Genomic DNA, 56,959 nt, shown 5'->3' with positions numbered 1-56,959 from the left:
GATCTGCGCCGCGGTGGCCGCCGAGACCGGCGAGGTCGTCTCGCCCGCCAACTACAACGAGCCCGCCCAGACCGTCATCGCCGGCGCCGCGGGCGCGGTGGAGAAGGCCGGCGTGCGCCTCAAGGAGGCGGGGGCGAAGCGCGTGCTGCCGCTCCCCGTGTCCGCCCCCTTCCACTCGGCGCTCATGGCGCCCGTGAAGGCGCGGCTCGAGCCGGTGCTGCGGGCCATCCCGTGGAAGGCGCCGCGCTGCCCGGTGGTGACGAACGTCGAGGCGAAGCCCAGCGAGGACGCGGCGCGCATCGTGCCCCTGCTCGTGGAGCAGGTGACGGCGCCGGTGCGCTGGATCGAGTGCGTCGAGGAGCTCGCGCGCCAGGGCGTCACCCGCGTCGTCGAGGTCGGACCGGGGAAGGTCCTCGCCGGCCTCGCGAAGCGCATCGACAAATCCCTCGAGGTGTGGAACGTCGAGGACGGCGCGTCGCTCGAGAAGACGCTCGCGGCGCTGCGGGCCTGAGAGGAGACGGGATGTTCGACTTCACCGGGAAGACCGCGCTCGTCACCGGCGCCTCGCGCGGCATCGGCCGCGCCATCGCCGTCGCGCTCGCGAAGGGCGGCGCGAGCGTCGCGCTCAACTACGCGGGCAACGAGGCCGCCGCGGCCGAGGCGCTCGAGCTCGTCCAGCGGGCGGGCGCGCCGCGGGCGAAGCTCTACCGGTTCGACGTCGCCGATCCCGCCGCGTGCAACCAGGCGGTCGAGGACGTGGTCGCGGAGCTCGGCGGGCTGCACGTGCTCGTGAACAACGCGGGCATCGCGGTCGACCAGCTCGTCATGCGCCTGAAGGACGAGGACTGGAACCGGCAGCTCCAGGTGAACCTCACCGGCGCGTTCAACCTCACGCGCGCCGTCACGCGCCCCATGATGAAGGCGCGCGGCGGCTCGATCGTGAACCTCACCTCGGTGGTCGGCGAGATGGGCAACGCCGGGCAGGCCGCCTACGCGGCGACGAAGGCCGGCCTCATCGGGCTCACCAAGTCCGTCGCCCGCGAGCTCGCCTCGCGCAACGTCCGCGTGAACGCGGTGGCGCCGGGCTACATCGAGACGGACATGACCGCGGCGCTGCCCGAGGCCGCGAAGACCAAGCTGCAGGAGCTCATCCCGCTCGCGCGGCTCGGCACCGCGGAGGACGTCGCGAACGCGGTGGCGTTCCTCGCGAGCGATCTGGCGTCGTACGTGACCGGCGAGGTCCTGCGGGTCAACGGCGGCATGTACATGTAGCCTCGCCATTTGCGGCGCGGCGCTTCAACGGCTTCACGGCTTCACGGCTTCACAACCAGGAGGAACGGAACATGACCACGGCGAACGTCGAGCAGAAGGTGAAGAACATCATCGCGGACCAGCTGGGCGTGGGCGAGGACGAGATCAAGATCACGTCCAGCTTCATCGAGGACCTCGGCGCGGACTCGCTCGACATCGTCGAGCTCGTCATGGCGATGGAGGAGGAGTTCGAGGTCGAGATCCCGGACGAGGAGGCGGAGAACATCAAGACCGTCCAGGACGCGGTGAACTACATCACGACCCACAAGAAGTAGACGCGAGACCAGGACCCCGGGCCTCCGCGCCCGGGGCGCAGCTCAAGCTTCTCCATCGAGGTGAACAGCATGACCAGGCGCCGTGTCGTCGTCACCGGGCTCGGTCTCGTCTCCCCCGTGGGCATCGGGGTGGACGAGTCGTGGGCCGCGCTCGTCGCGGGAAAGAGCGGCATCGGGCCGATCACCCTGTTCGACGCGTCCACCTTCCCCACCCGCATCGCGGGCGAGGTGAAGGGCTTCGATCCGACGAAGTTCATGGATCGCAAGGAGGCGCGCCGCAACGACCGCTTCATCCAGTTCGCGCTCGCCGCGGCCGACATGGCGATGAAGGACGCCGGCCTCGACATGGCGAAGGTGAACGCGGAGCGGGTGGGCGCCATCGTCGGCGCCGGCATCGGCGGCCTCGGCACGATCGAGGAGGAGCACAAGACCTTCCTCGAGAAGGGCGTCCGGAAGATCGGCCCCTTCTTCATCCCGAGCCTCATCATCAACCTCGCGCCCGGCCAGATCAGCCTGAAGTACGGGATGAAGGGCCCGAACTTCTCGCCCGTGTCCGCCTGCGCGACCGGCAACCACTCCATCGGCGACGCGACGCTCTACATCGAGCGCGGGCTCGCCGACGTGATGATCACCGGCGGCTGCGAGGCGACCATCACGCCGCTCGGCATCGGCGGATTCTGCGCGGCGCGCGCGCTGTCCGAGCGCAACGACGCGCCGGAGAAGGCGAGCCGGCCGTTCGACAAGCACCGCGACGGCTTCGTCGCCGGCGAGGGCTCCGGCCTCCTCATCCTCGAGGAGTACGAGCACGCGCGGCAGCGCGGGGCGCGGATCTACGCCGAGGTGGTGGGCTACGGCGCGAGCGCCGACGCGAACCACATCACCTCGCCCGCCCCCGAGGGCGAGGGCGGCCAGCGCGCGATGCGCATGGCGCTCGGCGACGCGGGGATCTCCCCCGACCAGGTGGGCTACGTGAACACGCACGGCACCTCGACGCCGGCGGGCGACGTGGCGGAGTGCCAGGCGATCGCGAAGGTGTTCGGCGAGCACGCGAGGAAGGGCCTCATGGTGTCGTCGACGAAGTCGATGACCGGGCACCTGCTCGGCGCCGCCGGCGGCCTCGAGGCCGTGGTGTCGGTCCTCGCGCTCGCGCGCGGCGTCCTGCCCCCGACGATCAACGTCGAGGAGCAGGATCCCGAGTGCGCGCTCGACGTCATCCCGAACCACGCGCGCGAGGCCCGCATCGACTACGCCATGTCGAACTCCTTCGGGTTCGGCGGCACGAACGCGGTGCTGATCTTCAAGCGGGTCTGAGTTGAGCTGACCCGCGGCCGGTCCCGCCCTGCGGACCGCGGCCGCCCAGGAGGCCGAGCGCCCGCCGGGCGCTCCGCTCCGTCGCCCCGACGAGAGGGGGCGACGGGGGGCGGCCGGTTGTGGAAGAATGCCGCCCCTTCCGGAGGACTCCATGGCGGAACGTGTGATCGCGGGCTCGGACCACGCGGGGCTGTCGCTCCGCGCCGAGGCCGTGAAGGTGGCCCGCGAGGCGGGGTACGAGGTCGAGGACCTCGGCCCGTTCTCGGGCGAGAGCGTCGACTACCCCGACTACGCGCGCCAGGTCGCCGAGGCGGTGGCCGCGGGCCGCGCGCGGCTCGGGCTCCTCGTGTGCGGCACCGGCATCGGCATGTCGATCGCGGCGAACAAGGTCAAGGGGGCGCGCGCGGCGCACTGCGCCTCCGAGTACGAGGCGCGCATGGCGCGGCTCCACAACGACGCGAACGTCCTCTGCATCGGGGAGCGGGTCGTGGGGCTCGGGCTGGGCGCCGCGATCGTGAAGGCGTTCCTCGAGACGCGGTTCGAGGGCGGCCGCCACGAGCGGCGCGTCCAGAAGCTGAAGGACATGGAAAAGTAGGCAGCAGGGCGGTATGTACGCCGCTCGCCCGAGGAGATCTTCCAGATGATGCCGACGAAGCCCCTGGCCGACGCCGACCCCCAGATCGCGCAGCTCATCCGCGAGGAGACCCGCCGCCAGGCGGAGGGGCTCGAGCTCATCGCGAGCGAGAACTTCGTCTCGCCGGCGGTGATGGAGGCGATGGGCTCGACCCTCACGAACAAGTACGCCGAGGGTTACCCCGGCAAGCGCTACTACGGCGGCTGCGAGGTCGTCGACAAGGTCGAGCAGCTCGCCATCGACCGCGCGAAGCAGCTCTTCGGCGCCGAGCACGCGAACGTCCAGCCGCACTCGGGCTCGCAGGCCAACATGGCGGCGTACTTCGCGCTCGCCGCGCCGGGCGACACGGTCCTCGCCATGAGCCTCAACTTCGGCGGGCACCTCACCCACGGCTCCCCGGTGAACTTCTCCGGCAAGCTCTTCAAGATCGTCCCGTACGGCCTCAAGCAGGCGGACGAGACGATCGACATGGACGAGGTCGCGCGCCTCGCCCGCGAGCACCGGCCGAAGGTGCTCATGGTCGGCGCGAGCGCGTATCCGCGCACGCTCCACTTCGACCGGTTCGCCGAGATCGCCCGCGAGGTCGGCGCCGCGATGGTGGTGGACATGGCCCACATCGCGGGCCTCGTCGCGGCAGGGCTCCACCCGAGCCCCGTCCCGCACGCGGAGATCGTCACCTCCACGACGCACAAGACGCTGCGCGGTCCCCGCGGCGGCCTCATCCTGACCCGCGAGGCGCACGCCAAGATCCTCAACTCCCAGATCTTCCCGGGCATCCAGGGCGGGCCGCTCGAGCACGTCATCGCCGCCAAGGCGGTCGCGTTCCACGAGGCGCTCCAGCCGAGCTTCAAGGAGTACCAGCGGCGGATCGTCGAGAACGCGCAAGCGCTGGCGGAGGGGCTCAAGAAGGCCGGCCTGCGGCTCGTCTCCGGCGGCACCGACAACCACCTCATGCTCGTCGACCTCCGCCCGAAGAAGCTCACCGGCAAGATCGGCGAGGAGGCGCTCGGCAAGGCCGGGATCACCGTGAACAAGAACATGATCCCGTGGGATCCCGAGAAGCCGATGACGACCTCGGGCATCCGCGTCGGCACCCCCGCGCTCACGACCCGCGGGATGGGCCCGGCCGAGATGACGGCGGTGGCCGCGCTCATCGGTCGCGTGCTCGACGCGCCCGCCGACGAGAAGGTCCTCGCCGGGGTGCGCGGCGACGTGCGCGCGCTCTGCGCGCAGTTCCCGATGTACCAGGACCGGACTTAGGGATCGCCGCGCGGACGGCCGCTCGTGGCGCGCCGCGCGGTGCCCGCGGAGACGCCGATGCGCTGCCCATGGTGCGGACACCTCGAGGATCGGGTCGTCGACTCGCGCGAGGCGCAGGAGGGGCAGGCGACCCGGCGGCGGCGGGAATGCCTGGGGTGCGCTCGGCGGTTCACGACCTACGAGCGGATCGAGGAGATCCTGCCGCACGTCGTGAAGAAGGACGGCCGGCGCGAGCCGTTCGACCGCAAGAAGATCGTCGAGGGCGTCGCGCGGGCCTGCCAGAAGCGGCCGGTCTCCGCGGAGCAGATCGAGGCGCTCGTCGCGGGCGTCGAGCGCCAGGTCCAGGAGCTCGGCGAGCGGGAGATCCGCACCGTCGCGATCGGCGAGGCGGTGATGCAGCGCCTGCGGAAGCTCGACGAGGTGGCGTACGTCCGGTTCGCGTCGGTCTACCGCGCGTTCCGCGACGTCGGGGAGTTCATGACGGAGCTCGAGGGGCTCGCCCGCAGGGAGCCGGGCTCCAAGCCGGGAGGAGAGGGGACGCGATGAGCCGGGTCGCCGCCGGCGGCCGCCGGACGCCGGCGCGCCGCGCCCCCCGCACCGCCGCCCGCTTCGACCGCGCGGTGGCCGAGCGCTTCATGGACGTCGCGCTGCGCGAGGCGGAGAAGGGGCTCGGCCGCACCAGCCCGAACCCGGCCGTGGGCGCCGTGCTCGTGAAGAACGGCCGGGTGGTGGCCCGCGGCCATCACTCCCGCGCGGGCGGTCCGCACGCGGAGGTGGTCGCGCTGCGCGAGGCGGGCGCGCGCGCGCGCGGCGCCGACCTCTTCACGACCCTCGAGCCGTGCGACCACTTCGGCCGCACGCCGCCCTGCTCGGTCGCGCTGATCGAGGCCGGCGTGCGCCGCGTGGTGGTCGGCTCGGCGGATCCCAACCCGCTCGTGAACGGGAAGGGGGTCGCGCGCCTCCGGGCGGCCGGCGTCGAGGTCGTGACCGGGGTGCTCCGCGACGCCTGCGACGAGCTCAACGCCCACTGGTTCACCTACATCACGGAGCGGCGCCCGCACGTGACGCTCAAGGCGGCGGTCACGCTCGACGGCAAGATCGCGACGCGCACCGGCGACGCGCGCTGGGTGACGGGCGAGGCCGCCCGCCGCTGGGTGCACCGGCTGCGGGACCGGGTGGACGCGGTGCTCGTCGGGAGCGGGACCGCGCGCGCGGACGATCCGCGCCTCACCACGCGGCTCCCCGGCGGCCGCGGCCGCGATCCGCTCCGCGTCGTCCTCGACACCGATCTCTCGCTCCCCGGCGACCTGAACCTCTTCCGCCAGCGCTCCGCCGCGCCCACCCTCGTCGCCCACGCCGCCCCGCGCACCCGCGACCTCGGCCGCAAGGTCGAGCTGCTCCGCTGCAAGCGGGGCGCGGGCGGGATCGACCTCAAGGACCTGCTCGCCCAGCTCGCGGCGCGGGGCGTGACCCACCTGCTCGTGGAGGGCGGGGCGCGGGTCCACGCGCGCTTCCTCGAGGAGGGGCTCGTCGATCGGGTCGCCATCTTCGTCGCGCCCAAGATCGCCGGAGGCGACGGCATCCCGCTCGTCGCGGGGCGCGGGCCGGCGCGGATGGCGGACGCGCTCTCGCTCACCGACGTCTGCGTCGAGCGGGTGGGCGACGACGTGCTCGTGACCGGAATCCCCTCCCGCCGCGGCCCGCGTGGCCTGTTGGCGAAAAACCCCCGGCGGGGCTAGGATTCGCCGCGAATGTTCACCGGTCTCGTCGCGGACTTAGGCGTGGTCGAGGCGGTCCTGCCCCGGCAGGGCGGCGCTCGGCTGACCGTACGTCCCCGCACGCTCCCCGTCGACGAGCTCGTCCTCGGCGAGAGCGTCGCGTGCTCGGGCGCGTGCCTCACCGTGGTCGAGCGCGGCGGCGGCCGGGTCTCGTTCGACGCGGTGCCGGAGACGCTCTCGCGGACGACGCTCGGCGGGTGGCGCCCCGGCACGACGCTCAACCTCGAGCGCGCGCTCGCGGTGGGCGAGCGGCTCGGGGGGCACCTCGTGCAGGGGCACGTCGACGCGGTCGGCGAGATCCTCCAGCGCCGGCCGGAGGGGCAGGGTGCGCGGCTCACGATCTCGCTGCCCGCGGCCATCGCGCCGCTCGTGGCCGAGAAGGGCTCGATCGCCGTGGACGGGGTGTCGCTCACGGTCGCGGCGGTGACGCGCGATCGCTTCGAGGTGGCGCTCATCCCCGAGACGCTCGCGCGCACGACGCTCGGCGAGGCGGGGCCGGGGACGAAGGTGAACCTGGAGGCGGACGTCATCGCGCGGCACGTCGCGCGGCTGCGCGAGCTCGAGGGGCCCAGCGCGGCCGACCTCTCGCGCTGGGGCTACGGCACGAGGAGCGGACAGTGAAGGACCACGCGGCGCACGCCGTGGAGCGCGTGGAGCGGGCCATCGCCCACATCCGCGCGGGCAAGCTGGTGATCCTCACGGACGACGAGGATCGCGAGAACGAGGGCGATCTCTGCATGGCCGCGGAGAAGGCCACCCCCGCCGCCGTGAACTTCATGGCGAAGTACGGGCGCGGCCTCGTCTGCCTGTCGCTCACCGAGGAGAAGGTCCGGGCGCTGCGCCTGCCGCTCATGGTGGACGAGAGCGCGAACTCCTCCTCCTTCGGCACCGCATTCACGGTGTCGATCGAGGCGAAGGAGGGCGTCTCCACCGGGATCAGCGCCAAGGACCGGGCCCACACGATCCTCACCGCGGTGCGCGACGACGCCCGCCCCGAGGATCTCGCCCGGCCGGGCCACGTCTTCCCGCTCCGCGCGCGCAAGGGCGGCGTGCTCGTGCGCGCCGGCCAGACCGAGGGCTCGGTGGACCTCGCCCGGCTCGCGGGGATGAAGCCCGCGGGCGTCATCTGCGAGGTGATGAACGACGACGGGACGATGGCGCGGATGCCCGAGCTCGAGAAGCTCTCCGCCGAGCACGACCTGCCCATCGTCTCGGTCGCCGACCTCATCTCCTACCGGATGCTGAAGGACACGCTCGTCCGGCGGGCCGCGGACGCGCCGCTGCCGACCGAGTACGGCGAGTTCCGGGCGGTGGCGTACGAGAACGACGTCGACCGGCATCAGCACGTCGCGCTCGTGAAGGGCAAGTGGCGCGAGGGCGAGGCGGTGCTCGTCCGCGTGCACTCGAAGTGCCTCACCGGCGACGTGTTCGGGAGCGAGCGCTGCGACTGCGGCCCGCAGCTCCAGGCGGCCCTGCGCCAGATCGAGCGCGCGGGGAAGGGCGTCCTGCTCTACCTCGACCAGGAAGGCCGCGGGATCGGGCTCGCGAACAAGCTCAAGGCGTACAACCTCCAGGACGAGGGGTACGACACCGCAGAGGCGAACGTGCGGCTCGGCTTCAAGCCGGACCTGCGCGACTACGGCATCGGCGCGCAGATCCTCCGCGACCTCGGCGTGCGGAAGATGCGGCTGCTCACGAACAACCCGAAGAAGATCATCGGGCTCGAGGGCTACGGCCTCGAGGTCCTGGAGCGCGTGCCCATCGAGATGCCCGCCACCCGCCGCAACCGCGCGTACCTCATCACCAAGCGGGACAAGATGGGCCACCTCCTCACGCTCGCGCCCCCGGCGCCGGCGCGGAAGACGGCGTCCCGTGCGAAAGGAAGGAAGCGATGAACTTCTACGAAGGCTCGCTCGTCGCGACCGGGCTGAAGGTCGGGCTCGTGGTCGCGCGGTTCAACTCGCTCGTCACCGAGCAGCTCCTGCTCGGCGCGGCAGACGTGCTCCGCCGCCACGGCGTGAAGGACGCCGACATCGACGTGTTCCGCTGCCCGGGGACCTTCGAGCTATCCTCGCTGCTCCGGCGCGTCGCGCGGAGCGGGCGCTACGACGCGGTGGTCGCGCTCGGCGCGGTGATCCGGGGCGGCACGCCGCACTTCGAGTACGTGGCCGGCGAGGCGACGAAGGGCGTCGCGCAGGTCGCGCTCGAGGCCGAGTGCGCGGTCTCGATGGGGATCCTCACCTGCGACACGATGGAGCAGGCGCTCGAGCGCGCCGGCGTGAAGGCCGGCAACAAGGGTGCCGAGGCGGCCGTCGCCGCCATCGAGCAGGCGAACGTGCTGAGGGAGGCGGGGAAGGTCCCGTCTCCGCGCCGGGCGGAGTGAACGTGTCGCTGAAGCGTACGAGAGCGCGGGAGCGCGCGCTGCAGGCGCTGTACCAGATCGACGTCGCCGCCGAGGGCATCGATGAGGCCCTCGCGCGGTTCTGGAAGAGCTTCGAGCCGGTGGAGCGGGAGGTGATGGAGCTCGCCGAGGGGTTCGTGCGCGGGGTCGCCGCGCACCGCCGCACCCTCGACGACACCATCGAGCAGGTCTCGTCGCACTGGCGGCTCGATCGCATGGCCAAGGTGGATCGCAACGTGCTCCGGCTCGCGACGTACGAGCTCCTCGAGACGGACGTGCCGATCAAGGTGGCGATCAACGAGGCCATCGAGCTGGGCAAGAAGTACGGCTCGGAGAGCTCGGGCGCCTTCGTGAACGGCGTCCTCGACAAGATTGCCGCCGGCCTTCCGCCCGAGCGGCGCCGGGCGGACCGGTAGGAGAAGGGATCGGCGTGGCGCTGAAGATCGAGGTGGCGGACCTGGGGCTCCCGGCGATCGACGCGCTCGACGTGGACGCCGTCGGCGTCTTCGTCGGGCCCGAGCGGCCGCTGCAGGGGTTCGCGGGCTTCATCGACTGGCGGATGTGCGGCGCCATCTCGCGCACGATCCGGAACGAGCTGTTCCACGCAGGCCGCGGCGAGGCGCTCCTCTTGCCGACCGGGGGCCGGATCGCGCCCACGCGGCTGTTCTGCTTCGGGCTGCCGGACGCTCCGCTCACGCCCGAGGCGTTCCTGCCCGCGGCGCGCGCCGGGCTCGAGGCGCTCGCGCGGGCGGGCAGCGAGGCCTTCGCCGTCGCCATGCCCCCGCTCGCCGGGGGCGACCCCGCGCTCGCGGCTCGCCTCTGGCTCGAGGCGAGCCTCTCGCGCCCCGTGCGGCGCCAGGTGCTCCTCGGCGACGCGCGCCAGCTCCAGCGGGAGCTCGCCGCGGCGCGCAACACGCTCGCGGTCGAGGTCGAGGTCATCGCCCCACCCTCGCGGGTCGAGATGCCGCGGCGCGCGCGCGCGCTGCCGCACGTGGGCGGCGTCCTCCGCTGACGCCCGCCCCGCGTCCCGTTCCGGCGCGGGCGTGAGGGGACGCTCCGCGTCCGAGTCCCCGGGCCGCGTGCGCCGCACGCCCCGAGGCGGACGTTGAACCGCGGGGGAAGACCCGGTGTCATCATGAGCAGGGTGCGCGCGGGGGCGGCGAGGTCGGCCCGCTCGGGCGCGCCACGGACCGATGCGCGGGCGCGTGCGCCGGATCGCGGTAGGGGTGCTCCCGCCGCTCTTGCTCGGGGCGGCCGCGTGGTCGCTCCACGCGGAGCTGCGCGGCTTCCACGTCCGGGACATCGAGCGCGGGCTCTCCGCGCTGCCCCGCCTGGCGGTCGCGGTCGCCGTCGCCGTGACGCTCGCCGACTACCTGCTGCTCGGCGCGTACGACCTCCTCGCGCTGCGCTACGCGAACCGGCGGCTCCCCTACGGGCGCGTGGCGTTCACCTCGTTCATCGCCTACGCCTTCGGGAACAACGTCGGGTTCGCGCTCCTGTCCTCGAGCTCGGTGCGGTTCCGCCTCTACTCGCAGTGGGGGCTCGCCCCGGCGGAGATCGCCAAGGTGGTGGGCTTCACCGCCGCCCAGCTCTGGGCGGGGCTGTTCCCGCTCCTCGGGCTCGCGCTCCTCTCGGGGGTGCCGGTGCCGCTCCCCGCGGCCGTCGCGCGCGGGCTCGGCGTCGCGTCACTGGCGGTCACCGCCGTGTACCTCGTGCTCGCGGCGCGCGGGCGAGAGCTCCGGCTCGGCGGGACCTCGGTGACGCTCCCGTCGCTGCCGCTCGCCGCCGCCCAGGTGGCGGTGTCGGCGGCGGACTGGGTGCTCGCCGCGATCGTGCTGCACGTGCTCCTGCCCTCGACCTCGCCGCTCTCGCTCCCCGGCCTCGTCGGCCTGTTCGTCGCCGCGCAGGTGGCGGGGCTCGCCTCGCAGCTCCCCGGCGGGGTGGGCGTGTTCGACGCGATCGTGCTCGCGGCGCTCACGCCCGCGGTGCCCGCGCCGCAGGTGCTGTCGAGCCTGGTCGCGTACCGGGTCGTCTATTACCTCGGACCCTTCGTCCTCGCGTTCGCGCTCCTCGCGGTGAACGAGGTCGTGGTCCGGCGCGAGCGCCTGGGCCGGGTGCTGCGGGGCGCGCACGCCTCCTTCGCGCCGGTCGTACCCTGGCTGGCGGCGGCGGGGAGCATGATCGCGGGCGCGGTGCTGCTCGTGTCCGGCGCCACCCCCGCCGAGGCCGCGCGGCTCCACCTCCTGCGGCGCACCGTGCCGCTCGCGCTCCTCGAGGCGTCGCACCTCATCGGCAGCCTCGTCGGCACGGCGCTGCTCCTGCTCGGGCGCGCGCTGGCACGGCGGCTCGACGGCGCCTGGGTGCTCGCCGTGGGGCTCCTCGCGACCGGCGCCGTCGCCTCCCTGGCGAAGGGGCTCGACTGGGAGGAGGCGACGCTGCTCACCGCCATCCTCCTCGCGCTCCTGCCGTTCCGGCGCCAGTTCTACCGGCGCAGCGCGCTCCTCGACGTGCCGCTGTCGTCGGGCTGGATCTCCGCCGTGCTCGTCGTCATCGGGGCCTCGGTGTGGATCGGGCTCTTCGCGTACCGGCACGTCGACTACTCGCGCGACCTCTGGTTCGACTTCGCCTTCCACGCCGACGCCCCGCGCTTCCTCCGCGCCTCGGTGGTCGGGGTCTGCGCCGTCGTACTCTACGGCGTCGTGCGGCTCATGCACCCCGCGCCGCCCGAGCCCGCGCCGCCCGGCGAGGCGGAGCTCGCGCGGCTGCGTCCCATCGTCGATCGGGCGCAGGACTCGACCGCGCACCTCGCGCTGCTCGGCGACAAGCCGATCCTCTTCGGCGAGGACGGCGCGTCGTTCCTCATGTACGGCGTGGAGGGGCGGACCTGGTGCTCCATGGGGGATCCCATCGGCTCGAAGCGGGCCGCGACCGAGCTCGCGTGGCGCTTCCGCGAGCTCTCGGACCGTCACGGCGGGTGGGCCTGCTTCTACCAGGTCGGCCCCGGCGCGCTCCCGCGCTACCTCGACCTGGGCCTCGCGATCTACCGGCTCGGCGAGGAGGCGATCGTCCCGCTCCCCGCGTTCTCGCTCGACGGGCCGGAGCGGCGGCCGCTCCGCCAGGCGTTCAACCGCGCCGAGCGCGAGGGGCTCTCGTTCGAGCTCGTCCCGGCGGAGCGGGTGCCGTCCTTGCTCCCGGAGCTCGCGCGCATCTCCGGCGCATGGCTGGCGGACCGGAGCACGCGGGAGAAGGGCTTCTCGCTCGGCTACTTCGACGAGCGTTATCTGAAGGAAGGCCCGGTCGCCCTCGCGCTCCTGGGGGGCCGCCCCGTCGCCTTCGCGAACGTCTGGGCGGGGACGCGCAAGGCCGAGCTGTCGGTGGACCTCATGCGCCACGAGTCCGACGCGCCGCGCACGACGATGGACTTCCTGTTCGTGTCGCTCATGCGCTGGGGACGCGCCGAGGGGTACGAGGCGTTCAACCTGGGGATGGCGCCGTTCTCGGGGCTCGAGGACCGCATGCTCGCGCCCCTGTGGATGCGGCTCGGCGCTCGCCTCTACCGCCACGGCGAGTACTTCTACAACTTCCAGGGACTGCGTCAGTACAAGGAGAAGTTCGCCCCGGAGTGGCGGCCGCGCTTCCTCGCCGCGCCGGGGGGGCTCCGGCTGCCGCTCGTGCTCACGAACGTGGCGGCCCTCGTCTCGCGCGGGCTGAAAGGGGTGGTGTCCCGATGATCCCGCTCGTCGTCGCCGCGCTGCTCGGGGCGAGCGCGCCGGCCCAGCCGCCCGTGAGCGCGTCTCCGCGCACGTTCGAGATGCGAGGCTTCGGCGCGGTCCACGTCCACGCGCCCGAGGACCATCCGCGCCGCGTGGTGGTGCTCCTGTCCGGCGAGGGCCCGGGCGTGCGCGAGGGGCGGCGTGCCCTCGCGGAGGCGCTCGCCGCCCGCGGGGCGCTGGTGCTCGCGGTCGACACCGCCGGCTACCTCGCCCGCCACCGCGAGCACCGCTGCGTCTACCCCGCGGGCGATCTCGAGGCGCTCGCGCAACACCTCGAGAAGGAGCTCGGGCTCGAGGAGTACGTCCGGCCGTACGTCGTCGGGCACTCGCAGGGCGCCGCGGCGACGTGGGCCGCCCTCGCCCAGGCGCCCGAGGGCACGTTCGCGGGGGCGGTCGCGCTCGCGCCGTGCCCGGGCAAGCCGCTCGGGGTGCCGCTCTGCGCCGGCGCGGGGCCGGCGCCGCGCAGCACGCCCCAGGGCGACCTCCCCGCGGACGGCGCCCGTCCGAGCGCGCCGCTCGCGATCGTGGCCGGCGCGAAAGACCGCGCCTGTCCTGCGGCGAGCGCGCAGGCGTTCGGGCGCGGCCGCGCCCTCGCGGTGACGGTCCTTCCCGGAGTCGGCCACGCGCTCGTGCCGGTGTCGAGCTGGGCCGCGGCCGCCGGGGACGAGATCGACCGCATCGAGGCGCAGTGTGACGCCGCCGAGGCGGCTCCGTCGCGGCCGGCGGCGGGAACGCCCGCCGCGCCGCCGCGAGCGGAGGCGCAAGCCGCCGGGGGAGACCGGCCCCCCGACCCCGCGCCGCCGGCGGCCGCAGCTCCGCCCCCCGACGTGAAGAACCTGCCCCTCGTCGAGGTCCCCGCGGCGAAGCCTGGACCGCGCCTCGCCGTGCTCCTCACCGGCGACGGCGGGTGGGTCGGGCTCGACAAGGGGATGAGCCGCGCGCTCTCCGACGTCGGTGTCTCGGTGGTCGGGCTCGACTCGCTCCGCTACTTCTGGCGGCGGCGCACGCCCGACGAGACCGCGAAGGACGTCGCGCGGATCTTCGCGCACTACGGCGCAGCCTGGGGCCGGCGGGAGCTGGTCCTCATCGGCTACTCGCGCGGCGCCGACATCGTGCCGTTCGTCGCCACGCGCCTCCCGGCCGACCAGCGGGCCGCGCTGAAGCTCGTCGCGATGCTCGGCCCGCAGACCTTCGCCGAGTTCGAGGTCCACATGGTGGATCTGTTCTCGTCGGTCCGGCGGAGCGCGGCGACCTCGACGGAGGCCGCCGTGCGCGCCTCGGGCGGCGCGACGAGGTTCCTGTGCGTGCAGGGCGCGGACGAGAGCGACAGCCTCTGCCCGCACCTCGTGGACCTGCCCTGGGTCGCCCGCGTCGTGCTCCCGGGCGGTCACCACTTCGATCGGGACTACGCGAACCTCGCGCGCATCGTGAACGACGCGGCGAGCGGAACCGCCCCGGGCGCGGGCGCCCCGTCGTCCCCATGATGCAGTCGGTACGCGCCGCCGGGCGCGGGGAGGGGAGGGGGGGATGGCTCCTGGGCGAGGTGGGACCGCCGCGGTCCGGGCGCTCGTCACCGCGGCGCTCGTCGCGGTCGCGACGCCGGGCTCGGGCGCGGCGGCAGGAGGGTCCCCGCGCGAGGTCTTCCACGTCGACCCGGCGGTGGACGGCGCGATCATCGCGATCGCCGGGCTCGGGAACCTCGTGCCCTGGCTCCTCGAGGACCGGCTCATCGCGCTGCGCTGCCCCTGCGATCGCGGCGAGGTGAACCGGCTCGACCGCTGGGCGATCGGCCTCCACGACGACGCCGCGGCGCACGTGAGCGACGCGACCGTGTACCTCGCGATGCTCGGCCCGCCGCTCGCCGACTGGGCCGCGCTCGGCAGGAGCCGCGCGCTCGTCGAGGATGCGACGGTGTTCGCGGAGACGCTCGCCGTGAACGGCGCCCTGAACGCGCTCGCGAAGTACACCACCCAGCGCCCCATCCCCCGCGCGTACGAGGGCGAGCCCGCGTACCTCCGGCAGCCCGGCTCGTACCGGGCCTTCTGGTCCGGCCACACGAGCACCACCGTCGCGGCCCTCACCGACGCTGCCTGGACGATGCGCCTGCGCTACGGCGAACGCGGCTGGCCCTGGCTCGTCGCCGGGCTCGCCGGCGCGAGCGTTGCGGTGGAGCGCGTGTGGGGCGGCCACCACTTCCCGAGCGACGTGGTGGTCGGCTTCGTCGCGGGGGCGGCGGTCGGCACCGCCGTCCCGCTCCTGCACCGCCGCAGGTCCGGCGACTTCGGCGTCGCGCCCGTGGGCCGCGGCCTCGCGCTCATGGGACGGTTCTGAACGGCCAGATGCAGCCCCGGCGCCTGAGGAACGGGCGGCGAGCGGCCGCGCTCGAGCCGCCACGCGCCTCCTGCGCCGCCGGAATGCTTGCCCGGAAGAGGGGCGCTTTCGCGGCCACGCGGTTCTGGGCCTGCTCGATTCAGCAAGCCACCGGCTCGGCGCAGGTGCCCGCCTCCCAAATGGTTCCGCCCAGGAGCCAGGTGAGCCGGTCCGGCGCCCGCCCGATCACGGCGAGAATCCCACCGTGGACGCACCGCAGGTGGTGGAAGGCGCACAGGCCGACCTGGTTCTCGGGATCGTCGCTGCCGCCGTGCGAGCGGAACTCGATGTGGTGCGAGTGGACGGCGCGATGGCTGCACCCCGGGACCTGGCACCAACCGTGATCTCGGGCGCGGACCTTCTGTGAACGAGTCATCGATCGTCTCCCCGCACCCCTCCACGACGCGAGGAAGTGAAATCCGATGACCGCGAGGCACGTTCCGGTCGAGAGCACGCGCCCGAATCTTGCCCGGACGGCCTCGATGGCGTCCGCGAGGAGCACCGCCACCCGGCGCGGCAACGGAACGAGCATCTTCTGCCGCGCACGCATCTGCCGCTCGTGCTCCCCCTCCACCTCGCGCTTCAGGGCGATGCAGGTCGCCGCGAGCGCCCGGGGGATCCACGTCGCGATGTCGGTCTCCGGCGTTCGCGCCAGCACCCGCAGCTTCTCGTACGACACGCCCTGCCGCCGCGCCTCCCGGAGCGCCGGCGACTCCCAGAGCCGCTTCTCGAGCGCGACGCGCTGCTCCACCGCGCGCGCGGGGAGCCCCAGCCGCTCCTCGACGTACTCGCGGAAGCCGTCGTAGCCCAGGAGCACCGGAATCCCGCTCCGCTTCACGGCGTACCCGCAGAATCCGATGAGGCGATCCCACCCGGAACGCAGGCGGCCGAGCGCGCGGAGCCGCTCGTCGAGCTCCTGCGCCGTCGAGGTCTCGTCGAACGGAACGTCAGGCGCGGCGAGCTCGGGTACTGGGGGGAGCGCCGCCCATCGGCCGGTCTCGGCTCCGTCCCCCGCGCGCCGCGCGGAGTGACCGGGGCCCACGGCGCCAAACCCGGGCCCGAGCGAGCGCGGCTCGTGGGAGTCGCCGTCGGACGAGAACTCGGCGAGGTACTCCTGCGCGAGCGCCTCCAGCTGCTCGATCCGGGTCGAGCCCGGCACCTGCTCGCGCGCGGCCGCGAGCGCCTCGTCCACGACCAGCCGCTCGTTCAGCGGCAGATGCGTGCGCAGCCGCACCCACTCCTCCTCGCCGGCGGCCGGCTCCGCCCGCGCCGCGCGGACCGCCTCCTCCAGCTCGCGGACCGTCTGCACGCTGGCGCGCTCGACCCAGCGCGCCTCGGCCTCGCCGACCGCGACCGGCAGCACCGTCTCCGCAGCGCGGACCCGGACGAGCCCCGACCGCAGCGCCGCCCGGAGCCGTGGACGCGTGCGCAGCCCAGCCCCGAGCCGGGCGAGGTTCTCGGCGGTGCGCTTCCCGAGATCGAGGACCTCGCGGGCGTAGTCGTCGAGGTGATAGCCCAGCTCCGCGAGCCGGTCCCCCCGCCTGAGCGCGTCGAGCCCTTCGCCGATCGCGAGGTCCAGCGTCCCCCGAGCCCGTGCGGCCCAGGCGAGGAGATGCTCGCAGGCGTCGGCCTCCGGCTCCCCGCCCCGAAACCACGTCTCGAGCTCGGCCCGGGTGAGCGGCGGCAGATCGAGCAGCGGCGCCGCGTAGCCGGCCAGCGAGGCTTCGGGCGTCACCGCGTCCGTCTCGATCGTGGGGAGCGCGGCCTCCATCGAATACAGGATGGCATGGAGGTCTGACACTCACCGTCAATTGAAGCAATGTCGAGTTGGCCGATAACCTGCCCCGGCCGCCGTATACGATCGGTCGTCGTCGCCTCGCCGGAGCGGCACGGCGTCAGGGCCGCTGTACCGGTACCAGGTGGGACCTGATGATCGTCGCGACCTCGTCTGGACGCTCGTTCGCGAACGCGTGAGTCCCGCCCGGCACGGTGACGACGCGAGCGCCCCCGATGCGCTCGGCAAGGAAATGAGCGATGGCGGGCGGGCTGATCGGATCCGAGTCGCTCCACAGCAGGAGGGTCGGTGCACGGATCCCCGCGAGCCGATGCGTGAGGTCGGTGCGGTCGTCGATGAACCAGCTCGGCACGTCCGGGAACGACGCTCGGTAGTCGTGACGCCATTCCGCTGCGCCGAGCCGTCGTACGTCGATGCCGCCCGAGGTCGCGACCAGGACCAAGCGTTCAACCCGCTCCGGATGTTCCAGCGCCAGACGTGCGGCGAAGATTCCGCCCATCGACTGCGCAATGACGTGACTCGCTCCTGCAGGGAGGCGCGCGACGATCCAGCGGTAAAGGTCGTCCAGCGACTTCACGCCAGGATCGGCGGGGACCCCGCCAAACCCGGGGTAGCCGAAGAGGACGACGTCGCCCAGGTCGGCCAGCCGCTGTCCGACTGGCTTCCAGAACGACTCACTTCCGCCGGCGCCGGGCAGGAAGACGAGGGGAGGTGCCATTGCAGATGACCTGGACGGTCACTGTACGACGAACCGTCGAACCAGGACCAACAGCGTCGAAAGATGCTCGGGGGCCCTACGGCGCGCCGTCGTCGTCGAGCGCCCGGCGGAGCCGGTCCTTCAGCTCGCCGGAGACGCTGGCGGGCGCGCCGAGGTGGGTGCGCAGCCCGCGAACCGTCGCCGCAAACTCCCCACCGAACCGCGCGCAGCCCTCGCACGCGCGCAGGTGGTCCTCGACGCGCCCTCGCTCCTCCGCCGGAAGGTCGCCGTCGACGTAGTCGGAGAGCCGCGCGAGGACGTCGCTGCAGGAGAGCCCCGCGATCACCTTCTCGTTCTCGATCGTCACGGCAGCACCTCCGAGAGCGCGCGGCCGAGGCGCTCCTCGACGCGGGCCTTGAGCTCGAGCCGCGCCCGGTGGAGTCGACTCTTCATCGCGGTGAGGTCGATGGATAGCGCCGCCGCGGTCTCGGCGCCCGACAGCCCCTCGACATCCCGGAGCAGCAGCACCTCCCGCGCCGCCGCGGGTAGCGACGCGAGCGCCTGCTCGAGGGCGGCGCCGGCCTGCAGCGCCGCGACCCGCGCCTCGGGCGCATCGGCTCCGGGGAGATCGGCGGCGGCTTCGACGGGCGCGTGCTGCTCCGGTTCGCCCGCACGCCGGCGCGCGCGCCGGCGGCAGCAGTGGAGCACGATCTGGAAGAGCCAGGTGCGCGCGCTGGCGTCGCCGCGAAACGTCCCGGCGCCGCGCCACGCCGCGAGGAGCCCGTCCTGCAGCGCGTCGGCGGCTTCCACCTCCGTCCCGCAGCTGCGCGTCGCGAAGCGAAGGAGCGCGCCGCCGTGGCGCGCGACCAGGGCGTCGAACGCGGCGCGGTCGCGCGCCGCGCTCCGGCGGATCAGCTCCTCGTCACTGGTGTCCGTCGGCGCGCCGAGCATCGTTCCTTCCGTTGCGAGTCCCGCGGACGCGGAAAGGATTCGCGAGCGCCAGAAGCGCCGGCCCGCGAATCCTCCGGCGGGCGGCGGCACTCTCCGGTGCAGGAGGTCGTAAACATGATGAACGAAGGCATTCTGGACCGGACCATCCGCGTGGTGGTCGGGCTCGCGCTCCTCTCCCTCACCGTCGCCGGCCCCCGCCCGCTCATCGGGCTCATCGGCGTCATCCCGCTTCTCACCGGGCTCGTCGGGTTCTGCCCGCTGTACCGACTCTTCGGCCTCAGCACCTGCCCGATGCCCAAGGTGTCGACGCGTAGCTGATCCCGCGGCGACCGGACAGGGCTCCGGCTCATCGCCGGAGCCCCTCTCTCTCGTGGAAGATCAGGATCAGCCGGCGCCGCTCACGGCGTGATCCGCTCCATCATCCGCGCGAACGGGATGGTCTCGCGGACGTGGTGGAGGCCGCAGATCCACGCGACGCAGCGCTCGACGCCCATGCCGAACCCCGCGTGCGGCACCGTCCCGTAGCGGCGGAGGTCGAGGTACCACTCGAACGCCTCCTTCGGGAGCTGGTGCTGCGCGATGGCGGCCTCGAGCGTCTCGAGCGAGCTCTCGCGCTCGCCCCCGCCGATGATCTCGCCGTACCCTTCGGGCGCGAGCACGTCGCAGCCGAGCGCGACCTTCGGATCCGTCGGGTCCTTCTTGAAGTAGAAGGCCTTCATCTCCGCCGGGTAGCGGTGGACCATCACCGGGCGGTCGTACTGCTTCGCGATGACCGTCTCCTCGTCGCCGCCGATGTCGTCGCCCCACTTCATCGGGTGACCGGCCTTCTGCAGCACCTCGACCGCCTCCGTGTACGTGATGCGCGGGAACGGCGGCTTCACGCTCTCGAGCTTCGAGACGTCGCGCTCGAGGACGGCCGCGAGCTCCTTGCGATGCTTCGCGAGGGCCGTCTGGACGACGTGCGAGACGAACTCCTCCATGAGCTGCATGTCGCCGTCGAGGTCCATGAAGGCGACCTCGGGCTCGACCATCCAGAACTCGGTCAGGTGGCGGCGCGTCTTCGACTTCTCGGCGCGGAAGGTCGGGCCGAAGCAGTAGACCTTCCCGAGCGCCATGGCCGCGGCCTCCATGTACAGCTGGCCGGACTGCGTCAGGTACGCCTTGCCGAGATCGAAGTAGGGGACCTCGAAGAGCGTGGAGGTCCCCTCGCAGGCGGAGGGCGTGAAGATCGGCGCGTCGACGAGCGTGAAGCCGCGCGCGTCGAAGAAGTCGCGGATCGCCTTCTCGACCGTGTGCCGCACGCGCAGGATCACCTGCTGCCGCTGCGACCGGAGCCAGAGGTGCCGCTGCTCCATGAGGAACGCGACGCCGTGCTCCTTGTGTCCGATCGGGTACTCCTGCGCCGGGAGGGAGACGACCTTCAGGTCGCGGACGTCGAGCTCGAACCCGATGGGCGAGCGGTCGTCCTTCTTCACGAGCCCGGTGACGGTGAGGCTCGTCTCCTGGGGCAGGTGGTCGGCCTCGCGGAACACCTCCGGCGTCACGTTCCCCTTGAACACGACGCACTGGATGGTGCCCGTGCCGTCGCGCACCTGCAGGAAGTGGAGCTTCCCGGACGAGCGGCGGTTGTACAGCCAGCCGTGGAGGGTGACCTCCTTCCCCTCGTGCTGGGCGATGTCGGCGATGTGGACGGGCGGGAACATGCGGTGGGCTCCGTGGGCTTCGGGGCGCTCTGGCGGCGGGCACTATAACCGAACGCCCGGCGGCCGGCGGGGCCTCGCGGCGTGGCGCGGACGGGGGCGCCGTTCCTCACGAAGGGCAGACGAACACCCCGACGTCCGGTAATATCGCCGCCCCTTATGGCGATGAACGAGCGTTACGAGCCGCAGTCGATCGAGCCACGCTGGCAGTCGCGCTGGGAGGGGGCGGGCGCCTTCCACGCCGGCCGCCGCCCCGACGCCGAGAAGCGCTACGTGCTCGAGATGTTCCCCTATCCCTCCGGCGCGATGCACATGGGGCACGCGCGCGTCTACACCATCGGCGACGCGCTCGCGCGCTACCTGCGCATGCGCGGCCACGACGTGCTGCACCCCATCGGCTTCGACGCGCTCGGCCTCCCCGCCGAGAACGCCGCCATCAAGGACGGACGCCACCCGGCCGAGCGGACGCGCGAGAACATCGTCGCCTTCCGCGCCGAGATGAAGAAGCTCGGCTACGCGTTCGACTGGGACCGCGAGGTCGTCACCGCCGACCCGTCCTACTATCGCTGGAACCAGTGGTTCTTCCTGAAGATGCTCGAGCGCGGGATCGTCTACCGGCGCGAGGGGAAGGCCAACTGGTGCACCGGCTGCGCGACGGTCATCGCGAACGAGCAGGTGGTCGAGGACAACCGCTGCGAGCGCTGCGGCTCGCCGGTGGTGGAGAAGGTGATCCCGGAGTGGGCCTTCCGCATCACCGCCTTCGCCCAGGACCTGCTCGACGGGCTCGACGGGCTCACGGAGTGGCCCGAGCGCATCATCACGATGCAGCGCAACTGGATCGGCAAGAGCGTCGGCGCTGAGGTGGATTTCGCGGTGCCGGGGCAGGGGCCGATCAAGGTCTTCACCACGCGTGTCGACACGATCCACGGCTGCACCTACGTGGTCCTCGCGCCCGAGCACCCGCTCGTCGAGCGGCTCACGCGCCCCGAGCGGCAGGCGGAGGTGCGCGCCTTCGTCGAGCGCATGCGCAAGACCGACGCCGCGGAGCGGACCGGCGAGGCGGCGCCGAAGGAGGGCGTCTTCACCGGCGCGCACGCGGTGAACCCGTACACCGGCGAGGAGGTCCCGGTCTGGATCGCGAACTTCGTGCTCGCCGAGTACGGGACGGGCGCGGTTATGAGCGTGCCGGCGCACGACCAGCGTGACTTCGAGTTCGCGCGCAAGTACGGGCTGCCCATCCGCGTGGTCATCCAGCCGGCCCGGGGCGAGCGGCTCCCCGCGGGCGACGCGCTGACCGAGGCGTACACGGCCGACGGGGTGCTCGAGGCGTCCGGCGACGCGTCCGGGCTCGACAGCGCGGCGGCGCGCGAGAAGCTCGCCGCCGAGGCGAAGACGCGCGGCTTCGGCCAGGCCACGGTTCGCTGGCACCTGCGCGACTGGGGCTTCTCGCGCCAGCGCTACTGGGGGACGCCGATCCCCATCGTCTACTGCCCCGACCACGGTGCCGTGCCGGTCCCCGAGGATCAGCTCCCGGTGACGCTGCCGGCGGAGGCGCTCATCACCGGCACCGGCGAGCCGCCGCTCGCGAAGGTGCCGTCGTTCGTGAACACCACCTGCCCGCGCTGCGGCAAGCCCGCCCGGCGCGAGGTGGACACGATGGACACGTTCGTAGACTCGTCCTGGTACTACGCGCGCTACCTCTCGCCGAAGGACGACACGCGGCCGTTCGATCCCGCCGAGGCGAAGCGCTGGCTCCCCGTCGACGTGTACGTCGGCGGCCCCGAGCACGCCGTGATGCACCTGCTGTACTTCCGCTTCTGGCACCGGGTGATGCACCAGCTCGGGCTCGTCCAGGAGGACGAGCCGGTGAAGCGGCTCGTCACGCAGGGCATCGTGAACGGCCCGGACGGCCGCAAGATGTCGAAGCGCTGGGGCAACGTCGTCGCCCCGGGCCCCATGGTCGCGCGGTTCGGCGCGGACACGGTCCGGCTCTTCATGCTGTTCGCCGCGCCCCCGGAGAAGGACATCGACTGGTCGGACGAGCAGGTCGACGGCCTGTTCCGGTTCCTCTCGCGGGTGTGGCGCATCTTCCACGCGCGGCAGGAGTGCTTCCGCGCGCCCGAGGCCGCGCTCGCGCAGGCGCAGGGTGACTTCCTCGAGCTCCGCCGCAAGACGCACCGCACGATCAAGCGCGTCACCGACGGGCTCCAGGGCGATCTCAAGTTCAACACGAGCATCGCCGCGCTGATGGAGCTCGTGAACGCGCTCTACGCGCTCGAGCCGGGCGCCGATCCGGAGCGGGCCGCCGTGCGCGAGGCGCTCCTCGCGGTCGCGACGCTGCTCGCGCCCTTCGCGCCGCACGCGGCCGAGGAGCTCTGGCACGAGGTGCTCGGCCCGTCGGTGCGCGAGGAGCTGCTCGCGGAGCACCCGTGGCCCACCTTCGACCCCGCGCTCGTCGCGGCGGACGTGGTCACGATCGCCGTCCAGGTGAACGGCAAGCTTCGCGGTGAGGTGCAGGCGCCCGTCGCCGCCGCGGAGGCCGAGGTCCGCGCGCTCGCGGAGGGCGAGGAGCGGGTGAGGGCGCACCTCGACGGCAAGACGATCCGCAAGGTCGTCTTCGTCCCGAAGCGGCTGATCAACTTTGTGGTGGGGTAGCCGATGAGGCTGGCTACCCCCCCACACCCCCCCGGCGCGCTCCGGGGCGGCCTCAGCCGGCCGCCCCTGCGCTTGCGCTGGCGACACGAGGTGCGGCAGGGGTCGCCGATGCGGCCGGCAGCCTCCCCACGCGGAGCCCGACCGCCCGCGGGCCTGGCGGCGCTCGCGCTGGTGCTCGCGCTGTCCGGCTGCGGCTACGGCTTCGAGAACCGCTACGTCGCGAAGGGCGGCGCGGAGCGCGTCCACGTCCAGCCGTTCGAGAACCTCTCGACGGAGGCGTCGCTCGGGGCTGAGCTGACGGCGGCGCTGCGGGACGAGCTCGCGCGCCGCGGCGCCTCGGCGGGGCCCGGCGCGCCTGCGGAGATCGTCGGAGAGGTGCGCGCGACCGCGCCCGGGACGTCCTCGCCGGACGGCTCCACCTGGCGCATCGGGGTGGTGGTGAAGGCGCGCCTCGTCGTGGACGGCGCGACCGTGTCGGAGCGGACGGTGCGGCGCGACGCCGACTACCTCGCGGGCGTGTCGGCGCTCGACGCGCAGGGTCGTCGCGTGAACGACGCGCTCGAGACGGAGGGGCGCCGCGCGCTCGCGCTCCGCCGGGTGGCGGGCGACGCGGCGCGCGACCTCCTCCGCGCGTTCGAGCGGTAGCTCCGCCTACTTCGCGGCGGCGGCCTTGGCGGCCGCCTTCGCGAGCCGCGAGATCTTCCGCGACGCCGCGTTCTTGTGCACGACGCCCTTCGACGTCGCCTTCTCCAGCGCGCGGGCCGCGGCCTTGAACGTGTCGCGGGCAGCGTTGGCGTCACCCTGGGTGATCGCCTCGCGCGCCTTCTTCACGGCGCTCTTCACGCCGGTGCGGACCTGGACGTTGCGGGCGCGGCGCTTCTGCGCCTGACGGTTTCGCTTCTCGGCCGATGCGGTATTCGCCAAGCTGACCTCTGTGCTCTATAGGGGTACGAGGGCGCGCTATCTACCGTCCATCGCGAGCGACGTCAAGGGGTTATGACCGCTCGGCTGCGCGGCGTCGCGCAGGCCGGCGCGCAGCGACCGTTCGCCTCGACCGCGGGCGTGCTCCGCGGCCCCTACGGCCATGCGGTCCCGCGGCCCATTCGCGCCGCATGCCCTAGGGCGGCGCGGCAGAGCGCAGCGGCGGTCGCACGCGCCCTTCTCCTGCAACCACCCGCGCATTACCCGAACGGCTGTCCCACGTCGGGTGCGGGTCTGGGAGACACAGGGGGAGGAGAGTTATCCACCGGCGGCGAAGAAGCGGGAATCCTCGCGGGTCACTTGACTCCCGGATGTGGACGTTCGTGGGTGTGTCCAAGGACAAGCGACCGGAATCACACAGGTTCGCGACCGCCGCAAAATGCAGCAGAGCCCGCCGCACCCGCGAAAATCCGCCTTCCGAGGGGGCTGCCCACAGACTTATCCACGTTCTTTCCCCAAACCCTGTGGCGGCTCGGTGACGGCCGGATCGGCTGGCGATTTCGCCTTGGCCTCCAAGATCTTCGCCTCGTTCCAGAGGGCGTCCATCTCGTCGAGGGAGGCGCCGCCGTGGGGCACGCCGCGGCGCGCGAGCTCGCGCTCGATGTGGGAAAAGCGCGCTATGAAGCGAGCGACCGTCCCCCGAAGGGCCTCCTCTGCAGGTATCCCGAGCTTGCGGGACAGGTTCGCGGCGGCGAAGAGGACGTCCCCCAGCTCGTGCTCGATCGCGTCGCGGTCGCCCGAGGCGATCGCCTGGTCGAGCTCGCCGATCTCCTCCGAGAGCTTCTCTCTCGCGCCGCCCGCGTCCGGCCAGTCGAAGCCGACGCGGCTCGCCTTCTCGGTGAGCCGGTCCGCGCGGGCGAGCGCCGGCATCTCCCGCGGCACGCCCTCGAGCACGCTCTCGCCGCGCCCCTTCGCGCGCTTCTCCTCGCGCTTCAGCGCCGCCCACTGCCGGAGCACGTCGTCCGCGTCCTTCACCGCGACGTCGCCGAACACGTGAGGGTGGCGCGACACGAGCTTGTTCGAGATGGCGTTCGCGACGTCTGCGAAGTCGAACTGGCCCTGCTCGCGCGTGAGCTGCGCCTGGAACACGATCTGGAGGAGGAGGTCGCCGAGCTCCTCACAGTGCTCCCGGGCGTCGCCCGCGTCGATCGCCTCGAGCACCTCGTACGTCTCCTCGAGCACGTAAGGCCGGAGGCTCCGCAGCGTCTGCTCGCGATCCCACGGGCAGCCTCCGGGTCCGCGTAGCCGCTCCATGATCCCGAGGAGACGTTCGATCGCATCGGTGGCGCGCGACATGGTCGCGTCTTCTTAGCCCAGGAGCGGGCGTGCTAGCATCCCGTTCTCGCGTGGCCCACCGCGGATCGCCCATCCTCCTCGTCGCGCTCCTCTCGCTCGCCGCGCCGGTCCTCGCCGCCGCGCAGCTCGCGCCCCCGAGGCTCGTCGTGGAGGGGGAGGAGACGGCCGAGGAGGCCGTGCCCACGCTGGTGCCGCCCGCGCCCGCCGCTGCGCGGCCTGCCGGAGGCGGGACGCTCTCCACTCCCGGAGCGGCCGGCTCGGCGCAGCGGTCCCCGCCCGTCCCGGCCGACGTGCCGCCCTCCGACGCGTCCGTCCGCCCCGGCCCGAGCGCCGCTCCGCCCCCTGCGTCGGAGGTGCGCCTGCCGCCGGCGGAGCGCGCGCGGCGCATCGTGCCCGTCTCGACCACCTACGCCCAGCTCATGCGGCGCTGGGCGGAGCGGCGGGACGCGCTCCGCGACGGAGATCCCGCCCGCGCCGACGCGGCGGCCGAGGCGCTGCTCGGCGCGCAGCGCGAGCTCGGGATCGAGAACCTCGTCCCGCTCGCGGTCGCCGAGACGCGCGCCGTCTCGCGCGCGCTCGCGTCGGACCTCGTCGCCGAGGCCGTGGCCCACGCCCAGCTCGCGGTCGCGCTCGCGCCGGACCTGCCGGACGCGCACCTCGCGCTCGCGCTCGCGCGGCTCGCCGAGGCGCCGGGCCGGGCCGCGCCCGTCGCGGGCGCGCTGCGCGACACCGCGGTCGCCGCCGCCCGCGATCCGCAGACGCGGCGCGCGTTCCTGGCCGACGTCCTCGCGGCGGCGCTCGCGGCGGCGATCACGAGCGCCGTCGCGGTGCTCGTCCTCCTGCTGGCGCGACGCCTCCCCCTGCTCGTCCACGACTTCCATCACCTCCCGCTCGTGCGCGGGACCGCGCGCGTCCAGGCCGGCTTCCTCGCGATCGTCCTGCTCCTGGCGCCGCTCGCGTTCGGGCTCGGGCCCCTCGTCGCGCTCGCGGTGCTGGCGCTCGCCGCCTGGCCCTACCTCGCGCGCGCGGAGCGCGCCGTGGCGACCGCGGCGCTCGCGGCCCTGCTCGCGGTGCCGTGGGCCTCCGGGGCGGCGGCGCGCGCGACCGCCTGGACCGGCACGCTCGCGGAGCGGGTCCAGGCGGTGGAGCACGGGGCGGCCTCCGACGAGGACGCCGCCGCGCTCGAGGCGGCCGCCGGCGAGCCCGCCCCGGCGGTGGTCCACGCCGCCCTGGGGAGGTTCGCGAAGCGGCGCGGCGACCTCGCCGGTGCGCTCCGGCACTACCGCGCGGCGGCCGCCGCCGACGAGCGCGCTCCGGAGCTCTCGGTGAACCTCGGCAACGCGCTGTTCCTCGCGGGCGATCTCGAGGGCGCGCGGGCCGCGTACCTCGCCGCGTCGGACCGCGCGGCGGGCGACCCGCTCGTGCAGGGCGCCGCGAGCTACGGGCTCTCGAAGCTCTACCTGCGCACCGCGGAGATGGACCGCAGCGCGGCCGCCCGCGAGAAGGCGGAGGCGCAGGCCGGCGCGTTCCTGCGGGCGCGCGGCTCGGACGACGACTTCTCGGCGAACCGCTGGCTCGTCGATCTGCCCATCCCGGAGGGCCGCCTCGCGGCGCTCGCGAACGCCGACGGGGCCGCGGGGCGCGTGCGCGCGTGGGCGGAGGCGCGGCTCGCCGGGACGCTCCCGCGCGCGGCGCTCCCCTGGGCGGGGGTCGGGTTCCTCGCGGCGCTGTGGCTCCTCTCGGCGCTCGCCCCGCGCCTCGGCCCCTCGCGCGCGTGCGAGGGCTGCGGCGGGGCCGCGTGCCGCCGCTGCGGGCCTGCGTCGGACGTCCGCTGCGGCCAGTGCGTGAACGCCTTCGAGCGGCGCGGCCTCGTCGACGCCCGCGACCGGCTCCGCAAGGAGGCGCAGATCCGGCGCCACGCCCGCCTCTCCGCGCTCTCGGCCCGCATCCTCGCGCTCGTGGGCGGCGGCGCGGGCCCGCTCTGGAGCGGCGCGCCGGTGCGCGGGGCGCTGCTCCTCCTCGCGCTCCTGTTCCTCGGGTTCGTGGTCTGGTTCTGGCGCGGCGTCCTGCCCCCGCCCGAGGCGACGCCCTGGGTGCTCGCGGGCAAGCTCGCCGTCGCGGCGCCGCTCGCGCTCCTCGCGTGGGGGCTCGCGGTGCGCGACGCGTTCCGCCGCACGCGCTGAGGGAGACGGCGATGGCGCTCACCGGGACCCTCAAGGACTTCGGCATCGCGGAGATCCTCCAGCTCATCGGCCAGCAGGCCAAGACGGGCGTGCTCCACCTTCGCGGGAGCGGCGACGAGATCCGCATCGCCCTCGCCGACGGCTGCGTCGTCCACGCCGAGTCGGCGGGCCGCAAGTCGCGCGAGCGCCTCGGGACCCTGCTCGTCCGCGCCGGGCTCGTGAGCCCGGACGGCCTCCAGCACGCGCTCGAGGTCCAGAAGCGCAGCCTGCGCCGGCTCGGCGACGTCCTCGTCGAGGAGGGGCTCGTCTCGACGGCGGCGCTGAAGGAGATGACGGCGCTGCAGACCACCGAGACGGTCTACCGGCTCTTCCACTGGAAGAGCGGGACGTACGCGTTCGAGCCGGGCGAGGTGGAGTGGGACCGCGCGACCGTCACGCCGCTCCGCGCCGAGTCGGTCCTGATGGAGGGGTTCCGCCAGGTCGACGAGTGGCCGATGATCCGCAAGCGGATCACCTCCACCGCGATGACGTTCGAGCGGCTCCGGCCGCTCGGCGCCGAGCGCGGGGCCGGCGCGGGCTCCGCGCCCGCCGGCGGCGACGACGTGGACGCGGCGTTCGACGCGTTCGGCGAGGAGCCCGTCGAGCGGAAGGGCGAGTTCGCGAGCCTGGGCCCGAACGAGCGGCGCGTCCACGCGCTCGCCGAGCCGGGGCGGCCCGTCGAGGAGATCGTCGACCTCTCGCGCCTGGGCGAGTTCGAGACGTGCAAGGCGCTCCTCGCCCTCGTGAACCTCGGCTACCTGGCGCCGATCGCCCCGGCGCGCCGGACCTCCGCCGTGGGCGTGTACGGGCGGGAAGGGTGGGGCAGCCGCCTGCGCCGCGCCGCGGTCCGCGTGGTCGCGACGGTGGCCCTCGCCGCGGCGCTCGCCGGGATCGCGACCTGGGTCGACGCGCGCGGCCTCGCCGCGCAGGCGAGCGCCGAGGTGGCGGACGACGCCGGCCGGCGGTTCCTCGCGCGCGCCCAGGCGTCCCGGCTGCGGAGCGCGCTCGAGATCTACCGCGTGGAGCGCGGCGAGTACCCGCCGTCCCTCTCCGCCCTCGTGGAGGCGGACCTCGCCTCCGCGCGCGATCTTCGCCACCCGTGGCCGGTCGAGTGGTACTACCGCCGGACGGCCGAGGGCCGCTTCGTGCTCCTGCCCCCCGTGGAGTAGCCACCTCCTCCGCGTGCCGGCCGGGGCCGCGGCGGTTATCGTGCGATCGAGGACCGCGACGTACAAACGCGCGGCCCCGGAGGAGACGCTTGGTTCAGACCGCGGCGGAACCGCTGAAGACGGCACGGCTCGACTTCCCGGACAACGACAAGGTTCGCGCGCTCTGCGGCGCGCACAGCGAGCACCTGAAGCTCATCGAGCGCCGCCTCGGCGTGCAGCTCGGCCTGCGCGGCGGACAGATCGTGGTGGCGGCGCCGGAGGAGGCGCGCGTGAAGGTGGCCGAGGGGCTCGTGCGCGAGCTGTACGGGCTCGTCGAGGACGGCTATCCCCTCTACCTCGAGGACGTCGACCAGGCCACGAAGCTCGCCGGCCAGGGCGTGCCGCTCAAGGAGGTCTTCGGCGACACCGTCTTCGTCTCCTCGCGCCACCGGATCATCACGCCGAAGGGGCTCGCGCAGAAGCGCTACATCCAGGCGATCCGCGATCACGACATCGTGTTCGGCATCGGCCCCGCCGGCACCGGCAAGACCTACCTCGCCATGGCGATGGCGGTGTCGTTCCTCGTGGAGCGCAAGGTGAAGCGCATCGTGCTCACGCGGCCGGCGGTGGAGGCGGGCGAGAAGCTCGGCTTCCTGCCCGGAGACATCGCGGAGAAGGTGAACCCGTACCTGCGCCCGCTCCACGACGCCCTGTTCGACATGGTGGACTACGAGAAGGCGACGGCCTTCATGGAGCGCGGGACGGTCGAGGTCGCGCCGCTCGCGTTCATGCGCGGCCGCACCCTCAACGACGCATTCATCATCCTCGACGAGGCGCAGAACACGACCGAGGAGCAGATGAAGATGTTCCTCACGCGCCTCGGCTACGGCTCGAAGGCGGTCGTCACCGGCGACGTCACGCAGGTGGACCTGCCGTCCGGGCGCGGCTCGGGGCTCATCGAGGTCCAGAAGGTGCTGCGCGGCGTGGAGGGCGTCGGCTTCTGCCAGTTCAGCGAGGTGGACGTGGTCCGCCACCCGCTCGTGCAGGAGGTGGTCCGCGCCTACGACGTGTTCGAGGCGGAGCGGCGCGCGCGCGCCGAGGCGGCGAAGGCGGAGCGGGAGCGGCCCACCGCGCCGGCCCAGGCGCAGCCGGCCGGGAACGCCGACCGGACGGGCGCCGGCGAGTAGGACCCCGGGCGGGGGAAGCCTACCGGGGGCCTGGAAGGTTCCATCGGGGACACCGGACCCGGTTGCCAGGGGGCTCCCCCGGTGCGAGGCTGCGCGCCTGTGCCCGAACCGACCGAAGTCTCCACGACCCAGCCGCCCGTGCAGGCTGCCGCCGGGCCGCTCGCCGAGCGGCGCGTCGACTGGCTCGGGCGCATCATGCGCCTCGGGCTCGTCCTCCTCATCGCGACTGCCGCAGGGCTCCTGCTCGCGCCGTTCGCCGCGCACCGGCTCCCGGGCCCCGACGCGCTGGGCTCCCCGGCGCCGGTCACCATCAAGGCGGATCGGGACTACGACATCGTGGACGCGGAGGCGACCGCGCGCCGCCGCGCCGAGGCCGCCGCCGCCGAGCGGACGGTCTACGACCACGACTCCGGCGCCGCCGACGAGGCGGTCGCCCGCATCCACGCCGCGTTCGAGCTCATGCGGGGCGAGGAGGCCGCCCTCCGCGACACGCCCGCCGCCCGCGACGCCCGCGAGCTGGAGCGGCGCTACGCCGCCCAGCGCGACGCGTTCGTCTCGCGGCTCCAGGTGCTCGTCCGCGACGAGGACGTGGCGGCCCTCACGCAGGCCCGGTTCTCCGAGGCGGTCGAGCACGATCTGGCGGCGCTCGCGCAGAAGGGGCTCGAGGGGCTCGTCGTCGAGGACGCGAAGCTCCTCCCCGCGGGGCGGGACCCGGCCTTCGCGCTGCGCACCTTCGGCGACGGCGCGCTGCGCGGAGAGCGCACGCTCTCCGACGTCTCCCTGGTCCGCACCGTGGAGAAGGCGCGCGAGGAGGTCGCGCGGACCGCGGCGGCGCGGCTCCAGCACGAGCCGCCTGCCCTGCGCGCCGCCATCGCGCGGCTCTCGACGGCCATGGTCCGGCCGACCCTCGTCCACAACCAGGCCGAGACGGAGCGGCGGAAGTCGGAGGCCGCCGCCCGCGTGAAGCCGGTCGTCATCCCGGTGAAGCGGGGCGAGAAGATCATCGGCGACGGGGAGCGGATCGAGGCGCGGCACCTCGTCGTGCTCGACGGGATGCGCGCGCAGCGCCAGGACGAGGACATCACGCACGTCCGCCTGGGCGGCGGCGCGCTCGTCGGCCTCCTCGTCGTCCTGCTCTGGGGCTACGCGCGCCGGAACTTCCCGGGCTTCCGCCCCGCGCGCCGCGACGCGATCCTCATGGCGGGTCTCCTCCTCGGGACCCTGGCGCTGGGGTTCCTCGGCTTCACCGTCGCGGACGCGCTCCACGAGCGGTTCCCGCTCCTGCCGCGGCCGTCGCTGCACTACCTCGTGCCGTTCGCGGCGGGCGCCATGATCGTGCGGCAGGTGCTCGCCGCGGAGACCGCGCTCCTCTTCTCGCTCGCGGCGGGGCTCTCGGCGGGGCTCCTCGCCGGGCAGTCGATGTCGTTCGCCGTCTACGCGACGCTCACCTCGCTCGCGGCCGCGGGGCTCGTGCCAGGGAGCCGCGACCGGGCGGGCCTGTTCCGCGCGGGCCTCGCCGTGGGCGTCGTCGGCGTCGCCGTGACCGTCGCGATCGGCCTCCACGGGGGGAAGGGCGCGGCGGAGATCCTGGTCGCCGCCGGCGCCGCCCTGGCCGGCGGGGCGCTGCTCTTGCCCGTCGCCGTGGTGGGGATCCTGCCCGCCGTCGAGGGGCTCTTCGGCTACGTCACCGACGTGAAGCTCCTCGAGCTCGCGAACCTGAACCACCCCGCGCTGAAGGAGCTCATCGTCCAGGCGCCGGGGACGTACCACCACGCGATCCTGATGGGCTCGATGGTGGAGGCGGCGGCGCAGGCCATCGGCGCGAACCCCCTGCTCGCCAAGGTGTGCGCCTACTACCACGACCTCGGGAAGATCCGGAACCCGGTCTACTTCGCCGAGAACCAGCGCGGCGAGAACCGCCACGACGCCCTCGCGCCCAGCATGAGCGCGCTCATCATCAAGCGGCACGTGACGGACGGCCTCGAGCTCGCGCGCCAGTGGCGGCTCCCCAAGGTGGTCGCGGACGCGATCCCGCAGCACCAGGGGACGCGGCTCGTCGGCTACTTCTGGGCGCGCGCGCTGAAGATGGCCGCCGAGGGGCGGGGGGCCCCGCCGGACGAGGCGCTCTTCCGCTACGCGGGGCCGAAGCCGCAGAGCCGCGAGGCGGCGCTCGTCATGATCGCCGACTCCTGCGAGGCCTCGTCGCGCGCGCTGCCCGAGCCCACCGAGGCGGCGCTGCGGGCGCTCGTGTCGAAGCGGGTGAACGAGATCTTCAGCGAGGGCCAGCTCGACGAGTGCGAGCTCACCCTCCGCGACCTCAACGCGATCGCGGGCGCGATGGTGAGCGCCCTCGAGGCCATCTACCACACGCGGCCGGCGTACCCGGCGCGCTCCGGCGAGGAGCCGAGCACGCCGCCCGCCATCCAGGTCGTCTCCCGCCCGTGACCGTCCGGCTCGCCACCGAGCACCCGCGCGGGCGCGCCGCCGCGCGCCGCCTGCGCGCCCGCGCCGCCGCCTACCTCGCCGCCGTCGGGCGCGGCGAGGCGGAGCTCTCCGTCCTCCTCGTCACGGACCGGCGCATCCGGATCCTCAACCGGGAGTGGCGCGGCAAGGACGCGGCCACCGACGTGCTGTCGTTCCCGCAGAGCGAGCCGCCGGGGAATGGGCCGCTCCTGGGCGACGTGGTAATCTCGCTCGACACCGCCGCCCGGAGGGCGCGCCAGGAGCGGCGGGCGGTCGGCGCGGAGCTCGACCGTTACCTCGCACACGGGCTCCTCCACCTGCTCGGTTACGACCACGAGCGGCCCGCCGACGCGAGGCGCATGGCGCGCAAGGAGGCGGAGCTCGCGCGCGCCGAGGGGCTCGTCGGCGCGGCGCTCCGGGAGGGCGGCCGGCCCACGCGCGGCGCCCCGGAGACCGAGACTTCATGGACCCGTTCGCCGACATCGACCTCGACTCAGAGTCGGTCTGGCTCGACGGCGCGTGGTACACGCGCGAGGACCTCGCGCACCGCATCAAGGAGATGATCGAGGCCGGTGACTTCCGCGTCTCGCGGCCGAGCCAGGCGCTCGAGCGGCTGGAGGCGGCCCTCGCCCAGGCGCGCATCGTCACCGTCCGCATGCCGGCCGATCTCGCGGACGCGGTGGGCACGACCGCCACGCGGCTCGGTCGCCCGGTCGGTCACCTCGTGCGCGAGGCGGTCGCCTACTACCTCGCCGCCGCGGCCGCCTACGTCGCCGGGCAGGACGCGCCCGCCGCCGCACCCGAGGACGAGCCCGCGGAGGCGAGCGGGCGGCGTCGCTAGGCCACGAGTTGCGCCGCGCCGCCCGGCGCGGCAAGAACAACCTCGATCGCACGGATCCCGATGAAGCGCGCTCTCCCGTACCTCGCCGCGGTGGCCTCCGGCGCCGCCCTGGCGCTCGCCTTGCCGCTCGTCGTCCCGTTCCTCTCCATCCGGCAGGTGGATCCCGCGGGCTGGCTCGAGCCCGTGGCGTGGTTCGCGCTCGTGCCCGCGCTGCTCGCGCTCCGGGGGGCGCCCTCGGCGCGCGCCGCGGCCCTCCGCGGCCTCGTGGCCGGCCTCGGCTACTTCTACGTCGCCATCTACTGGGTCTCGAACGCCATGACCGAGTTCGGGGGGCTCTCCCTCGGGCTTTCGTTCGTCGCGCTCACGCTGCTCGTGCTCTACATGGCCGCCCACTGGGCGGCGGCGTTCGCCGTCGCCTGGACGATCCGGGCGCGGCTCGGCTGGCCGCTCCACCTGCACCTCCCGCTCGTGTGGGCCGCGTTCGAGCTGTCGCGGAACTACCTGTTCTCCGGCTTCCCGTGGGCGAACGTCGGCTACACGCAGGTGCGGACCCTGCCCGTGGCCCAGCTCGCCGCGCTGGCCGGCGTCTACGCCCTCGCGGCGGTGGTGGTGCTCGTGAACGCGGTGATCGCCGAGGCGATCGCCGCGCGCCGCGAGGGGCGGCCCCTGCCGCGCCGGGCGGTGGTCGCGACGGCGGCCCTGCTCGCCCTGGTCGTGGCGCACGGCGAGCTCAGGCTGCGCCACGTGCGGGCGCGGATGGCCGAGGCGCCGAAGCTCACCGTCGGGATCGTCCAGCCGAACGTGAACCAGTCGGTGAAGAACCGGGCGCGCGACAACTTCGACTACATCCTCGACCGCCTCGTCCCCCTCACCGTCGAGGCGGACCGCCGCGGCGCGGATCTCGTCGCCTGGCCGGAGTCGGCGTACCCGATGTACCTCTCGCCCGGGGTGCGCTCGCTCGCGCTGCCCGGCTACGAGCTGCCGGTCCTGTCGCACGCGCACCTGCTCCTGGGCGCCGCGACCATCGAGCGGCTGCGCGGGGAGGGCGGCGAGCGCGTCTCGCGCGTGGGCAACGTGAACCTGCTCCTCACGCCGCGGCTCGAGGTCCTCGGCGGCTACCAGAAGCACCACCTGGTGCCCTTCGGCGAGTACGTCCCGCTCCAGGAGTGGCTGCCGTTCCTGAAGCAGGTCGTGCCGAGCTTCGCGCCTTCCGCGCCGGGAGCGGAGCTCGCGGTCCTCGCGTTCCCCGCGCCGGGCGGGCAGGCGGTGCCCGACCCCGCGCCGGAGGGGCGCAGCGCCGGCGCCGCGCTGGGCCTCGTCGCGCCCGCGCGCGCGGCGGAGCCGGCCGCGCCGGGCGACTCGGTGCGCCTCGCCCCCATGATCTGCTTCGACGCCATCTTCCCCGAGATCAACGTCGCCTTCGCGCGCCAGCCGCTCGAGCCGGAGCTGCTCGTGAACTCCACGAACGACGCCTGGTACGGCTACTCGTCGGGGCCGTACCAGTTCCTCGACATCGTGCGGATGCGGGCGATCGAGGCGGGCAAGGCCGTCGTGCGGCCCGCCTACGCCGGCGTCTCGGCGGTGCTCCTCCCCACCGGCGAGCTCGCGCCGGGCGCGCTGGAGATCGGGCCCGTCGATCTCGATCGCGCCCCCCATCCCGACGAGCCCGCGCGCCTCCTCCTCGCCGAGGTCCCGCGCTTGCGCGGGCGCACCCCCTACACTACAGTCGGCGACCTCTTCGCCTACGCGAGCGCGCTCTTCACCGTGGCGGCGCTCGCGGCCGCGCTCCGCGCCGGCCGTCGCCCCGCGCGGACGTAGCGAGACGCCCGAGGACACCCATGGCCGGACCGACGAACGAACGCATCGCGGAGCTCACCCGTCGCCTGGAGGCGCTCCGGGGGTCGCTTTGACGTCGACCGCAAGCAGCGGCGGGTCGAGGAGATCTCCAAGCTCTCCGAGGACGGCGCGTTCTGGTCGGACGCCGCCAAGGCGCAGGCGCTCCTCAAGGAGAAGGCCCAGCTCGAGGCGGTGACGGGGGGCTATGGCCGCGTGCGCCGCGGGCTCGACGACGCGGAGGCGCTCGCCGAGCTCGCCGAGGAGGCGCGCGACGAGGCCACCCGCGCCGAGGCGGCGCAGCACTGCGAGGTCGTGGCGAAGGACCTCGAGGCCCTCGAGTTCCAGCGGATGCTCTCCGGGGAGCACGACCGCGCCGGCGCGATCGTCGAGGTGAAGAGCGGCGCGGGCGGCGTCGAGGCCATGGACTGGGCCGCGATGCTGTACCGGATGTACATGCGCTACTGCGAGCGTCGAGGCTGGGCGGTCGAGCCCGCCGACCTCGTGGCGGGCGAGGAGGCCGGCATCTCGCAGGCCTCCTTCATCGCGCGCGGCGACTTCGCCTACGGCTTCATGAAGGCGGAGCGCGGCGTGCACCGGCTCGTCCGGATCAGCCCCTTCGACCAGGCCGCGCGCCGGCAGACGAGCTTCGCGGCGGTGGACGTGACGCCGGAGATCGACGACGACATCGTCGTCGACATCAAGGAGGCGGACGTCCGGGTGGACACCTACCGCTCCTCGGGCGCGGGCGGGCAGAAGGTGAACAAGACCGACTCGGCGGTCCGCCTCACGCACATCCCGACCGGGCTCGTCGTCGCGGTCCAGAACGAGCGCTCGCAGCAGAAGAACCGCAACGTCGCCTGGAAGATCCTGCGCGCGAAGCTCTACGACCTCGAGGAGAAGAAGCGCGCCGAGGCCCGCGACGTCGTCGAGGCGGCCAAGAAGGACATCGACTTCGGCTCGCAGATCCGCAGCTACGTCCTGCAGCCGTACCGGATGGTGAAGGATCTCCGGACCGGCGTGGAGACGGGCAAGGTGGACGACGTGCTGGACGGCGACCTCGACGGCTTCATCCAGCCCTACCTGCTGGGCGTGAGGCGCACGGATCGTCCGGTGGACGACTAGGTCAGGGCGCCGCGGCGGCCGTCCTCGCCCGTCGCGCCGGCGGGTTCGCGCCGCGGGATCCGAGAGCTCCCGGTGCGGCCCCGGGCGGCGCGGCTACTGCGGGGAATAGACGATCGGCTGGCGCGCCAGCACGAAGCGGTCGATCGCGTCGACCGCCCAGCCCGGCAGGTTGAAGAGCTTCACGCCGCAGCCGGTCGGCTGGCGGCCGATGGTCGCGCTCTTCTCGCGGACGAACGCGACCTCGCCCTCGAGGTCGATCCGGCGCCCGTCGGCGAGGCCGAGCCTCACCTGGAGCCGCGTGCCGGTGGGGGGCGGCATGGCCGTGGCGATGAAGACGCCGCCCGAGTCCACCCGCCGCGTCGGCCCGACGTAGAAGTTGTGCTCCGAGACGAGGCTCACCGTCACCTCGACGCGGGTCGGGACGGGGCGCGAGCGCGGCTCGTCCACGAGCTCCTCGTCGATGAGCGCCATCAGATCGACGGGGCTCGTGCGCGGGCGTGGCGCCGCGAGGGGCCCCGCCGCGTCGGCGAGGGAGTGCGTGGGCGCTGGCGCCGGCGCCGGGCGCTGGGCGGGCGAGGGGGACGACACGGCGCCGGGCGGGACCGCGCCGATGGTCCGCTCCACCACGACGAGCGGGCGGGAGAGCACCTCCGCGCGGGCCAGCGCGCGCTCGGCGCCCGCCACCGCGGCGAGCGGCTCGACCACCTCCCGCGAGGGCGCCACCATCACGACGCGCACCCCGACCTTGGCGGTGTTCGCCGCGGTGGAGAGCGCGGGCCCCCAGCTCCCGTCGGGCGCGGCGGGCAGGAGCAGCACGAGCACGTGCGGCGCGACCGCGCGCACGATCGCCTCCAGCTCGGCGGGGCCGGGCATGCAGTGGATCGCGTAGCCCGCCCGCTCGAGGTGCAGGTGGAGCGCGATCGAGACGTCCGCGTCCGAGCCGACCACGAGGACGCGCGACGCCGCTGGTGCGGCGAGGGTCACGCGGTGCGGCCCCCCGTCTCCATCAGGATCCGCCGCTCCAGGTCGGCGCGGTTCGTGGCGTTCGCGAGCGCGCTGTCGAGCGAGATGTGCTTCGACTCGTGGAGCCGGTACAGGTACTGGTCGAAGCTGTTCATCCCGAGATCCGAGCCGGCGGTCTCCATGTAGCTCTTGAGCTCGGTGATCTTGGAGCGGTCGCGGATGAGCTCGCGGACCGTGCTCGTCGCGAGCAGCGCCTCCACCGCGGGGATGAGGCCCGCCGCGTCGGCGCGCATGAGGAGCCGCAGCGCCACCACCGCCTGGAGGTTGTCGGCGAGCCGGGCGCGCACCGTGTCCTGCTCCTCGGCCGGGAACAGCCCGACGAGCCGGTTCACCGCGCGGGGGACGTCGGGGGTGTGGAGGGAGGTGATGACGAGGTGGCCGGTCTCGGCGGCCTTCAGGCAGATGTCGGCCGCCTCGCGGTCGCGCAGCTCGCCCACCATGATGATGTCGGGGTCCTGCCGGAGCGCGGCGCGCAGCGCGTCGGTGTAGCTCGCGGTGTCCGAGCCGACCTCGCGCTGGATGACGAGCCCCTTCCCGCCGGGGAAGATGAACTCGATGGGATCCTCCACCGTCACGACGTGGAGCCGCTCCTGCTGGATGATGAAGTTGATGAGCGCGGCGATCGTGGTGGACTTCCCGTTCCCGGTCGCGCCGGTGACGCAGACGAGCCCGCGCCGCGCCTCCGCGATCGTGCGGACCACGGGCGGCAGGTTCAGCGTCTCGAAGTCGGGGATCTGGAACGGGATGGTGCGCATCACCGCGCCCCAGCTCCCGCGCTGCTTGAAGATCGAGGCGCGGAAGCGGGAGACGCCGGGCAGGGAGTAGCTGCGGTCCACCTCGCGGAAGTCGAGGGGCGTGAACCCCGAGCCGGGCGCCCCCAGGACGAAGTTCGCGATCGCCTCCGTGTCGGCGTGCGTGAGGGGCGGATACTTCGCGGCGAGCAGCTCGCCGAACACGCGGTACGTCGGCGGGTAGCCGACCTCGAAGTGGACGTCGCTCGCCTGCCGCTTCACCGCGAGCTGCAGGAACGAATGGAACATCTCCTCGCTGAGCGGACCCTGGCCATCCATGGCGGGCGAGTCTACCCGCGCCCCGGGCGAGCGGCCAATCGCGTGCTCGCGGAAGAGCGCGCCGGAGATGTCGTCGGCGCGCCTACCATTGGGCGCCCGCGCGCACCCGGGAAGCGCGCCGGGCGGCCGTGGCTCGCGCGGGGGAGCGGGCCCGCGCCCGGCGTGCGCCGCCCCGGTGCGTGGCCCCGGCGCCGGGCGCGGCCTACCGTGTGGAGGTGCGCATCGCGATCGTCTCGACCCCCTTCGTCCCCGTTCCTCCCCCGGCGTACGGCGGGACGGAGCTCGTCGTCCACGCGCTCTACCGCGCCCTCGCCCGCGCAGGCCACGACGTCACCGTCTTCGCGACGGGCGACTCGACCGCCCGCGGCGTGCGCGCCTTCTTCGAGCGCGCCGTGTGGCCGCCCGATCCCTACTCCGAGATCCTCCACTGCCGCTTCGCCGCGCAGGAGATCGCCGCGGGCGGCTACGACGTGGTGCACGCGAACGTCCCCGCCATGCTCGCCTTCGCCGACGAGCTGCGCCCGCCGATGGTCTACACCCTGCACCACGCGCTCGAGCCCACCCTGGCGCGCTTCTACGAGCGCGTCGAGGGCGTACGCCTGGTCGCCATCTCGGAGCGGCAGGCGGAGCTCGCGCGGCCCGCGCCGCACGACGTCGTCCACCACGGGCTCGATCCGGAGCTGTACCCCGTCGCCGGCACGGGCGGGGGCGGAGCGTTCTTCCTCGGGCGGCTCTCCTGGTGCAAGGCGCCGGAGGTCGCGATCGAGGCTGCGGCGCGGGCCGGCGTCCCCATCACCGTGGCCGGCGCCATCCACGGCGACGCCGCGCCGGAGGGCTGGCGAGAGCGCGTGCTCGCGCCCGCGCTCCGGCGGCCACACGTGAGCTGGGTGCGCGAGGCCGATCTCGCCGCCAAGCGCCGCCTCTTCGCGACCTCGCGCGCCTTGCTCGTCCCGCTGCGCTGGGACGAGCCGTTCGGGCTCGTGATGATCGAGGCCGCGCTCGCGGGGTGCCCCGTCATCGCGTCGCCCAGCGGCGCGGCGCCGGAGATCGTCGAGGACGGCGAGACCGGCTTCCTGGTCCGCTCGGAGCGCGAGATGGCGGCCGCGCTGCGGCGGGTCGGCGCGCTCGACCGCCGGGCCATCCAGGCCCGGGCGCGGCACCGCTTCGGGGCCGATCGGATGGCGGCCGGGTACCTCGCCGTGTATCGCGCCGCGATCGCCGAGCGCATGCGCCTGCGGCTCGGCGGGGCGCCCGCGGCGGAGGACGGATGGACGACGCTCGCGCAGTGAGCCTCGCGCGACCGGAGGACCTGCTCGGCTACTCGGACCCCTCGACGCAGCCCGAGGCGACGGGGGTCGACAAGCTCGTCCTGAAGCGCGGCAACCTCTTCCTGGTGGCCAACCGGCTCGGGGACGTGGCGCCGGCGGGCGCCCGCGACCTCGGGCTCTTCCTCACCGACACGCGCCACCTCTCCTCGTGGAAGCTCTCGGTGAAGGGCGGGCCGCCCCTCTGCCTGTCGTCCCAGGTGTCGCCCGAGTACGTCGCCCAGATCGACTTCACCGTCACGAGCCTGCACGAGGGGGATCTCCTCGGGCGCGAGCCGCTGAACTACGTCCACCTGCGGCGCGACCAGATCATCGACGACGTCTTCCTCGAGCGCATCGTCCTCACGAACTTCCTCGACCGCCCCATCGCCTTCTGGATCGAGATGTGCTGGGCTGCGGACTTCGCGGACGTCTTCGAGATCCGCGGCGCCCAGCGCGCGGCGCGCGGCACCTACGAGGTCCCGCGCGTGGAGAAGGACCGCGCGATCCTGCGCTACGACGGGCGCGACGGGCGCGGGTACGCGACGGAGATCCGGCTGGAGGGGCTGCGGGCGGACGGCCCCGCGCGCCTCTCGCGCATGGGGGGCCGGGGCGCGCGGGTGGATCTCCACCTCGAGCCGGCCGGCAAGGTCGAGCTGTCGTTCGTCGTCGCGGCGGGGATCGAGCGCGGTCCGGCGGCCGGCCGGAGGGGGCGCGACGAGGACCGCGAGGTGCCCCGCGGCCCGTCCGCGTCGTTCGACGCGCGCGCCCGCGCGACCCGCGACGCCTACGACTCGTGGGAGCGCGGCGCGACGCACTTCCGCTCGTCGAACGATCTCTTCGACCTCGCGCTCCACAACGCCGTCGCCGACCTGAAGGCGCTGCGCGTCTACCACTTCGGCGAGCCGGTCATCTCGGCGGGGATCCCCTGGTACACCTGCCCGTTCGGCCGGGACGCGCTCATCACGGGCTACGAGGCGATGCTCGCCGCGCCCGAGGTGGCGCGCGACGCGCTCCGCTTCCTCGCGCGCCTGCAGGGCACGATCGACGATCCCGAGCGCGACGAGGAGCCGGGGAAGATCCCCCACGAGATCCGCTTCGGCGAGATGGCGGCGGCGGGCGAGGTGCCGCACTCGCCGTACTACGGCTCGGCGGACGCGACCCCGCTCTTCCTCGTGGTGCTCGACGAGTACGACCGCTGGACGGGGGATCGGGCCACCGTCGAGGCGCTCCTCCCGGCCGCCGAGCGCGCGCTCGGGTGGCTCGACCGCGCCGCCGATCCGGCGCGCGGCGGCCTCGTGGAGTACGCGCGCCGCACGCCGAAGGGCCTGCGCAACCAGGGCTGGAAGGACAGCCACGACGGCGTACCGTTCGCGGACGGCCGCCCCGCCGAGCCGCCCATCGCGCTCGTGGAGGTGCAGGGCTACGCCGTGGACGCGCGCCGCCGGATGGCCGGGCTCTACCGGCGCCTCGGCCGCGACGCGGACGCGGAGCGGCTCCTGGCGATCGCGAACGCGCACGCGGACGCGATCGAGGCGCGCTTCTGGATGGAACGGGCGGGCACCTACGCGATCGCGCTCGACCGCGAAGGACGCCAGGTGGACGCGGTCACCTCGAACCCCGGCCACCTGCTCTTCTCCGGCGCGGCGGCGCCGGACCGCGCGCGGCGCGTCGTCGCCTCGCTGCTCGACGAGCGCATGTGGAGCGGGTGGGGGATCCGCACGCTCGGCGCGGGGCAGCCGGCGTACAACCCGCTGAGCTACCACAACGGCACCGTCTGGCCGCACGACAACGCGCTCTGCGCGATGGGCATGAGCGCCTACGGCGAGGTGGAGCGCGCCGGGGAGGTGCTCACCGGGCTCTGGCAGGCGGCGCAGCACTTCCGCCTGCTCCGGTTCCCGGAGCTGTTCTGCGGGCTCGGCCGCGACGGCGGCCGCTTCCCGGTCCACTACCCGGTCGCCTGCTCGCCGCAGGCCTGGTCGTCGGCCGCGTGGTTCCTCCTCGTCCGCGCGGTGCTGGGGCTCTTTCCGGACGCGCACGCCCAGACGCTCCACGTCCGGTTCCCGTGGCTGCCGCCCTGGCTCGACGAGCTCACGCTCGAGGGCGTGCGCGTGGGCGCCGCGCGCGCGACGCTGCGCTTCCTCCGCGGGCCCAAGTCCGCCTACGCGGAGGTGGTGGACGTGGAGGGCGGACCGCTGCGGGTGCGCATCGAGGTGTGAGCCTTCACCCGCGCGCACGAAAAGCGAGAGGCCGCGGGTGTGCCCCGCGGCCTCTCCAGCTTTTTGGCGCGTGGGCGCCCGACTAGGATTCTCCGCCAGACGCCTCACTCGAGACGAACGGCGGGGGCAGGAGTCGAGCGTCCGACCACGCATCGACGAGGACGTGAGACGGGAGGTGGGCCCTGCAGTTCGAGCGTTTGGGCTGGAGCTTCTTCATGGCAGGGTCCTCGGTCGGCCTCCGGCGGGACTCGAGTGCGTACCTGTTCAATCGGCGTGCCGTAGGGCCTCCAAGGCGAATCACTCCTGGAATCAAAGACTTGTGGAAAACCCGCGCGGGCCGCGGCTGTAATTCTGACGGTTCCCGGCAACGCCAGGGTGTAGCGAACCCCGGTAACATGACCGGTCGGATGCTCGATCGTGCCCGCGCCCGCCCTATAAGGAATGGCGCCGTGGAGCGCGTGAGCCGCGCTGCGAGGAGCCATGTTCGCGACCATCGAAGAAGCCGCCGAGAAGCTCGCGGGCGCCGGCTACCTGCCTTCGCGCGAGATCGCGACCGCCGTATTCCTGGCCGACCGGCTCGAGAAGCCCATCCTCGTCGAGGGGCCGGCCGGCGTGGGCAAGACGGCGCTCGCCCGGGCGTTCGCGCAGGCGTCGGGCCGCTCCCTCATCCGGCTCCAGTGCTACGAGGGGCTCGACGAGTCGAAGGCGCTCTACGAGTGGGAGTACGCGAAGCAGCTCCTGTTCACGCAGCTCCTCCGCGAGCGGATCGGGGAGGCGATGTCAGGCGCGGAGTCGCTCGCCGAGGCGGCGGATCGCATCGCGGGGGAGGGCAACGTCTTCTTCAGCGAGCGGTTCCTGCTGCCGCGGCCGGTGCTGCGGGCCATCACGAGCGAGGAGCCGGCGCTCCTGCTCGTGGACGAGATCGACAAGGCGGATCCCGAGCTCGAGGCGTTCCTGCTCGAGGTGCTCTCGGAGTGGACCGTGACCGTGCCGGAGATCGGCACCGTCCGTGCGCGCCAGGTGCCCCGCGTGGTGCTCACGTCCAACGCGGCGCGCGACCTCTCCGACGCCCTCAAGCGCCGCTGCCTCCACCTGCACATCGACTTCCCCTCGCGCGAGCGGGAGCTCGCCATCGTCCGCGCCAAGGTGCCGGAGGCCACGGAGGCGCTCGCGCGCGCCGTGGTGTCGGCGGTGGGGAAGCTCCGTACGCTCGACCTCAAGAAGCCGCCCTCGATCGCGGAGACGCTCGACTGGATCCGCGCGCTCGCCGTGCTGAACGCGACGGAGCTCGACGCGACGCTGCTCGACGAGACCCTGAACCTCGTCCTCAAGTACGAGGCCGATCTCGCCCGCGCGCGCGAGCGGCGCGGGGAGTGGCTGATCTAACGGGGGCTGCGCCCCCGCCCCACCGACGGCTGACCGCCGTCGGCCGGGGCCCCACCCCTGCTCGCCGGGTCCCGTGCGCCGCCGCGTGGCGGCTTCGCCGCGAACGCGCCGGCGCCCCGGCGGGCTCGCTTCGCTCGCGTGTCGCTCAAGCCCCGGCGGCGGATCCCCCGCCCTGCATGCGCGAGGGCACCTGGACGATCTCCTCTCCCGGCAGGACGAGCGCGGTGAGGCGACCGCCGTAGACGCAGCCGGTGTCGAGGCCGAGGCACCTCACGCCGGCCTCGCTCAGGTCGCGCGTCGGCTCGGCGAGGCTCTGCGGGTGGTGGCCGTAGACGACGCGCTCGGGCCCCGTCCAGGCCTCCGCCCAGCGCCGCACCCCGGGCTCGCCCGCGTCGCCGCGCACGCGCCCCACCGGACGGCCCGCGGCGTCGACGTAGCGCAGCCGGACCATCCAGTCGGGCGGCTGCGCCGCGATGGGCATCCCCGGCAGGAACCCGGCGTGCACCGCCACCCAGCCGTCGCCGAGCGCGATGGTCCGCGGCAGCGCGGCCAGCCAGGCGAGGTCGTCCTTCGCGAGCGCCGCGTGCTGGGCGGCCCGGCGCGGATCGAAGCGCACCGGGTTCTGGTGGCGGTGGTCCGAGCGCCGGCGCGCCTCGTGCGCCGCGAAGCGGAGGTGCTTCTCCTCGTGGTTGCCGAGGACCGACTCGGCCCGCAGCTCCCGCGCCCGCCGGAGGACGCCCACCGGGTCGGGGCCTCGATCCAGCAGGTCGCCGAGCAGGACGAGCCGGTCCCGTCCGCGCGCGAAGCCGGCGGCCCGGAGCAGGTCGTCGAGCTCGGCGAGGCATCCGTGGACGTCGCCCACGACGAGGGTGCGGCGCGGCGCGGCCATCTCGGGGCGAGTGTAACGCCCGCCCGCCTGGGCGGCGCGATCACCGAGCCGCCGAGGCGGGTTCGTCCCAGTAGCCGGCGTAGGCCGCGATCGCCGCCGCGTCGAACGCGCCACCTGGCCGCCGATCCACGATCCGCCACTCGCCTCCCGCGCGGGCGACGAGGTACTCGCTCACGGTCCGGAGGAGCCTGCGGGCGTCGGCGGCGGGGTCGAGGTAACGCTCCTCGACCGTCACGACGGCGGTCGCGCGAGGGCCGCGGCGGACGGCGAGGAGCTGGAAGGAGTCGAGCACGTGGGCCCGCGCGGCGTCGCGCCAGAACGCCAGTGGGTGGGGCTCGCCCGCCGCGTCCTTGCGCTCGAGCTCGGCCCTCGTACGGGGTGCGATGAGGCGTGTCGCCGCTGAGTACTCCCCGGCGCGAGCCGGCACGGCGGCGCCCGCGCGGAGCGGCCCGCGGGGTCCGGCGAGGCGTACCTCGTCCAGGTAGTGCAGGACGACGCGCGCGGGGCCGCGCAGGAGGTTCTCTCTCGGGGCGGCCCCCGAGGGCGCGAGCGCGGGCGAGGTGGTGAGCGCGAGCGCGACGAGGAGGGCCGATGTGGTCATGGGTCGTCCCGCCCTGGCGTCCCAGGGCGCCCGGACACGTTCGGTCGCCGGGTGCGCCCCCGCAATCCGCGCGCGGGGCGCCCGCGCGCAGACGCCCCGCGAGACCCTCCTCGGTCGGCGCTCGCCCGTTCGGCGCGGCGGGAGGCGATGGCTAGATTGGCGGACGACACCGGCCTATGCTCGGTGACCGCGCGGGAGTCCTCTCGCGACCTGCCCACACATGGAACAGAAGCGCGTCCTCATCGTCGAGCCGGACAACGCCTTCGCGCTCTCGCTCGCCTCGCTCTACCGGCAAGACGGCTGCGGCACGCGGATCGTCGCGAGCGCCGGCGAGGCCGAGCTCGAGATCGCCACCCGCCGTCCCGACCTCGTCGTGGCCCGCGCGGAGCTGCCCGACCTCTCCGGGTTCTCGCTCTGCGCGCGGCTCCGGCACGATCGCACGACCGCCGGCCTGCCCGTCCTCCTCTACTCGTCGGACACCCCCCCGGAGGCGCTCGCGCAGCACGCCCGCACGCCGTGGGCGGCGAACGGCTACCTCGCGATGCCGCTCGACACGGACGCGCTGCGCAAGCTCTCCGCGCGCATCCTCGCCGCGGCCGCCCCGGTGGAGAGCGCGGACGACGCAGTCATCGAGCTCGATGACGGCGACGTGGAGCTCCCCGGCGAGCCGCCGGGCGAGGTCGCCTCCGAGGCGGAGGCCGGGGCCGCCGCGGCGAGCGGCGAGGAGGTCGCCGAGGAGCCCAGCCAGGAGCCCGCGCCCGACCCGGACGCGCCGCCGCCGATGCCCCGCCGCGCCCAGCGGAGCGGCCTCACCGACGAGGACCGGTCGTTCGTCGAGCGCGTGTTCCAGTCCGTGGGGGAGCGGCACGCGCTCGCCGCGGAGGCGGACCGCCGCCCCCCGCAGCGGCGCGAGCTCAGGGAGACTCCCGAGGGGCGCACGCAGCTCCTCCGCGAGGATCTCAAGTGGCGGGAGGCGCAGATCGCCCGGCTCGCCGAGGCGTGGGAAGCGCGCGAGCGCGAGCTTTCGGTGTTCGACGAGCGGCTCCACGACAAGGACGTGGAGCTGCAGGCGCTCCGGGACGAGGTCGAGGATCTCTCGCGCCGGCTCGGCGAGGCGCGCGAGCTCTTCGTCCAGAAGGAGCGCGAGTACGGCGCGTCGATCGACGGGCTGCTCCTCGAGAAGTTCGGGCAGGAGAAGGAGCTCATCGAGGTGGTCGCCGCGAACGAGCGGCGCATCCACGAGCTCGAGCGGGAGGTGGGCGCCGCGGGCGAGGAGCTGCAGGAGCGCGACGCGGCGCTCTCGCGGGCGCGCGCGGAGATCGAGGAGCTCGGCCGCGACGCGCGGGCCGAGCAGCACCGGACCGAGGCCCGGGAGCGCGAGCTGCAGGAGGAGATCTCCCGCCGGACCGACGAGCTCTCCGCCGCCGAGGAGGCGCTCGGCGAGGCGCGCGAGGCGTCGGAGGTCGCGGCCCGGGAGGCGGCGGCGCAGCTCGACGAGGCCGCCGCCCGGAGGCGGGCGCTCGAGGCGGAGCTCGAGCGGACGCGCACCGAGCGCGACGCCGAGGCGCGCTCGCGCGAAGCGGCGCGGGAGGAGAACGAGGCCCGCGTCCGCGCGGTCGAGGTGGAGCGCGAGAAGCAGCGCGCGGACGACGAGAACCGCCGCGCCGCGCTCGAGGTGCGCATCCGCGAGCTCGAGGCCGCCCTCGCCGAGGGGGAGCGCGCGCGCGAGGAGGCGGCGGTCGCCGCCCGCGAGGCGCAGGCCGCGCTCGAGGGGCGCGTGGCGGAGGGCGAGGCGGCCCTCCGCGAGCGCGACGGGCGGCTCAGGCTGCTCGACGACGAGTACCGCCAGTTCCGCGACGCGGCGCGCGGGCGCGAGGAGGAGCTCGGCCGCGAGGCGGAGGAGCGGCTCCAGCGGCTCGGCGAGGTCGAGGGCGCGCTCGAGGCGCTCGCGCAGGCGTCGGCGGAGCGCGAGGGGGAGCTGCGCGCCGAGCTGGAGGGGGCGCAGGCGGCGCTGGAGGAGACGCGCGCGGCGGCGGAGCGCGCGGCGCGCGAGGCGGCCGAGGCCGCCGCAGTGCGGCAGGAGGAGGCGGAGCGGACCCTCGCGGGCGCGGAGCGTGCGCTCGCCGAGGTGCGCGCCCGGGCCGAGGCGCTCGACGGCGCGCTCGCGGAGGCGCGGGCGCGGCTCGAGGAGGTCGAGGCGGCGCGCGCGGCCGAGCGAGAGGCGCAGCGGGCCCAGCTCGACGGAGTGCGCGAGGACCTCGAGCGCCAGCGCGGGGTGGCGGAGGGGACCGCGCGCGAGCGCGACGCGCTCCGGGCGGCCCTCTCCGAGCGCGAGGCGGAGCGCGACGCGCGGGGCGCCGAGCGGGACGAGGCGCGGGCCGAGGTGGAGGTCGCCCGCGCGGAGGCGGCGCGGCTCGCCGGTGAGCGCGACGCGGTGGCGGCCTCGCTCGTCGAGGCGGAGCGCGGCGCGGCGGGGCTCGCCGACACGATCGCGTCGGCGCGCGAGGAGATCGCGCGGCTCACCGCCCACCTCTCCGACGTCGAGGCGGCGGCCGGCGCCCGGCAGGGCGAGCTCGAGGGCGCGGTCGAGGCCGCGCGGGCGCGCGCCCGGTCGCTCGAGGCCGAGCTCGCCGAGGCGCGCGCGGCGCTCGAGACGGGCGCGGCGGAGGCGGCAAGGGCGGGCGAGGCGGCGGCGGCCGCTGCCGCGCAGGCGGCGGAGGCGCTCGCCGACGCGCGCGGCCGGCTGCAGAAGCGCGAGGGTGAGCTCACCGTCGAGCGCGCCGCGCGGGCGGAGGCGGCGCGGAAGGCCGAGGCGTGGGCCGCGGAACTCGAGGCGAAGGCCGAGGACCGGCTCCACCGAGCGGCCGCGCTCGAGGAGGAGCTGCGCCGCGCGCGCGAGTCGCTCGACGCGCTCTCGCGCGAGGCCGAGCGCAAGCAGGCGGAGCTCGCCGGCAGGCTCGAGGCGCAGGAGGCTCTCGTCGCCGCGGCGCGCGGGGAGGGGTCGCGGCTCGAGGCGGCGCTCGAGACGGCGCACCGCGAGCGAGCGGAGCGGGTGAAGGCGCTCGAGGCGGAGCGCGACCAGGCCCGCGCCGAGGCGGCCGGCCTCGAGCTCCGGCTCTCGCGCGCGGAGGAGGACGCCGCGCAGATCGGCGGCGCGCGCGACGCGCTCCAGGCCGAGCTCGAGGCGACCGCGGCGGACGAGGCGGCGCTCCGGGAGGAGCTGCACGCCGCCGTCACCGCGCGGGAGGCGGCCGACGCGGAGCGGGCGCGGCTCGAGGCCGAGCTCACGGCCGAGATCACCGCCCGCGGAGACACGGAGGAGCGCGCCCGCGCCCACGCCGCGGCGCTCGAGGACGAGCACCGGCGGCGAGAGGAGGAGCTCCTCGCGGAGCTCTCCAAGAAGACCGAGGCGGCCGAGGCGCTCCACGAGCGCTTCGAGGATCTCGCCGCCGAGCGGGCCCGGCGCGAGGACGCGCTGCAGAAGGAGATCGCGGCGAGGACCGAGGCCCTGCGCGCGGCCGAGCGGCGCGAGCGCGCGGCGAACGAGACCGCGGCCTCGCGGGCGGAGGAGACGCGCCGGCGGATCGCCGACGCGGAGGAGCGGATCGCGCAGCTCGTCTCGGCGCGCGAGGCGTCCGAGGCGGCGCGGCTCGAGGCCCGCAAGCGCGTGGACGAGGCGCAGGCGCAGCTCGTGGCGACGGGCGCGCGGGCCGAGCGCGCCGAGGCGCGGGTGCGCGAGATCGAGCAGGCGCTCGCGTCCGCGCACCGGGACCGGCAGCGGATCGAGACCGAGCTCCAGGCGCGCATCGCGCGGGCGGAGACCCGCGCGGCGGAGCTCGCCGCGCGCGCCGAGCAGGGGGCGCGCGACGCCGGCGTGGCGCAGGCCGCGCGGGCGCGGATTCAGGAGCTCGAGGCGGCGCTCGCCCAGGCCGGCCAGGCGCGGGCCCGGGCCGACAAGGAGCTCACCACCCGCGCGCAGGCCGCGGAGACGCGCGCCGCCGAGGCCGCACGCCGCGTCGAGCAGCTCCAGGCGGAGCGGCGCGAGGCGGAGGGGCGCGGGGTGCGCGCCGTGGAGGAGGCGCAGGCGCGCTTCCGCGAGGAGCTCAAGCGGCGGGACGAGCTGCGTGCGCAGGAGCTGCAGCGGCTGCATGCGGCGCTGCAGGAGCGCGCCCGGCGCGAGAAGGCGCTCGAGCTCGAGCTCGCTCGCGTCCGCGGCGCCCCGCGCCCGGGGACCCCGCCGGCCGCCCCCGCGCGCCCGGTGACCCCGCCGGCCATCCCCGCGCGCGTGGCGCCCGCGCCGCAGGGCCAGGAGCCGGTGAGCGCGGGGGGCGGGGAAGCCCCCGGCGACGAGTGACGCGCCCCGCCGAGCCCGCGCGCGAGGCGGGCTCGCCGCGGCGAGTCGTCAGGGCGCCTTCCGGCGAGCTCAGCCCGCGGCCGCGGCGGGCGGGCTGCCCTCGCCGGGCCTGAGCTCACCCGCGTCCGCATCCGAGGCGCTGCGCTGGTCGCGCTTGCGCCCGGGGTGGTCGCGCATGCCCGGCGCGTACGGCATGACCACGTTGCGCCCCGCGCGCTTCGCCGCGTACAGCGCCCCGTCGGCGCAGTCGATGAGCGCGCCGAGGTCGCGCGCGTCGTCCGGGTAGATGGCGACGCCCACCGAGATGGTCACGTGGCCGGGGCCGACGCCCGGGTGCGGGATGGCCGCGGCGGTCACGGCGGCGCGCAGCTTCTCGGCGGCGACGAGCGCGGCCGCGCGGTCGGCGCGGGCGAGCACCACCGCGAACTCCTCGCCGCCGTAGCGCGCCACGACGTCCACCTTGCGCGCGGCCCCGCCCAGCACCGCCGCGACCCGGCGCAGCACCGTGTCGCCGGAGGCGTGGCCGAAGGCCTCGTTGTAGCGGCGGAAGTGATCGACGTCGACGAGGGCCACGGCGGTCGCGTGGTCGAAGCGCGCGCTCCGCTCGAGCTCGTCCTCGAGGCGCGCGAACAGGCTCCGGCGGTTGTGCGCACCCGTGAGCGCGTCCGTCTGTGACAGCCGGACCATCTTCTGGTGGAGGCGCGCGTTCGCGACGGCGATGGCGGACTGCGCCGCGATCGCCTCGAGCAGCCGGCGCTCCTGCGGCGAGAGCCCGCCGCCCGCCGGCCGGAGCGCGATCGCCCCCGCGCCCTCCTCGCCGCGGGCCATCGGCACCTCGAGCCAGCCGGGGCGCGCCTGGCCCGGGGGGAGCCGGGTGCCGACCGCCGCCCCGTCGCTGCCGTAGGCGGCGCGCACCACCCGCTCGCCGGTCGCCTCGTCGACGAGGAGCACCTGGAGCTCCGCCGCGCCGAGGGCGCTCCCCACCTGCGCGGCGGTCGCGCGGACGAGCTCGTCGAGATCGAGCGTCGCACCGAGCGTGCGCCCCAGCTCGAACAGCAGCGTCAGCTCGCGCACGCGCGCCTCGAGCTCCGCCTTGAGCGAGAGCTCGCGCTCCATCGAGGCGATCGACGCCGCGTCCTCGATGCGGCGGACGTGGAGGTCGGTGATGGCGGCGAGCGTCTCGTTGTAGGTGCTCGCCACCTGGCCGATCTCGTCCTCGCCCTCGTCCGGCACGCGGTGCAGGAAGTCGCCCTCGCGCGCCCGCCGCATGCCCGCGGCGAGCCGCCGGAGGCGGCGGTCGACGACGTAGCGCACCACCACGAGGTGCATCGCCGCGAGCCCCGCCGCCAGCACGACGAGCGCCACGAGCGCGATCCGGTGGAGCGGCTCGACGGCCGGCGCGAGCGCCCGGCTCTCGTGGCGCAGCCAGAGGACCACGGCGAGGGAGAAGAGGAGGCCGGGGGCGCCGACCGCGATGAGCAGCTTGCGGCCGATGGAGCGCCGGATCGATCGGAGCATGGGCGAGGGAAGGTTATAACCCGTCGGATGCGTCTCCTGACGAGCGAGCGGCTGGCCGCCTTCCCGCACGGCTTCACGACCCGCCCCGGCGGCGCGTCCCCGCCGCCCTGGGACGCCCTGAACCTGGGGGGCGCCGTGGGCGACGAGCCGGCCCGGGTCGAGGAGAACTGGCGCCGGCTCGAGGCCGCCACCGGGCTGCGGTTCGCGCGCGTCCGGCAGGTGCACGGGACCCGCTGCCTCCGGGCGACGGCGGCGACCCCGCCGGCGGAGGAGGCGGACGCGGTCGTGTCCGTCACCGCCGGCGTCGCCGCGTGCGTCTCGGTGGCCGACTGCGTGCCGGTGCTCGTCGCCGATCCCGAGGGCGGGGCGGTCGCCGCGGTCCACGCCGGCTGGCGCGGCACGATCGGGCTCGCCGCCGCCGAGGGCGTCCGCGCGCTCGCGCGGGAGGGCGCCGACCCGGCGCGCCTCGTCGCCGCCATCGGCCCGTCGATCGGGCCGTGCTGCTACGAGGTCTCGGCCGAGCTCGCCGAGCGGTTCCGGGCGCGCTTCGGCGCCGAGGTCGTCCGCGCCGGCGCCGCTGCGCGCCTCGACCTGTGGCGCGCGAACCTCCTCGCGCTCGAGGAGGCCGGGGTGCGTTCCGAGCGCGTCGAGGTGCTCGGCCGCTGCACCGCCTGCGAGCGGGAGCTGTTCTTCTCTCACCGTCGCGACGCGGGGCGCACCGGGCGCCAGGTAGGCTTCATCGCACCCGCGTCCGCTCCCGGCAGCGCACATCCGCGGCGGCCAGGCGAGGGGCCCCTTCCTTGACGGGCGGCCCCCGAACCCTAGAATTTTCCAGTTTTGAGACCCCTCGCGCGAAACGCCTCCGCGGCGCTCGTCGTGTTGCTCGGCTGCGCCGGCGGCGGCGCCGCCGCGCCCTCGGAGGTCGAGGCGCTCCGCGCGGAGGTGCGCGCGCTGCGCGCCGACAACGAGGTGCTCGCGCGCAAGGTGGACGGGCTCTCCGCACGCATGGAGCTCGCCGGCGCGCGCGCCGCGCGAGACCCGGCGCCGCGCCGCGCCCCGGCCGCCGAGGCGCTCCCGCCCGTGGTCCCGCCCGACCTGGCGGTCGTGAGGGTGGAGCCCTCCGAGCCGCCCCCGGTCGTCCTCAGGATGGCTCCCTCCGAGCCGCTCCCCGCGGTGGTCCCCGCCGCAGGCGCACCCCAGCCCCGGCGCGCGCCGCCGCCCGTGCCGACCGCGATCCCCATCGCCGAGCCCGCGCCCGAGCGGCTCGAGGCGCTCGCGCTCGGCGGCGGCCGCGAGCTCTCGGTCGAGGCCGATCGCGAGCTCCGCGCGGCGCGCCGCCGCGACGGCGTCGCCCGCGCGCACGCCCTCGAGGACTTCGTCGCCCGCTACCCGCGCCACCCCGCGGCCGACAACGCGCTCGTCGAGGCGGCCGAGTCGTACGCGGCGGCGGGCAAGGACGACGCGGCCTGCGCGCTCGCGGCACGGGCCGGCGACGACTACCCCGCCGGCGACGCGCTGTCCGGCGCCCTCGAGCGGCTCGCCGCCTGCGAGTCCCGGCGCGGCTCCGCCAGCGCGGAGCGGCGCATCCTCGAGCGCCTCGTCACCGAGTTTCCGAGGACCCCGGCCGCCGAGCGCGCCGGGACTCGCCTCGCAGCCATCTCCGGGCAGGGCGGCGACACGTCGCCGCGCGTCCCGGCAAGGAGCGGTCCATGATCCGCAGACACCTCGTCGCCGTCCTCGCCCTCCTTCCGGCCGCTGCGCTCGCGCAGGCCGGGGCGCTCGACGCGGCGCGCGACGCCGCCCGGACCGCGAGCGCCGATCCGCAGGTGGAGGCCACCGGCGCCGTGCAGGACGGGGCGCCCTCGGAGACCGCGGCCGCCGTACCCGCGGACGCGGCCGGCGCACCGGCGGCGGGCGAGGAGGGCCTCGCGCCGGCCGTGGCCGGCACCGCGCTCGCGCTGGAGGACGCCGCCACGAGCGGCGGCCAGACGCCGGACACGTACACGATCCGGCCCGGAGACACGCTCTGGGATCTCTCCGGCCGCTACCTGAACAACCCCTGGTACTGGCCGAAGATCTGGTCCTACAACCCGGACATCGAGAACCCGCACTGGATCTACCCGGGCAACCTGCTCAGGTTCTACCCCTCCGCCGACGAGGGCCCGACGCGCGTCGAGCCGGCCGGGGAGCCGGTGGCCGAGGCCGAGGAGGCGCCGCCGCGCGAGCTCGAGGACCTCTCCCGCGCGGACGGGAAGACCGACGACGACGGCGACGCGGTGGCGGTCGTCGGGCCCTACAAGATCGGCTACGTCTCCCCGCGCGCGCTCCTCGCGCGGCACGACACGTTCGTCACCCCGCGCGAGCTCGCCGAGTCGGGCGCGATCAAGGCCGCGTTCGAGGAGAAGCTCATGCTCTCCAGCCACGACAAGGCGTACGCGCGGTTCGAGCGGCGCGCCGAGGTGAAGCCGGGCGAGACCTACGTCATCTTCAAGACGGAGCGGCCCATTCGCCACCCGCGCACGAACGAGCTCTTCGGCTGGCAGTCCACCGTGCTCGGCGCGGCCAAGGTGGTCGCGGTGGACGACAAGGCGGCGACGCTCGTCATCACGCAGTCGTTCGAGCCCATCGAGCGCGGCGCCATGCTCGGTCCGTGGACGGAGCGCTTCCTCCGCCGGGTGGATCGCCGCGCGAACCGCCGCGCGCTCGAGGGCACCATCGTCGGCGGCCAGGTCCAGGTCGTCACCCAGCTCGGAGAGCACCACGTCGTCTTCATCGACCGCGGCTCCGCCGACGGCGTGGAGGAGGGCAACGTCTTCACGGCGGTCCGCGCCGGCGACCCTTACGGCCGCGCGCCGGGCCTGCCGGCCTGGGATTCGAGCCTCCCGAAGGAGGACATCGGCGAGATGCTCGTCATCGACGTGAAGGAGCGCGCCTCGGCGGCGCTCGTCACGCGCAGCCTCGTGGAGCTCGCCATCGGCGATCGGGTGGAGATGCGCGCCGTCCGCTCGGCGGCCGAGGGGGCCGGCGGTCGCTAGCTCCACCGTCCTCCGGGTGCGCGGGCGCCGGCCAGGCCGTCGCTCTCGCACGGCTTCCCGCGCGCCCTCCCGCCGGCCGCAATCCTACCGGTTTACGGGAGGTAGGAGGCCGTTTTGACCGTGTCGGCAGGTACGGTCCGTGCATTCGGCGGCGGGTCCCCACCTTGACGCTCCACCACCCGGTGGGTATATGGCCCCGCTCCATGGAGGAGGCGACCACCATCCGTCCGGGCGACGGCCTTTACCCGGACCGCCTCGCGCAGACGCCCGATCGTCCGGCCGAGCTGCGCCTGCGCGGCGCGCTCGCCGACCTCCGGCGCGTCGCCGTCGTCGGCTCGCGCCACCCGGACGCCTACGGGGAGGAGATGGCGCGCCTCCTGGCCGCGGGGCTCGCCCGGGCGGGCGTCTCCGTCGTCTCCGGCGGCGCCCTGGGCATCGACGCCATCGCGCACCGCGCGGCGCTCGACGCGGCCGGCCACACGGTCGCCGTCCTCGGCACCGGCGTCGACGTGCTCTACCCGGCCTCGAACCGGCCGCTCCTCCAGCGCGTGCTCGCCGAGGGCGGCGCGATCCTCTCCGAGCTGCCCGACGGGACGCCGGGCTTCGCCGGGAACTTCCCCCGGCGGAACCGGATCGTCTCGGGCCTGTCGGAGGCGGTCGTGGTCGTCCAGGCCGGGGAGAAGAGCGGGGCGCTCATCACGGCCGACTGGGCGCGGACGCACGGCGTGCCGGTGTTCGCGGTGCCGGGCGACGCGCGCGAGCCGCTCTCCGCCGGGCCGATCGCGCTCCTCCGCCGGGGCGCGAAGGTCGCCGCCTCGGCCGAGGACGTGCTCGGGGCGCTCGGCATCCCGGCAGCGCCGGTCGCCGAGCGGCAGCTCGCGCTGCCCGCGCTCGCCGCGCCCGAGAGCGCGCTCCTCGCGGCGCTCGCCCGGCGCCCGCGTCACGCCGACGAGATCGCGCGCCAGGCGGGCCTCGCGCCCGGCCCGGCGCTCGCCGGGCTGCTCACCCTCGAGCTCGAGGGTTTGTGCGAGCAGCGCCCGGGCCATTACTTTCTGCGCCGCACGTAGGGGGACCCCGACAGATGCCGAGAGCCACGAAGGTCGCAGCCGCGGAGGGCATGAAGAAGGAGAAGGCCGCTCCGCCCAAGCGCGCCGCGAAGAAGCCCGCGGTGGGGGGCAACCTCGTCATCGTCGAGTCGCCCGCCAAGGCGAAGACGATCAAGAAGTACCTCGGTCGCTCCTACGACGTCCGCGCGTCGGTCGGCCACGTGAAGGACCTGCCGAAGTCCAAGATCGGCGTCGACGTCGAGGCGGGCTTCACGCCGCAGTACGACGTCATCAAGGGGAAGGCCAAGGTCCTCTCCGAGATCAAGCGCGCCGCGCGCACCGCCGAGCGCGTCTTCCTCGCGACCGACCCCGATCGCGAGGGCGAGGCGATCGCCTTCCACATCGCGGAGGAGATCGGCGACTCGGGCGACGGCCGCGTCCGCCGCGTCCTCTTCAACGAGATCACCAAGAACGCGATCCAGAAGGCGATCGAGAAGCCGCTCGACCTCGACCGCAAGAAGTTCGACTCGCAGCAGGCGCGCCGCATCCTCGACCGGCTCGTCGGCTACCAGATCAGCCCCATCCTCTGGAAGAAGGTCCGCCGCGGCCTCTCCGCCGGGCGCGTCCAGTCCGTGGCGGTGCGCCTCGTGGTCGAGCGCGAGCGCGAGATCGAGGCGTTCAAGCCCGAGGAGTACTGGACGCTCGAGGCGGAGCTCGCCGCGAAGCTCCCGCCGGAGTTCCGCGCCCGGCTCTCGAAGGTCGACGGCCAGAAGGCGGAGCTGAAGGAAGGCGCGGTCACCCACGCGCTCGTGAAGGACCTCGACGGCGCGACCTACGTCGTCGCCAACGTCGACAAGAAGGAGCGCCGCCGCAACGCGCCGCCGCCCTTCACGACGGCGAAGCTGCAGCAGGAGGCGGCGAACCGCCTCGGCTTCACGGCCAAGAAGACGATGACCCTCGCGCAGAAGCTCTACGAGGGCGTCGAGCTCGGCGACGAGGGCGCGATCGGCCTCATCACGTACATGCGCACGGACTCCGTCCGGCTCTCCACCGAGGCGGTGGACGCGGCGCGCGGCTACATCGCCGACGCCTACGGCAAGGACCACCTGCCGGAGGCGCCGAACGTCTACAAGACGAAGGCGAAGGCCGCCCAGGAGGCCCACGAGGCGGTCCGCCCGACCTCGCTCGAGTGGACGCCGGCCCGCGTGGCCCCGTACTTCGAGCAGATCGGCGAGCGCGACATGTACCGGCTGTACGAGCTCATCTGGAACCGGTTCGTCGCCTGCCAGATGGTCCCGGCGGTCTACGACCAGACCACCGCGGACATCACCGCCGGCCGGGCCACGTTCCGGGCCACCGGCTCCATCCTCAAGTTCCCCGGCTACCTCGCCGTCTACGGCGCGAAGCCGCCCGAGGAGGAGGCCGGCGCCGAGGAGGAGGCGAAGGAGAACGGCGATCGCGAGAAGGCGAACGAGGAGCGCCAGCTGCCGCCGCTCGAGGCCGGCATGACGCTCGACCTGCGCCGGCTCCTCCCCGAGCAGCACTTCACGCAGCCGCCCCCGCGCTTCAACGAGTCGTCCCTCGTGAAGGAGCTCGAGCAGCGCGGCATCGGCCGGCCGTCCACCTACGCCGCCATCCTCGAGAACATCCAGGAGAAGACCTACGTCGAGAAGGTCGAGCGGAACTTCAAGCCGACCCACCTCGGCCTCGTCGTCACCGACGAGCTCGTGAAGAGCTTCCCGCGCGAGATGGACCTCGCCTTCACCGCCGGCATGGAGGAGCGCCTCGACGAGATCGAGGAGGGGAGCGCCGCCTGGCAGCAGGTCCTGAAGGACTTCTACGACAGCTTCAAGGACGACCTCGCGAAGGCCGAGGTCAACATGCGCGACGTGAAGCGCCAGGAGATCGCGACCGAGCTCACGTGCGAGAAGTGCGGCAAGCCCATGGTCATCAAGTGGGGCCGCATGGGCGAGTTCCTCGCGTGCTCCGGCTACCCCGAGTGCCGGAACACGATGAACTTCAAGCGCGAGGACGGGAAGATCGTCCCGGAGAAGGAGGAGGACGTCCCGACGGACGAGAAGTGCCCGGAGTGCGGCGCCGCGATGGTGATGAAGCGCGGCCGCTTCGGCCGCTTCCTCGCGTGCACCCGCTACCCCGAGTGCAAGGGCACGAAGCCCATCTCCATCGGCGTGTCCTGCCCGAAGGGCTGCGGCGGGTACATCACGGAGAAGCGCTCGCGCCGCGGGAAGACCTTCTACGGCTGCTCGTCCTATCCCAAGTGCGACTTCGTGTCCTGGGATCGGCCCCGGAACGAGGCCTGCCCGCAGTGCGGCAGCGCGTACCTCCTCGACAAGTACTCGAAGAAGACGGGCCCGTACGTGGCCTGCCCGAACAAGGAGTGCGGCTACCGGCGCGACTCCGAGGCGAAGGGTCCGGAGACCGCGCCCGAGAGCGCGTAGCCGAGATCCGATTCTCGCCCCAGCGAGCGAAGCGAGCCCGCCGGGGCG

At 74.5% G+C, this 56,959-nt stretch carries 48 protein-coding genes (1 of these 48 cut by a window edge); 36 read left to right on the top strand and 12 right to left on the bottom strand.

The window, feature by feature from the left end:
- From fabD to MLV88_RS04620, 16 genes are all read left to right on the top strand, one after another.
- Nucleotides 1-511, top strand: the 3' portion of a protein-coding gene (fabD, locus tag MLV88_RS04695) for an ACP S-malonyltransferase (RefSeq protein WP_242336878.1). It extends 431 nt beyond the left edge of the window; only the last 511 of its 942 coding nucleotides appear in the window; its start codon lies beyond the left edge, outside the window; its stop codon occupies nt 509-511.
- 11 nt (nt 512-522) lie between these two features.
- The gene (gene fabG / locus MLV88_RS04690; RefSeq protein ID WP_242336881.1) at nt 523-1,272 is read left to right on the top strand and encodes a 3-oxoacyl-[acyl-carrier-protein] reductase; all 750 of its coding nucleotides are present in this window, start codon (nt 523-525) and stop codon (nt 1,270-1,272) included.
- Between the two features lie 71 nt (nt 1,273-1,343).
- The gene (gene acpP / locus MLV88_RS04685; RefSeq protein WP_012097538.1) at nt 1,344-1,586 is read left to right on the top strand and encodes an acyl carrier protein; all 243 of its coding nucleotides are present in this window, start codon (nt 1,344-1,346) and stop codon (nt 1,584-1,586) included.
- Nucleotides 1,587-1,655: 69 nt separating this feature from the next.
- A complete protein-coding gene (gene fabF / locus MLV88_RS04680; RefSeq protein WP_242336884.1) occupies nt 1,656-2,897 on the top strand; it encodes a beta-ketoacyl-ACP synthase II in 1,242 nt (413 codons plus the stop codon).
- A 151-nt stretch (nt 2,898-3,048) separates the two neighbouring features.
- Nucleotides 3,049-3,492 carry a ribose 5-phosphate isomerase B gene (gene rpiB, locus MLV88_RS04675; RefSeq protein ID WP_242336887.1) on the top strand — a complete coding sequence of 148 codons (444 nt, stop codon included), beginning with the start codon at nt 3,049-3,051 and terminating at the stop codon, nt 3,490-3,492.
- A 45-nt stretch (nt 3,493-3,537) separates the two neighbouring features.
- Nucleotides 3,538-4,791, top strand: a complete 1,254-nt coding sequence (glyA, locus tag MLV88_RS04670; RefSeq protein WP_242336890.1) for a serine hydroxymethyltransferase — start codon at nt 3,538-3,540, stop codon at nt 4,789-4,791.
- A 57-nt stretch (nt 4,792-4,848) separates the two neighbouring features.
- Nucleotides 4,849-5,337 carry a transcriptional regulator NrdR gene (gene nrdR / locus MLV88_RS04665; RefSeq protein ID WP_242336893.1) on the top strand — a complete coding sequence of 163 codons (489 nt, stop codon included), beginning with the start codon at nt 4,849-4,851 and terminating at the stop codon, nt 5,335-5,337.
- A complete protein-coding gene (gene ribD / locus MLV88_RS04660; RefSeq protein ID WP_242336896.1) occupies nt 5,334-6,530 on the top strand; it encodes a bifunctional diaminohydroxyphosphoribosylaminopyrimidine deaminase/5-amino-6-(5-phosphoribosylamino)uracil reductase RibD in 1,197 nt (398 codons plus the stop codon). Before nrdR ends, ribD begins: the two co-directional genes overlap by 4 nt.
- Nucleotides 6,531-6,542: 12 nt before the next feature.
- Nucleotides 6,543-7,190: a riboflavin synthase gene (locus MLV88_RS04655; RefSeq protein ID WP_242355649.1), complete on the top strand. Its 648-nt coding sequence runs from the start codon at nt 6,543-6,545 to the stop codon at nt 7,188-7,190.
- Complete coding sequence (locus MLV88_RS04650; protein ID WP_242336902.1) at nt 7,187-8,464, top strand: bifunctional 3,4-dihydroxy-2-butanone-4-phosphate synthase/GTP cyclohydrolase II; 1,278 nt, start codon at nt 7,187-7,189, stop codon at nt 8,462-8,464. The genes MLV88_RS04655 and MLV88_RS04650 overlap by 4 nt, the downstream gene beginning before the upstream one ends.
- Complete coding sequence (gene ribH, locus MLV88_RS04645; protein ID WP_242336905.1) at nt 8,461-8,952, top strand: 6,7-dimethyl-8-ribityllumazine synthase; 492 nt, start codon at nt 8,461-8,463, stop codon at nt 8,950-8,952. Before MLV88_RS04650 ends, ribH begins: the two co-directional genes overlap by 4 nt.
- A 2-nt stretch (nt 8,953-8,954) precedes the next feature.
- The gene (gene nusB / locus MLV88_RS04640) at nt 8,955-9,386 is read left to right on the top strand and encodes a transcription antitermination factor NusB (protein WP_242336909.1); all 432 of its coding nucleotides are present in this window, start codon (nt 8,955-8,957) and stop codon (nt 9,384-9,386) included.
- Between the two features lie 14 nt (nt 9,387-9,400).
- Nucleotides 9,401-9,982 carry a M17 family peptidase N-terminal domain-containing protein gene (locus MLV88_RS04635; protein WP_242355647.1) on the top strand — a complete coding sequence of 194 codons (582 nt, stop codon included), beginning with the start codon at nt 9,401-9,403 and terminating at the stop codon, nt 9,980-9,982.
- 193 nt (nt 9,983-10,175) lie between these two features.
- Entirely contained in the window at nt 10,176-12,701 is a 2,526-nt protein-coding gene (mprF, locus tag MLV88_RS04630) for a bifunctional lysylphosphatidylglycerol flippase/synthetase MprF (protein WP_242355645.1), read from the top strand.
- Nucleotides 12,698-14,227 carry an AcvB/VirJ family lysyl-phosphatidylglycerol hydrolase gene (locus tag MLV88_RS04625; protein WP_242336917.1) on the top strand — a complete coding sequence of 510 codons (1,530 nt, stop codon included), beginning with the start codon at nt 12,698-12,700 and terminating at the stop codon, nt 14,225-14,227. The genes mprF and MLV88_RS04625 overlap by 4 nt, the downstream gene beginning before the upstream one ends.
- 43 nt (nt 14,228-14,270) lie before the next feature.
- Complete coding sequence (locus MLV88_RS04620) at nt 14,271-15,074, top strand: phosphatase PAP2 family protein (protein ID WP_242336920.1); 804 nt, start codon at nt 14,271-14,273, stop codon at nt 15,072-15,074.
- A gap of 139 nt (nt 15,075-15,213) precedes the next feature.
- Here MLV88_RS04620 and MLV88_RS04615 read toward each other — a convergent pair whose 3' ends face one another.
- The 4 genes from MLV88_RS04615 to MLV88_RS04600 all read right to left on the bottom strand — a co-directional run bounded on the left by MLV88_RS04615 (nt 15,214) and on the right by MLV88_RS04600 (nt 18,556).
- Nucleotides 15,214-16,884, bottom strand: coding sequence for an HNH endonuclease (locus MLV88_RS04615; RefSeq protein WP_255821381.1), 1,671 nt, complete (start codon nt 16,882-16,884; stop codon nt 15,214-15,216).
- A 124-nt stretch (nt 16,885-17,008) separates the two neighbouring features.
- Nucleotides 17,009-17,626, bottom strand: a complete 618-nt coding sequence (locus MLV88_RS04610; RefSeq protein ID WP_242355641.1) for an alpha/beta fold hydrolase — start codon at nt 17,624-17,626, stop codon at nt 17,009-17,011.
- Between the two features lie 76 nt (nt 17,627-17,702).
- Nucleotides 17,703-17,972, bottom strand: coding sequence for an anti-sigma factor family protein (locus MLV88_RS04605; RefSeq protein ID WP_242336928.1), 270 nt, complete (start codon nt 17,970-17,972; stop codon nt 17,703-17,705).
- Entirely contained in the window at nt 17,969-18,556 is a 588-nt protein-coding gene (locus tag MLV88_RS04600) for an RNA polymerase sigma factor (RefSeq protein WP_242336931.1), read from the bottom strand. The genes MLV88_RS04605 and MLV88_RS04600 overlap by 4 nt, the downstream gene beginning before the upstream one ends.
- A gap of 117 nt (nt 18,557-18,673) precedes the next feature.
- On the opposite strand from MLV88_RS04600, the gene MLV88_RS04595 reads away from it, so the two are divergent.
- The gene (locus tag MLV88_RS04595; RefSeq protein ID WP_242336935.1) at nt 18,674-18,874 is read left to right on the top strand and encodes a YgaP family membrane protein; all 201 of its coding nucleotides are present in this window, start codon (nt 18,674-18,676) and stop codon (nt 18,872-18,874) included.
- 80 nt (nt 18,875-18,954) lie between these two features.
- On the opposite strand, the gene asnS is transcribed toward MLV88_RS04595, so the two are convergent.
- Nucleotides 18,955-20,259, bottom strand: coding sequence for an asparagine--tRNA ligase (gene asnS / locus MLV88_RS04590; protein WP_242336938.1), 1,305 nt, complete (start codon nt 20,257-20,259; stop codon nt 18,955-18,957).
- Nucleotides 20,260-20,415: 156 nt separating this feature from the next.
- On the opposite strand from asnS, the gene leuS reads away from it, so the two are divergent.
- The gene (leuS, locus tag MLV88_RS04585) at nt 20,416-22,911 is read left to right on the top strand and encodes a leucine--tRNA ligase (protein WP_242336941.1); all 2,496 of its coding nucleotides are present in this window, start codon (nt 20,416-20,418) and stop codon (nt 22,909-22,911) included.
- A 171-nt stretch (nt 22,912-23,082) separates the two neighbouring features.
- Complete coding sequence (lptE, locus tag MLV88_RS04580) at nt 23,083-23,556, top strand: LPS assembly lipoprotein LptE (protein ID WP_242336944.1); 474 nt, start codon at nt 23,083-23,085, stop codon at nt 23,554-23,556.
- Between the two features lie 6 nt (nt 23,557-23,562).
- Here the strand turns inward: lptE and rpsT are convergent, their stop codons facing one another.
- Both rpsT and mazG read right to left on the bottom strand, forming a co-directional pair.
- A complete protein-coding gene (gene rpsT / locus MLV88_RS04575; protein ID WP_242336947.1) occupies nt 23,563-23,835 on the bottom strand; it encodes a 30S ribosomal protein S20 in 273 nt (90 codons plus the stop codon).
- 495 nt (nt 23,836-24,330) lie between these two features.
- On the bottom strand, nt 24,331-25,188 hold the full coding sequence (mazG, locus tag MLV88_RS04570; RefSeq protein WP_242336950.1) for a nucleoside triphosphate pyrophosphohydrolase: 858 nt from the start codon (nt 25,186-25,188) through the stop codon (nt 24,331-24,333).
- Nucleotides 25,189-25,238: 50 nt separating this feature from the next.
- Here mazG and MLV88_RS04565 point away from each other — a divergent pair, with 50 nt between their 5' ends.
- The 8 genes from MLV88_RS04565 (at nt 25,239) to prfB (ending at nt 36,007) form a co-directional block, all read left to right on the top strand.
- Nucleotides 25,239-27,371, top strand: a complete 2,133-nt coding sequence (locus tag MLV88_RS04565) for a tetratricopeptide repeat protein (RefSeq protein WP_242336954.1) — start codon at nt 25,239-25,241, stop codon at nt 27,369-27,371.
- A gap of 11 nt (nt 27,372-27,382) precedes the next feature.
- Nucleotides 27,383-28,579, top strand: coding sequence for a DUF4388 domain-containing protein (locus tag MLV88_RS04560; protein WP_242356310.1), 1,197 nt, complete (start codon nt 27,383-27,385; stop codon nt 28,577-28,579).
- 89 nt (nt 28,580-28,668) lie between these two features.
- The gene (locus tag MLV88_RS04555) at nt 28,669-29,745 is read left to right on the top strand and encodes a PhoH family protein (protein ID WP_242336960.1); all 1,077 of its coding nucleotides are present in this window, start codon (nt 28,669-28,671) and stop codon (nt 29,743-29,745) included.
- 99 nt (nt 29,746-29,844) lie between these two features.
- The gene (locus MLV88_RS04550) at nt 29,845-32,190 is read left to right on the top strand and encodes an HD family phosphohydrolase (RefSeq protein ID WP_242336963.1); all 2,346 of its coding nucleotides are present in this window, start codon (nt 29,845-29,847) and stop codon (nt 32,188-32,190) included.
- Complete coding sequence (gene ybeY / locus MLV88_RS04545) at nt 32,187-32,771, top strand: rRNA maturation RNase YbeY (protein ID WP_242336966.1); 585 nt, start codon at nt 32,187-32,189, stop codon at nt 32,769-32,771. The genes MLV88_RS04550 and ybeY overlap by 4 nt, the downstream gene beginning before the upstream one ends.
- On the top strand, nt 32,672-33,049 hold the full coding sequence (locus MLV88_RS04540; RefSeq protein ID WP_242356311.1) for a hypothetical protein: 378 nt from the start codon (nt 32,672-32,674) through the stop codon (nt 33,047-33,049). The genes ybeY and MLV88_RS04540 overlap by 100 nt, the downstream gene beginning before the upstream one ends.
- A 60-nt stretch (nt 33,050-33,109) precedes the next feature.
- Nucleotides 33,110-34,867: an apolipoprotein N-acyltransferase gene (gene lnt / locus MLV88_RS04535; RefSeq protein ID WP_242336973.1), complete on the top strand. Its 1,758-nt coding sequence runs from the start codon at nt 33,110-33,112 to the stop codon at nt 34,865-34,867.
- Nucleotides 34,868-34,887: 20 nt separating this feature from the next.
- Nucleotides 34,888-36,007, top strand: a protein-coding gene (gene prfB, locus MLV88_RS04530) for a peptide chain release factor 2 (RefSeq protein ID WP_242336976.1) whose coding sequence is annotated in 2 segments (ribosomal slippage) — nt 34,888-34,956 and nt 34,958-36,007 — 1,119 coding nt in all. Because the reading frame shifts where the segments join, the coding sequence is not laid out codon by codon here.
- A gap of 93 nt (nt 36,008-36,100) precedes the next feature.
- Here the strand turns inward: prfB and MLV88_RS24480 are convergent.
- The gene (locus tag MLV88_RS24480) at nt 36,101-36,991 is read right to left on the bottom strand and encodes a PilZ domain-containing protein (protein WP_242336979.1); all 891 of its coding nucleotides are present in this window, start codon (nt 36,989-36,991) and stop codon (nt 36,101-36,103) included.
- Nucleotides 36,988-38,100: a type IV pilus twitching motility protein PilT gene (locus tag MLV88_RS04520; protein ID WP_242336982.1), complete on the bottom strand. Its 1,113-nt coding sequence runs from the start codon at nt 38,098-38,100 to the stop codon at nt 36,988-36,990. The genes MLV88_RS24480 and MLV88_RS04520 overlap by 4 nt, the downstream gene beginning before the upstream one ends.
- Before the next feature lie 215 nt (nt 38,101-38,315).
- Here MLV88_RS04520 and MLV88_RS24475 point away from each other — a divergent pair, with 215 nt between their 5' ends.
- The 3 genes from MLV88_RS24475 to MLV88_RS04505 all read left to right on the top strand — a co-directional run bounded on the left by MLV88_RS24475 (nt 38,316) and on the right by MLV88_RS04505 (nt 43,009).
- On the top strand, nt 38,316-39,389 hold the full coding sequence (locus MLV88_RS24475; protein ID WP_242336985.1) for a glycosyltransferase family 4 protein: 1,074 nt from the start codon (nt 38,316-38,318) through the stop codon (nt 39,387-39,389).
- Nucleotides 39,368-41,623: an amylo-alpha-1,6-glucosidase gene (locus tag MLV88_RS04510; RefSeq protein ID WP_242336988.1), complete on the top strand. Its 2,256-nt coding sequence runs from the start codon at nt 39,368-39,370 to the stop codon at nt 41,621-41,623. The genes MLV88_RS24475 and MLV88_RS04510 overlap by 22 nt, the downstream gene beginning before the upstream one ends.
- A 480-nt stretch (nt 41,624-42,103) precedes the next feature.
- Nucleotides 42,104-43,009: an AAA family ATPase gene (locus MLV88_RS04505; protein ID WP_242336991.1), complete on the top strand. Its 906-nt coding sequence runs from the start codon at nt 42,104-42,106 to the stop codon at nt 43,007-43,009.
- A 145-nt stretch (nt 43,010-43,154) separates the two neighbouring features.
- Here the strand turns inward: MLV88_RS04505 and MLV88_RS04500 are convergent, their stop codons facing one another.
- Both MLV88_RS04500 and MLV88_RS04495 read right to left on the bottom strand, forming a co-directional pair.
- The gene (locus tag MLV88_RS04500; protein WP_242336993.1) at nt 43,155-43,898 is read right to left on the bottom strand and encodes a metallophosphoesterase; all 744 of its coding nucleotides are present in this window, start codon (nt 43,896-43,898) and stop codon (nt 43,155-43,157) included.
- 40 nt (nt 43,899-43,938) lie between these two features.
- Nucleotides 43,939-44,499: a hypothetical protein gene (locus tag MLV88_RS04495; RefSeq protein WP_242336996.1), complete on the bottom strand. Its 561-nt coding sequence runs from the start codon at nt 44,497-44,499 to the stop codon at nt 43,939-43,941.
- 220 nt (nt 44,500-44,719) lie between these two features.
- Between MLV88_RS04495 and MLV88_RS04490 the strand changes: the two genes are divergently transcribed.
- Complete coding sequence (locus MLV88_RS04490; protein ID WP_243336953.1) at nt 44,720-48,853, top strand: response regulator; 4,134 nt, start codon at nt 44,720-44,722, stop codon at nt 48,851-48,853.
- A 69-nt stretch (nt 48,854-48,922) separates the two neighbouring features.
- Here the strand turns inward: MLV88_RS04490 and MLV88_RS04485 are convergent, their stop codons facing one another.
- On the bottom strand, nt 48,923-50,371 hold the full coding sequence (locus MLV88_RS04485) for a sensor domain-containing diguanylate cyclase (RefSeq protein ID WP_242341302.1): 1,449 nt from the start codon (nt 50,369-50,371) through the stop codon (nt 48,923-48,925).
- A 27-nt stretch (nt 50,372-50,398) separates the two neighbouring features.
- Between MLV88_RS04485 and pgeF the strand changes: the two genes are divergently transcribed.
- The 5 genes from pgeF to topA all read left to right on the top strand — a co-directional run bounded on the left by pgeF (nt 50,399) and on the right by topA (nt 56,911).
- On the top strand, nt 50,399-51,175 hold the full coding sequence (gene pgeF / locus MLV88_RS04480) for a peptidoglycan editing factor PgeF (protein ID WP_242341301.1): 777 nt from the start codon (nt 50,399-50,401) through the stop codon (nt 51,173-51,175).
- 33 nt (nt 51,176-51,208) lie between these two features.
- Entirely contained in the window at nt 51,209-52,084 is an 876-nt protein-coding gene (locus MLV88_RS04475; RefSeq protein ID WP_242356374.1) for a tetratricopeptide repeat protein, read from the top strand.
- Nucleotides 52,081-53,406: a LysM peptidoglycan-binding domain-containing protein gene (locus MLV88_RS04470; protein ID WP_243336952.1), complete on the top strand. Its 1,326-nt coding sequence runs from the start codon at nt 52,081-52,083 to the stop codon at nt 53,404-53,406. The genes MLV88_RS04475 and MLV88_RS04470 overlap by 4 nt, the downstream gene beginning before the upstream one ends.
- A gap of 203 nt (nt 53,407-53,609) precedes the next feature.
- Nucleotides 53,610-54,473 carry a DNA-processing protein DprA gene (gene dprA, locus MLV88_RS04465; RefSeq protein ID WP_242341298.1) on the top strand — a complete coding sequence of 288 codons (864 nt, stop codon included), beginning with the start codon at nt 53,610-53,612 and terminating at the stop codon, nt 54,471-54,473.
- A gap of 14 nt (nt 54,474-54,487) precedes the next feature.
- Nucleotides 54,488-56,911: a type I DNA topoisomerase gene (topA, locus tag MLV88_RS04460; protein ID WP_242341297.1), complete on the top strand. Its 2,424-nt coding sequence runs from the start codon at nt 54,488-54,490 to the stop codon at nt 56,909-56,911.
- The last annotated feature ends 48 nt before the right edge of the window (nt 56,912-56,959 follow it).

Origin of the sequence: Anaeromyxobacter soli (assembly GCF_022808855.1) — a bacterium.
GTDB classification, from domain to species: Bacteria; Myxococcota; Myxococcia; order Myxococcales; family Anaeromyxobacteraceae; genus Anaeromyxobacter; species Anaeromyxobacter soli.
This window is presented reverse-complemented; position numbering and strand designations above follow the sequence as displayed.

Excerpts from the sequence above, each read along its gene's own strand:
- fabG (WP_242336881.1), top strand. The coding sequence starts at position 523 with ATGTTCGACTTCACCGGGAAGACCGCGCTCGTCACCGGCGCCTCGCGC.
- acpP (WP_012097538.1), top strand. The coding sequence starts at position 1,344 with ATGACCACGGCGAACGTCGAGCAGAAGGTGAAGAACATCATCGCGGAC.
- fabF (WP_242336884.1), top strand. The coding sequence starts at position 1,656 with ATGACCAGGCGCCGTGTCGTCGTCACCGGGCTCGGTCTCGTCTCCCCC.
- rpiB (WP_242336887.1), top strand. The coding sequence starts at position 3,049 with ATGGCGGAACGTGTGATCGCGGGCTCGGACCACGCGGGGCTGTCGCTC.
- glyA (WP_242336890.1), top strand. The coding sequence starts at position 3,538 with ATGATGCCGACGAAGCCCCTGGCCGACGCCGACCCCCAGATCGCGCAG.
- nrdR (WP_242336893.1), top strand. The coding sequence starts at position 4,849 with ATGCGCTGCCCATGGTGCGGACACCTCGAGGATCGGGTCGTCGACTCG.
- ribD (WP_242336896.1), top strand. The coding sequence starts at position 5,334 with ATGAGCCGGGTCGCCGCCGGCGGCCGCCGGACGCCGGCGCGCCGCGCC.
- MLV88_RS04655 (WP_242355649.1), top strand. The coding sequence starts at position 6,543 with ATGTTCACCGGTCTCGTCGCGGACTTAGGCGTGGTCGAGGCGGTCCTG.
- ribH (WP_242336905.1), top strand. The coding sequence starts at position 8,461 with ATGAACTTCTACGAAGGCTCGCTCGTCGCGACCGGGCTGAAGGTCGGG.
- MLV88_RS04625 (WP_242336917.1), top strand. The coding sequence starts at position 12,698 with ATGATCCCGCTCGTCGTCGCCGCGCTGCTCGGGGCGAGCGCGCCGGCC.
- MLV88_RS04620 (WP_242336920.1), top strand. The coding sequence starts at position 14,271 with ATGGCTCCTGGGCGAGGTGGGACCGCCGCGGTCCGGGCGCTCGTCACC.
- MLV88_RS04615 (WP_255821381.1), bottom strand. The coding sequence starts at position 16,884 with ATGGAGGCCGCGCTCCCCACGATCGAGACGGACGCGGTGACGCCCGAA.
- MLV88_RS04610 (WP_242355641.1), bottom strand. The coding sequence starts at position 17,626 with ATGGCACCTCCCCTCGTCTTCCTGCCCGGCGCCGGCGGAAGTGAGTCG.
- MLV88_RS04600 (WP_242336931.1), bottom strand. The coding sequence starts at position 18,556 with ATGCTCGGCGCGCCGACGGACACCAGTGACGAGGAGCTGATCCGCCGG.
- MLV88_RS04595 (WP_242336935.1), top strand. The coding sequence starts at position 18,674 with ATGAACGAAGGCATTCTGGACCGGACCATCCGCGTGGTGGTCGGGCTC.
- asnS (WP_242336938.1), bottom strand. The coding sequence starts at position 20,259 with ATGTTCCCGCCCGTCCACATCGCCGACATCGCCCAGCACGAGGGGAAG.
- leuS (WP_242336941.1), top strand. The coding sequence starts at position 20,416 with ATGGCGATGAACGAGCGTTACGAGCCGCAGTCGATCGAGCCACGCTGG.
- mazG (WP_242336950.1), bottom strand. The coding sequence starts at position 25,188 with ATGTCGCGCGCCACCGATGCGATCGAACGTCTCCTCGGGATCATGGAG.
- MLV88_RS04560 (WP_242356310.1), top strand. The coding sequence starts at position 27,383 with ATGGCGCTCACCGGGACCCTCAAGGACTTCGGCATCGCGGAGATCCTC.
- MLV88_RS04540 (WP_242356311.1), top strand. The coding sequence starts at position 32,672 with ATGGACCCGTTCGCCGACATCGACCTCGACTCAGAGTCGGTCTGGCTC.
- lnt (WP_242336973.1), top strand. The coding sequence starts at position 33,110 with ATGAAGCGCGCTCTCCCGTACCTCGCCGCGGTGGCCTCCGGCGCCGCC.
- MLV88_RS04520 (WP_242336982.1), bottom strand. The coding sequence starts at position 38,100 with ATGGATGGCCAGGGTCCGCTCAGCGAGGAGATGTTCCATTCGTTCCTG.
- MLV88_RS04510 (WP_242336988.1), top strand. The coding sequence starts at position 39,368 with ATGGACGACGCTCGCGCAGTGAGCCTCGCGCGACCGGAGGACCTGCTC.
- MLV88_RS04505 (WP_242336991.1), top strand. The coding sequence starts at position 42,104 with ATGTTCGCGACCATCGAAGAAGCCGCCGAGAAGCTCGCGGGCGCCGGC.
- MLV88_RS04500 (WP_242336993.1), bottom strand. The coding sequence starts at position 43,898 with ATGGCCGCGCCGCGCCGCACCCTCGTCGTGGGCGACGTCCACGGATGC.
- MLV88_RS04495 (WP_242336996.1), bottom strand. The coding sequence starts at position 44,499 with ATGACCACATCGGCCCTCCTCGTCGCGCTCGCGCTCACCACCTCGCCC.
- MLV88_RS04490 (WP_243336953.1), top strand. The coding sequence starts at position 44,720 with ATGGAACAGAAGCGCGTCCTCATCGTCGAGCCGGACAACGCCTTCGCG.
- MLV88_RS04485 (WP_242341302.1), bottom strand. The coding sequence starts at position 50,371 with ATGCTCCGATCGATCCGGCGCTCCATCGGCCGCAAGCTGCTCATCGCG.
- pgeF (WP_242341301.1), top strand. The coding sequence starts at position 50,399 with ATGCGTCTCCTGACGAGCGAGCGGCTGGCCGCCTTCCCGCACGGCTTC.
- MLV88_RS04470 (WP_243336952.1), top strand. The coding sequence starts at position 52,081 with ATGATCCGCAGACACCTCGTCGCCGTCCTCGCCCTCCTTCCGGCCGCT.
- dprA (WP_242341298.1), top strand. The coding sequence starts at position 53,610 with ATGGAGGAGGCGACCACCATCCGTCCGGGCGACGGCCTTTACCCGGAC.
- topA (WP_242341297.1), top strand. The coding sequence starts at position 54,488 with ATGCCGAGAGCCACGAAGGTCGCAGCCGCGGAGGGCATGAAGAAGGAG.